General features: G+C 38.2%; 53 protein-coding genes (2 of these 53 only partly in view). 35 read left to right on the top strand and 18 right to left on the bottom strand.

Annotated elements, in window-relative coordinates:
- From sufD to lpxC, 8 genes are all read left to right on the top strand, one after another.
- Positions 1–737: the 3' portion of a Fe-S cluster assembly protein SufD gene (sufD, locus tag BS34_RS0107990; protein ID WP_051640748.1), read on the top strand. It extends 613 nt beyond the left edge of the window; 737 of the gene's 1,350 nt are visible here — the last part of the coding sequence; the start codon falls outside the window, past its left edge; the stop codon is at positions 735–737.
- Positions 738–945: 208 nt separating this feature from the next.
- Positions 946–2,175, top strand: a complete 1,230-nt coding sequence (locus BS34_RS0107985; RefSeq protein ID WP_029408004.1) for an aminotransferase class V-fold PLP-dependent enzyme — start codon at positions 946–948, stop codon at positions 2,173–2,175.
- 147 nt (positions 2,176–2,322) lie between these two features.
- Positions 2,323–2,676 carry a hypothetical protein gene (locus tag BS34_RS0107980; protein WP_029408003.1) on the top strand — a complete coding sequence of 118 codons (354 nt, stop codon included), beginning with the start codon at positions 2,323–2,325 and terminating at the stop codon, positions 2,674–2,676.
- A 301-nt stretch (positions 2,677–2,977) separates the two neighbouring features.
- A complete protein-coding gene (gene murC / locus BS34_RS0107975) occupies positions 2,978–4,366 on the top strand; it encodes a UDP-N-acetylmuramate--L-alanine ligase (RefSeq protein WP_029408002.1) in 1,389 nt (462 codons plus the stop codon).
- A complete protein-coding gene (locus BS34_RS0107970; protein ID WP_029408001.1) occupies positions 4,366–5,268 on the top strand; it encodes a D-alanine--D-alanine ligase in 903 nt (300 codons plus the stop codon). Before murC ends, BS34_RS0107970 begins: the two co-directional genes overlap by 1 nt.
- 114 nt (positions 5,269–5,382) lie before the next feature.
- A complete protein-coding gene (locus tag BS34_RS0107965) occupies positions 5,383–6,087 on the top strand; it encodes a cell division protein FtsQ/DivIB (RefSeq protein ID WP_029408000.1) in 705 nt (234 codons plus the stop codon).
- A 31-nt stretch (positions 6,088–6,118) separates the two neighbouring features.
- Positions 6,119–7,366, top strand: a complete 1,248-nt coding sequence (gene ftsA, locus BS34_RS0107960) for a cell division protein FtsA (protein WP_029407999.1) — start codon at positions 6,119–6,121, stop codon at positions 7,364–7,366.
- Positions 7,367–8,078: 712 nt separating this feature from the next.
- A complete protein-coding gene (lpxC, locus tag BS34_RS0107955) occupies positions 8,079–8,999 on the top strand; it encodes a UDP-3-O-acyl-N-acetylglucosamine deacetylase (protein ID WP_029407998.1) in 921 nt (306 codons plus the stop codon).
- Positions 9,000–9,236: 237 nt separating this feature from the next.
- Here lpxC and BS34_RS0107950 read toward each other — a convergent pair whose 3' ends face one another.
- The gene (locus tag BS34_RS0107950) at positions 9,237–9,713 is read right to left on the bottom strand and encodes a DciA family protein (protein ID WP_158660992.1); all 477 of its coding nucleotides are present in this window, start codon (positions 9,711–9,713) and stop codon (positions 9,237–9,239) included.
- Between the two features lie 140 nt (positions 9,714–9,853).
- Here BS34_RS0107950 and secA point away from each other — a divergent pair, with 140 nt between their 5' ends.
- Together secA and argJ are read left to right on the top strand one after the other, a co-directional pair.
- Positions 9,854–12,577, top strand: coding sequence for a preprotein translocase subunit SecA (gene secA / locus BS34_RS0107945; protein WP_029407996.1), 2,724 nt, complete (start codon positions 9,854–9,856; stop codon positions 12,575–12,577).
- 154 nt (positions 12,578–12,731) lie between these two features.
- On the top strand, positions 12,732–13,943 hold the full coding sequence (gene argJ, locus BS34_RS0107940; RefSeq protein ID WP_029407995.1) for a bifunctional glutamate N-acetyltransferase/amino-acid acetyltransferase ArgJ: 1,212 nt from the start codon (positions 12,732–12,734) through the stop codon (positions 13,941–13,943).
- A 74-nt stretch (positions 13,944–14,017) separates the two neighbouring features.
- Here argJ and hisC read toward each other — a convergent pair whose 3' ends face one another.
- Positions 14,018–15,091, bottom strand: coding sequence for a histidinol-phosphate transaminase (gene hisC / locus BS34_RS0107935; RefSeq protein WP_029407994.1), 1,074 nt, complete (start codon positions 15,089–15,091; stop codon positions 14,018–14,020).
- A gap of 215 nt (positions 15,092–15,306) precedes the next feature.
- Here hisC and BS34_RS0107930 point away from each other — a divergent pair, with 215 nt between their 5' ends.
- Together BS34_RS0107930 and BS34_RS0107925 are read left to right on the top strand one after the other, a co-directional pair.
- Positions 15,307–16,461: an IS4 family transposase gene (locus BS34_RS0107930; protein ID WP_051640592.1), complete on the top strand. Its 1,155-nt coding sequence runs from the start codon at positions 15,307–15,309 to the stop codon at positions 16,459–16,461.
- Positions 16,462–16,829: 368 nt separating this feature from the next.
- The gene (locus BS34_RS0107925) at positions 16,830–17,801 is read left to right on the top strand and encodes a Nudix family hydrolase (protein WP_233993170.1); all 972 of its coding nucleotides are present in this window, start codon (positions 16,830–16,832) and stop codon (positions 17,799–17,801) included.
- Here the strand turns inward: BS34_RS0107925 and coaE are convergent, their stop codons facing one another.
- The 3 genes from coaE to BS34_RS0107910 all read right to left on the bottom strand — a co-directional run bounded on the left by coaE (position 17,802) and on the right by BS34_RS0107910 (position 21,826).
- Complete coding sequence (coaE, locus tag BS34_RS0107920) at positions 17,802–18,407, bottom strand: dephospho-CoA kinase (protein ID WP_029407992.1); 606 nt, start codon at positions 18,405–18,407, stop codon at positions 17,802–17,804. It abuts the gene before it with no gap.
- Positions 18,408–18,724: 317 nt separating this feature from the next.
- Positions 18,725–20,923 carry a bifunctional diguanylate cyclase/phosphodiesterase gene (locus BS34_RS0107915; protein ID WP_029407991.1) on the bottom strand — a complete coding sequence of 733 codons (2,199 nt, stop codon included), beginning with the start codon at positions 20,921–20,923 and terminating at the stop codon, positions 18,725–18,727.
- 3 nt (positions 20,924–20,926) lie between these two features.
- Positions 20,927–21,826, bottom strand: a complete 900-nt coding sequence (locus tag BS34_RS0107910) for an alpha/beta hydrolase (RefSeq protein WP_029407990.1) — start codon at positions 21,824–21,826, stop codon at positions 20,927–20,929.
- A 249-nt stretch (positions 21,827–22,075) separates the two neighbouring features.
- Between BS34_RS0107910 and BS34_RS0107905 the strand changes: the two genes are divergently transcribed.
- A complete protein-coding gene (locus tag BS34_RS0107905) occupies positions 22,076–23,899 on the top strand; it encodes an N-acetylglutaminylglutamine amidotransferase (protein ID WP_029407989.1) in 1,824 nt (607 codons plus the stop codon).
- A gap of 288 nt (positions 23,900–24,187) precedes the next feature.
- Positions 24,188–24,550, top strand: a complete 363-nt coding sequence (gene grxD, locus BS34_RS0107900) for a Grx4 family monothiol glutaredoxin (protein WP_029407988.1) — start codon at positions 24,188–24,190, stop codon at positions 24,548–24,550.
- Positions 24,551–24,700: 150 nt separating this feature from the next.
- On the opposite strand, the gene rnt is transcribed toward grxD, so the two are convergent.
- Together rnt and argA are read right to left on the bottom strand one after the other, a co-directional pair.
- Positions 24,701–25,345: a ribonuclease T gene (gene rnt, locus BS34_RS0107895; protein ID WP_029407987.1), complete on the bottom strand. Its 645-nt coding sequence runs from the start codon at positions 25,343–25,345 to the stop codon at positions 24,701–24,703.
- A gap of 20 nt (positions 25,346–25,365) precedes the next feature.
- The gene (gene argA, locus BS34_RS0107890; protein ID WP_029407986.1) at positions 25,366–26,652 is read right to left on the bottom strand and encodes an amino-acid N-acetyltransferase; all 1,287 of its coding nucleotides are present in this window, start codon (positions 26,650–26,652) and stop codon (positions 25,366–25,368) included.
- Positions 26,653–26,751: 99 nt separating this feature from the next.
- Between argA and ilvD the strand changes: the two genes are divergently transcribed.
- Together ilvD and BS34_RS0107880 are read left to right on the top strand one after the other, a co-directional pair.
- A complete protein-coding gene (gene ilvD, locus BS34_RS0107885) occupies positions 26,752–28,611 on the top strand; it encodes a dihydroxy-acid dehydratase (RefSeq protein WP_029407985.1) in 1,860 nt (619 codons plus the stop codon).
- 19 nt (positions 28,612–28,630) lie between these two features.
- Positions 28,631–29,032, top strand: coding sequence for a tellurite resistance TerB family protein (locus BS34_RS0107880; RefSeq protein WP_029407984.1), 402 nt, complete (start codon positions 28,631–28,633; stop codon positions 29,030–29,032).
- Positions 29,033–29,402: 370 nt separating this feature from the next.
- On the opposite strand, the gene soxA is transcribed toward BS34_RS0107880, so the two are convergent.
- From soxA to BS34_RS0107855, 5 genes are all read right to left on the bottom strand, one after another.
- Positions 29,403–30,233, bottom strand: a complete 831-nt coding sequence (gene soxA, locus BS34_RS0107875; protein ID WP_029407983.1) for a sulfur oxidation c-type cytochrome SoxA — start codon at positions 30,231–30,233, stop codon at positions 29,403–29,405.
- 110 nt (positions 30,234–30,343) lie between these two features.
- Positions 30,344–30,655 carry a thiosulfate oxidation carrier complex protein SoxZ gene (gene soxZ / locus BS34_RS0107870; RefSeq protein ID WP_029407982.1) on the bottom strand — a complete coding sequence of 104 codons (312 nt, stop codon included), beginning with the start codon at positions 30,653–30,655 and terminating at the stop codon, positions 30,344–30,346.
- Between the two features lie 56 nt (positions 30,656–30,711).
- The gene (soxY, locus tag BS34_RS0107865) at positions 30,712–31,182 is read right to left on the bottom strand and encodes a thiosulfate oxidation carrier protein SoxY (protein ID WP_029407981.1); all 471 of its coding nucleotides are present in this window, start codon (positions 31,180–31,182) and stop codon (positions 30,712–30,714) included.
- 35 nt (positions 31,183–31,217) lie between these two features.
- Positions 31,218–31,598, bottom strand: a complete 381-nt coding sequence (gene soxX, locus BS34_RS0107860; protein ID WP_029407980.1) for a sulfur oxidation c-type cytochrome SoxX — start codon at positions 31,596–31,598, stop codon at positions 31,218–31,220.
- 178 nt (positions 31,599–31,776) lie between these two features.
- Positions 31,777–33,249, bottom strand: a complete 1,473-nt coding sequence (locus tag BS34_RS0107855; protein WP_051640747.1) for a M48 family metallopeptidase — start codon at positions 33,247–33,249, stop codon at positions 31,777–31,779.
- Positions 33,250–33,489: 240 nt separating this feature from the next.
- On the opposite strand from BS34_RS0107855, the gene BS34_RS0107850 reads away from it, so the two are divergent.
- The 6 genes from BS34_RS0107850 to rimI all read left to right on the top strand — a co-directional run bounded on the left by BS34_RS0107850 (position 33,490) and on the right by rimI (position 38,583).
- On the top strand, positions 33,490–33,702 hold the full coding sequence (locus tag BS34_RS0107850) for a sulfurtransferase TusA family protein (RefSeq protein WP_029407978.1): 213 nt from the start codon (positions 33,490–33,492) through the stop codon (positions 33,700–33,702).
- Between the two features lie 207 nt (positions 33,703–33,909).
- Complete coding sequence (locus BS34_RS0107845; RefSeq protein WP_029407977.1) at positions 33,910–34,425, top strand: DsrE/DsrF/DrsH-like family protein; 516 nt, start codon at positions 33,910–33,912, stop codon at positions 34,423–34,425.
- 193 nt (positions 34,426–34,618) lie between these two features.
- The gene (gene pssA / locus BS34_RS0107840; RefSeq protein ID WP_084151594.1) at positions 34,619–35,512 is read left to right on the top strand and encodes a CDP-diacylglycerol--serine O-phosphatidyltransferase; all 894 of its coding nucleotides are present in this window, start codon (positions 34,619–34,621) and stop codon (positions 35,510–35,512) included.
- Positions 35,513–35,841: 329 nt separating this feature from the next.
- On the top strand, positions 35,842–37,383 hold the full coding sequence (locus tag BS34_RS0107835) for a 2-isopropylmalate synthase (RefSeq protein WP_029407975.1): 1,542 nt from the start codon (positions 35,842–35,844) through the stop codon (positions 37,381–37,383).
- 7 nt (positions 37,384–37,390) lie between these two features.
- Positions 37,391–38,044, top strand: coding sequence for a hypothetical protein (locus BS34_RS0107830; RefSeq protein ID WP_029407974.1), 654 nt, complete (start codon positions 37,391–37,393; stop codon positions 38,042–38,044).
- Between the two features lie 41 nt (positions 38,045–38,085).
- A complete protein-coding gene (gene rimI, locus BS34_RS0107825; RefSeq protein WP_084151593.1) occupies positions 38,086–38,583 on the top strand; it encodes a ribosomal protein S18-alanine N-acetyltransferase in 498 nt (165 codons plus the stop codon).
- A gap of 63 nt (positions 38,584–38,646) precedes the next feature.
- Here the strand turns inward: rimI and BS34_RS0107820 are convergent, their stop codons facing one another.
- Positions 38,647–39,456: an inositol monophosphatase family protein gene (locus BS34_RS0107820; protein ID WP_029407972.1), complete on the bottom strand. Its 810-nt coding sequence runs from the start codon at positions 39,454–39,456 to the stop codon at positions 38,647–38,649.
- A 452-nt stretch (positions 39,457–39,908) separates the two neighbouring features.
- Here BS34_RS0107820 and BS34_RS0107815 point away from each other — a divergent pair, with 452 nt between their 5' ends.
- From BS34_RS0107815 to BS34_RS0107760, 12 genes are all read left to right on the top strand, one after another.
- On the top strand, positions 39,909–40,721 hold the full coding sequence (locus tag BS34_RS0107815; protein WP_051640745.1) for an RNA methyltransferase: 813 nt from the start codon (positions 39,909–39,911) through the stop codon (positions 40,719–40,721).
- A 2-nt stretch (positions 40,722–40,723) separates the two neighbouring features.
- Entirely contained in the window at positions 40,724–41,527 is an 804-nt protein-coding gene (gene cysE, locus BS34_RS0107810) for a serine O-acetyltransferase (RefSeq protein WP_029407970.1), read from the top strand.
- 83 nt (positions 41,528–41,610) lie between these two features.
- The gene (locus BS34_RS0107805) at positions 41,611–42,042 is read left to right on the top strand and encodes an Rrf2 family transcriptional regulator (RefSeq protein WP_038126321.1); all 432 of its coding nucleotides are present in this window, start codon (positions 41,611–41,613) and stop codon (positions 42,040–42,042) included.
- 56 nt (positions 42,043–42,098) lie between these two features.
- Positions 42,099–42,425 (top strand): HesB/IscA family protein, encoded by a 327-nt coding sequence (locus tag BS34_RS0107800; RefSeq protein WP_029407968.1) that lies wholly within the window; start codon positions 42,099–42,101, stop codon positions 42,423–42,425.
- A gap of 129 nt (positions 42,426–42,554) precedes the next feature.
- A complete protein-coding gene (gene ndk, locus BS34_RS0107795; RefSeq protein ID WP_029407967.1) occupies positions 42,555–42,977 on the top strand; it encodes a nucleoside-diphosphate kinase in 423 nt (140 codons plus the stop codon).
- Entirely contained in the window at positions 42,977–44,131 is a 1,155-nt protein-coding gene (gene rlmN / locus BS34_RS0107790; RefSeq protein WP_051640744.1) for a dual-specificity RNA methyltransferase RlmN, read from the top strand. The genes ndk and rlmN overlap by 1 nt, the downstream gene beginning before the upstream one ends.
- A 23-nt stretch (positions 44,132–44,154) precedes the next feature.
- Positions 44,155–44,622 carry a helix-turn-helix domain-containing protein gene (locus tag BS34_RS0107785; protein ID WP_029407965.1) on the top strand — a complete coding sequence of 156 codons (468 nt, stop codon included), beginning with the start codon at positions 44,155–44,157 and terminating at the stop codon, positions 44,620–44,622.
- Positions 44,623–44,968: 346 nt separating this feature from the next.
- Positions 44,969–46,258 carry a histidine--tRNA ligase gene (gene hisS, locus BS34_RS0107780; RefSeq protein WP_029407964.1) on the top strand — a complete coding sequence of 430 codons (1,290 nt, stop codon included), beginning with the start codon at positions 44,969–44,971 and terminating at the stop codon, positions 46,256–46,258.
- A gap of 241 nt (positions 46,259–46,499) precedes the next feature.
- Positions 46,500–47,141 carry a YfgM family protein gene (locus BS34_RS0107775; RefSeq protein WP_029407963.1) on the top strand — a complete coding sequence of 214 codons (642 nt, stop codon included), beginning with the start codon at positions 46,500–46,502 and terminating at the stop codon, positions 47,139–47,141.
- Between the two features lie 73 nt (positions 47,142–47,214).
- The gene (gene bamB / locus BS34_RS0107770) at positions 47,215–48,573 is read left to right on the top strand and encodes an outer membrane protein assembly factor BamB (protein ID WP_084151592.1); all 1,359 of its coding nucleotides are present in this window, start codon (positions 47,215–47,217) and stop codon (positions 48,571–48,573) included.
- Between the two features lie 14 nt (positions 48,574–48,587).
- Positions 48,588–50,018, top strand: a complete 1,431-nt coding sequence (gene der, locus BS34_RS0107765; RefSeq protein ID WP_029407961.1) for a ribosome biogenesis GTPase Der — start codon at positions 48,588–48,590, stop codon at positions 50,016–50,018.
- Positions 50,019–50,158: 140 nt separating this feature from the next.
- Entirely contained in the window at positions 50,159–54,028 is a 3,870-nt protein-coding gene (locus BS34_RS0107760) for a DUF3683 domain-containing protein (protein WP_029407960.1), read from the top strand.
- Between the two features lie 76 nt (positions 54,029–54,104).
- On the opposite strand, the gene BS34_RS0107755 is transcribed toward BS34_RS0107760, so the two are convergent.
- Together BS34_RS0107755 and BS34_RS0107750 are read right to left on the bottom strand one after the other, a co-directional pair.
- Positions 54,105–54,401 carry a c-type cytochrome gene (locus BS34_RS0107755; RefSeq protein WP_029407959.1) on the bottom strand — a complete coding sequence of 99 codons (297 nt, stop codon included), beginning with the start codon at positions 54,399–54,401 and terminating at the stop codon, positions 54,105–54,107.
- 294 nt (positions 54,402–54,695) lie between these two features.
- Complete coding sequence (locus BS34_RS0107750) at positions 54,696–55,001, bottom strand: c-type cytochrome (RefSeq protein ID WP_029407958.1); 306 nt, start codon at positions 54,999–55,001, stop codon at positions 54,696–54,698.
- A 294-nt stretch (positions 55,002–55,295) separates the two neighbouring features.
- On the opposite strand from BS34_RS0107750, the gene BS34_RS12980 reads away from it, so the two are divergent.
- Complete coding sequence (locus BS34_RS12980) at positions 55,296–55,472, top strand: hypothetical protein (protein ID WP_158660991.1); 177 nt, start codon at positions 55,296–55,298, stop codon at positions 55,470–55,472.
- Positions 55,473–55,710: 238 nt separating this feature from the next.
- Here the strand turns inward: BS34_RS12980 and rsgA are convergent, their stop codons facing one another.
- From rsgA to BS34_RS0107730, 3 genes are all read right to left on the bottom strand, one after another.
- Positions 55,711–56,763 (bottom strand): ribosome small subunit-dependent GTPase A, encoded by a 1,053-nt coding sequence (gene rsgA, locus BS34_RS0107740; RefSeq protein WP_029407956.1) that lies wholly within the window; start codon positions 56,761–56,763, stop codon positions 55,711–55,713.
- 66 nt (positions 56,764–56,829) lie between these two features.
- Positions 56,830–57,183: a 4a-hydroxytetrahydrobiopterin dehydratase gene (locus tag BS34_RS0107735; RefSeq protein WP_029407955.1), complete on the bottom strand. Its 354-nt coding sequence runs from the start codon at positions 57,181–57,183 to the stop codon at positions 56,830–56,832.
- Positions 57,184–57,528: 345 nt separating this feature from the next.
- A protein-coding gene (locus BS34_RS0107730) for a M48 family metallopeptidase (RefSeq protein ID WP_029407954.1) crosses the window boundary here: on the bottom strand, positions 57,529–57,671 show its 3' end. The gene runs 1,123 nt beyond the window's last position; the window shows 143 of its 1,266 coding nt (coding positions 1,124–1,266); the start codon falls outside the window, past its right edge — the gene reads right to left on this strand; it ends in the stop codon at positions 57,529–57,531.

Raw genomic sequence — 57,671 nt, 5'->3', positions numbered from 1 at the left:
ACGTCACGTTAGAAACCTCTACACAAGATAATGACTCAATGGCTTGCACGAATGTTGTTACAGAAGTAAATCTAGCCAAACATACACGCTTTAAACAGGTTGTTATGCAAGAGCAGGACGATAACGCTTTTTATTTTAATAACCAGTATATTTATCAAGATGATAGTAGTTCATGTATGAGCTTTTATGGTTCTATGGGAAGTCAGCTTTCTCGTCATCAAAATCATATTTTTATGAATGGTGAACATATTGAAAGCCAACAAAATAGTGCGTGTTTAGCAAAAGATAAACAAACCGTTGACTCTAGAACCGATACCCAACATAACGATGTTTGGGGGAACAGCCAGCAGTTACATAAATATGTATTAACAGATCATGCGGTTGGGGTGTTTAACGGAATGATTCGTGTTGACCAAAAAGCACAAAAGACCGATGGGCAAATGGATAACAAAAATTTATTGTTATCCGATACCGCTAAGATGGATACCAAGCCTCAATTGGAAATTTATGCAGATGATGTTAAATGTTCACACGGTTCTGCTTCTGGGCAGATAGATAAGAATCAAATTTTCTATTTACAAGCTCGCGGAATTCGTAGAGCAGATGCGATTAAAATGATTACCCATGCGTTTCTACTAGAACCTGTCGAGGTCATTAATAATGCTGCTATCCGTCAGTGGGTAACGGCTCGATTATCTGCTGGTTTAGCGAGTGTTCAAAAAAAAGTAAGAGAGTGAGACCTTTGCAAGAGTCGAAGAATGATTAAAAAAGGCGATAATTCTCTATCTTTAGTCTAAAAAACATCCAGTAGCTAGAGGTTTTAGAGTCGCTAGCTATGATGTGTTTTTTAGACTCAATTTAAAGAATTCTTTCACTATTTTCTTAAATTCTCGATTCTCTCAAAGATCAGATTAACTTTTTGGTTATAGGCTTTACGGATTAAATATGTCAGAAAATAGTATTGATTTTGCTCAAATTCGAGCACAATTCCCCATTTTAAATGTCTGTGAAAATGGTCACCCTCTTGTTTATTTAGACAATGGCGCCACATCTCAAAAACCGCAAAGCGTTATTGATGCGTTAGAAAAGTACTATCGTGAAGAAAATGCCAATGTCCACCGTGGTGTATACGGTTTAAGTGAACGAGCAACTGAAAAGTATGAAGGTGCGCGTGAAAAAGTCCGTTGTTTTTTAAATGCAAAAAGTACTAAAGAAATTGTTTTTGTTCGCGGTACAACCGAAGCGATTAACCTAGTTGCTCATAGTTGGGTAGCGGAAAACCTTAAAGAAGGCGATGAGGTGATTGTGACCGAGATGGAACATCACTCTAATATTGTCCCTTGGCAGCTGTTAAGAGATAAATTAGGTATTCGTTTAAATGTTTTGCGTATGAATCAAAAAGGTGAAGTCTGTTTAAATGCCTTGAAAAGTATGGTTTCTGAAAAAACCAAAATGATTTCAGTGACTCATATGTCAAATGCATTGGGTACGATTAATCCGGTTAAAGAAATGGTTGAAATTGCGCATTCAGTTGGCGCTAAAATTATGATTGATGGTGCGCAAGCTACGCCGCATATGCCTGTTGATGTACAAGATTTAGATTGTGATTTTTATGCCTTATCAGGACACAAAATGTATGGCCCTACGGGTATTGGCGTGCTATACGCTAAAGAGTCGCTTTTAGAGATAATGCCTCCTTATCAAGGTGGCGGTGATATGATTTATTCAGTAAGTTTTGATAAAACTGAATACAATGTTTTACCCTACAAATTTGAAGCGGGTACCCCTCATATTTCTGGTGCAATTGGTTTGGCTGCTGCTATCGATTTTTTAAATGATGTCGGTCTTAATCATATTGCACAGCATGAAGCCCAACTTCTCAAATACGCTACCGAACAGCTATCAAAAATTGATGGTTTGCGTATTATTGGTGAAGCCGATGTAAAAGGAGGGGTTGTCTCTTTTATTATTGAGGGCGTTCATCCGCATGACATGGCTACTTTAATGGATCAAGATGGTATTGCGGTTAGAGCCAGTCATCACTGCGCTATGCCGGTTATGCAACATTTTGATGTTCCAGCAACGATTAGAGCTTCATTTGGTGTTTATAATAATTTAGATGATATAGACCGCTTAGTGGCTTCAATTAATGAAGCAAAAGAGATGCTTTTGTAATGTCTTGTTTACGTGCAAAGGTCTCTATTATTTAAACGCTAAGAGTCGATATTCAATTCAAGCTACCAGGCCTGGTAGCTTAATAAATGTTTTTTTATTTCCTTTAAATTCTGTTTTTTATTTAGTTTTTTGTGGCATATTAGTTCCATGACTGAAGAAACTAAATCACCACTACAATGGATTCGCTTAGAGCTCATTCCTTTGCCTCATTGTGAATCTGACTATAAAAATATGCTGCTATGGTGGAATCCTACAGAGTCACTTCTTCAAGGTGAAAATGTTGAGCTTATTAAGCAAAAGCTTGATGAAGCTATGGAGAAAGGTTCTATTATGTTGGTTTCTCAAGGTTCCATTGAAATAACGAATCCATATCAAAAGCCAAGTGAACTGGCTGCCATATTAGGTCAATATTTTTGGGTAATCCCAGAACCTGTTGAAGCGCCTAATCTGGAAGATAACGCATTAGCAGACAATGACGATTCTAAAATGATTTTGCAGTAGATTTTGAGTCTAAACTTTAAATAAAGCTAGAAGTGACCAGGCCTGGTAACTTTTATTTTGTTTAGATTTAGGGTTAAAGTGGTATGTAAAATTTCTATTTATTTTTCTAGTTATATTTTTAGTTAGATTGTGATTCATTGTATGATATGCGGATTATTAAAATTCAATGAGACCTTTATACGAGTCTAGGATGTAAGAAAAAAGTGCAAGAATTCTTTAGACTGAAGTTAGAGAATTACCGCCTTTTTTATGCATTCATCGACGCTTGCAAAGGTCTCTCAATATATAGAAAGTTAGTAGAATGAAAGAGCAAGTTAAACAGATTCATTTTGTAGGAATCGGTGGGGTTGGAATGGCTGGTATTGCTGAGGTTTGTTTAAACCTTGGTTACGTAGTTTCAGGTTCAGACTTAAAACATAATCCCACTGTGGCACGTTTAGAATCTTTAGGTGCTTTGATTCAACTTGGCCACGACGCTGACCATGTTAAAAATACCGATGTAGTTGTTGTGTCTACCGCAATTGGACCAGGAAATCCGGAAGTAGATTGGGCAAGAGGTGCTCGAGTTCCGGTGATTCCACGAGCAGAAATGCTGGCTGAGTTAATGCGTATGCGTTTTGGTATTGCCATAGCAGGGACACACGGAAAAACCACAACAACCAGTTTAGCCGCGGCGGTTTTAACACAAGGTGGCATTGATCCCACATTTGTTATTGGTGGTAAGTTAAACCAAGTGGGTTCCAATGCTCGTCTTGGTTCTAGTAAATATTTGGTGGCGGAAGCGGATGAGTCCGATGCTTCTTTTTTACACCTATCTCCGATGATGTCTGTGGTCACTAATATTGATGAAGATCACATGGAAACCTACCAGGGTGATTATCAAATATTAGAAAATACCTTTATTGAATTTATTCATCGTTTACCTTTTTACGGTATCGCTATTATGTGTATTGATGATGAAAATATTCAGAAAATTCTGCCTAAATTATCTCGTAAAATTTTGACCTATGGCTTTTCTGAAATAGCAGATGTTAGAGCGATTAATGTTCAAGCAAAAGGCTTGCAGATGGAATTTCAGGTTTTGATTGGTCGAGAAGTGAGTTTTGATGTTACCTTGAACTTGCCAGGTAAACATAATGTACTGAATGCATTAGCGGCGATTGCTATCGGATTAAAATTAGATGTTTCAATTGACGCGATACAACAAGGGTTAGCCGAGTTTGGTGGAGTTGGTCGTCGTTTTGAGGTTTATCCACAGCGCACAATTGCCTCTCATAATGTCACCTTAGTCGATGACTATGGCCATCATCCTACTGAATTAGAAGCCACAATAGCCACCGCAAAAGCAGCTTTTCCAGAACGGCGTTTGGTGTTGGTTTTTCAACCACACCGTTATACTCGTACACGTGATTTATTTGATGATTTTGTACAAGCTTTGCTTGGCCCAGACTTAGTGATTTTGTTAGATGTTTATGCGGCTGGCGAGGCACATTTACCAATGTTTGACTCTAAAGCTTTACTACAAGCACTCAGGATTCGCGGTGGAAATGGCTTTTATGCCGATAGTTTAGAGCAATTGAATACGCTTGCGGGTGATGTCCTGCAAGACAACGACGTATTGTTGGTTATGGGAGCAGGGGATGTCGGTCAAGTTTCTAAAGCTTGGCAAGAGCAAGGAGCGTTGGTTTAATGGATTTTGGTAAGGTTGCGGTTTTAATGGGCGGCAAGGCTGCAGAAAGAGAAGTCTCTTTAAGAAGTGGTCAAGCGGTGACTCAGGCTTTTATTGATCAAGGAATTAATGCGGTTTCTGAAGATGTCACTTCTCTTGATGATTTGCAACGTATTGCCAAAGAGTATGATCGCGCCTTTATTGCCTTGCATGGTCGTTGGGGAGAAGATGGGGTTGTCCAGGCCATTTTAGATGACTTAGATTTACCTTATACAGGAAGTGGTATGGCGGCTTCTGCCGTAGCTATGGATAAACTCAGAGCTAAATGGATGTGGATGGGGGCGGGTTTGCCAACACCAGGATTTATTTGGGTCTCGGAATTAATGCCGCTTGATATCGCTGAATTTGATTTACCTTTTCCAGTCATTGTTAAACCTTGCCATGAAGGTTCAAGTATTGGAATGCGAAAAGTTTATGATAAACCAGGCCTGGTAGAAGCGGTTGAATATGCTCAGCAGTTCGATAGTGAGATTTTAGTTGAACAGTGGGTGACGGGACGTGAATATACTTGTGCGGTATTAAACCAAAAGACTTTGCCATTAATTGAACTCAAGACAACCCATGATTTTTATGATTTTGATGCAAAATATAAATCTAATGATACTCAATACATCTGTCCGTGTGATTTAGACTCTGAAACAGAACAAGATTTACAAGAGCTGGTTTTAAATGCTTTTAACGTGCTTGGGGCCAAGGGCTGGGGGAGAGTTGACCTAATGTTAGACGAAGATAACCAGGCCTGGTTAATTGAATTGAATTCTGTTCCGGGTATGACTGACCATAGTTTAGTTCCAATGGCGGCAAAAGCCAAAGGGATTAGTTTTGAGCAGCTGGTTTTAGAAATTTTAAAAACGTCTCTTTAAGAGTTTTGTATTCCACCAGGGCAAAGCACTTAATATGCGAATTCAAGAGATATTATGCGCATGATTTTACAAAAAAATGCTGAATTTTGCTGATGTATAAAAGAGGGTGTCTGCTTGTTTAATCTTAAACGCGGTATTCAATTAGGAGTGTTAATTCTAGCGATTGCTTTATTGGCGTTGTTAGTTTGGTCTTCAACTCAAAAAAACTCGCCATTGTATCAGCCTATCGAAGCCTATGATTTAATCACGCCTGTAAACCAAGTTACCCCAACAGAAATTTATAAAACGGTAAAACCCTATTTAGGTAAGTCATTTTGGGATATTCCTCTTAATCGCATTCAAGCAGATTTAACAAGTTTGGATTGGGTAGATTCTGCCGAGGTTAAAAGAGAGTGGCCTAACTTGCTTTATCTCTCGATTAAAGAACAGGTTCCCGTTGCTCGTTGGGGTGAAGCGGGATTAATTAACCGTTCGGGGAATGTATTTTTTCCATTATCAATTAGCGGGTTTGAAAACTTAGTCCGTTTAGATGGCAGATTATCTAAATCTAAAGTTGTTCTAAAGAATTTAATTGATATTCAAAATCAATTAAACCCGCTTAAGTTAGTGGTTTCCCAACTGAAACTTAGTGATGACAATGTTTGGTCAGTCAAAATCTTAGATGGACCGACAATCGTTGTTGATGAATTGGCATACCAACAAAAGTTACACCGTTTTATTCAGGCTTATCCTAAGCTAGAAGTTGAGACGAGAAAGTCAGCACGAGTTTATGATTTACGCTATAGTAACGGGTTTATAATAGCTAAAAAAAATTCTTAATAGTGTGAAAAGAGAAAAGGTAAAGCACAAGATGGCGCGTAAACAGCACACCTCAAATACCGTAGTAGGTCTTGATATTGGAACTTCTAAAATCGCTGCGATTATCGGAAAAATTAAAGCCGATGGTGAAATTGAAGTGGTAGGGATGGGGACTCACCCCTCTAGAGGACTAAAAAAAGGTGTCGTGGTCAATATCGATTCTACCGTAGAGTCCATTCAACGAGCTATTGATGAAGCAGAAAGAATGTCGGGTTTTGAAGCTCAATCGGTGTTTGTCGGGATTGCGGGGAGTCACATTAAAAGCTTTAACTCAAATGGTATGGTGGCTATTCGCAATCAAGATGTTCAGCCTGATGATATTGAACGAGTGATGGAAGCGGCTCAAACCATTGCTATTCCAGGCGACCAACGTGTTTTACATATACTTTCACAAGAATACATTATTGATAATCAAGGCGGCATTCGTGAGCCAATTGGTATGTCTGGTGTTCGTTTAGAAGCTAAAGTGCACATGGTGACGGGTTCGGTTAGTGCAGCACAAAATATTACAAAATGTGTCGAACGTTGCAACTTAGGTGTTGCTGATATTATCTTGGAACAATTAGCCTCTAGTGACTCTGTTCTTTCAGAAGATGAAAAAGAGTTAGGGGTTTGTTTAGTTGATATTGGTGGTGGAACCACGGATATTGCGGTATTTCACAATGGCGCAATTCGTCATACTGCTGTGATTTCAGTGGCAGGAGACCAAGTGACTAATGACATTGCTGTTGCTTTAAGAACGCCAACTCAAGCGGCAGAGGAAATCAAACGTAAGTATGCTTGTGCCTTACCACAGCTTATCGATAAAGATGAAGAGATTGAAGTGGCCAGTGTGGGAGATCGTCCTGCACGTTGCCTTTCTCGCCGAACGCTAGTTGAAGTGATTGAGCCTCGTTATGAAGAGCTTTTTCAATTGATTCAAGCAGAGTTACGCAGCGCAGGTTTTGAAGATGTCTTGGCTGCAGGAATTGTATTGACTGGTGGAAGTTCATTAGTAGAAGGTGCGGTTGAATTGGCTGAAGAAGTCTTTCATATGCCGGTTCGTTTAGGTTATCCGCAAGGAGTAAAAGGGTTAACAGATGAAGTGAATAGCCCTTCCTACGCAACCACTGTTGGTTTATTAATGCATGCTCGTGACCATATGGGTGGAGCCATCCCTGATGCACCAGAGCGTTCAAGTTTTTCTGATGCAGGATCTGTTTTTGAACGTATGAAAACCTGGTTTAGTAAAAGCTTTTAAGAGACCTTTGACCTTTGCACCCAAGGGCGTAAACACGAGACTGGAATGTAAGAAAAAAGGCAAAAATTTTTTAAGCTTAAGATAGGGAATTAAGGCCTGTTTAACCATTCATCGACTCTTGCAAAGGTCTTTTTAAGTGAAAAAAATTAAACTTAATCTGACAAAACATCAGTTAATGATTAACCTAGCTTGATAAAAATTCACTATTAGATTTGAGTTATTTTTTTAATTTTGTGAAGCTCAATATTGTAGCTTGGGTAAACGCCTTAACTCCCCTTGTAATAAATGGTGCAAAGTTCTTAGTGTAGTGAACGGTAAAAAAACGCTGCTGTTTCTCGTCTCTACAGCCGAGTTCTTCGTTTGAGCGCAGCGAGTTCAGCGTTTTCAGTTCACAAGCTTAGAACTTGCCCATTTATGGAGTGGGGTTTGTTTTTTGGTTACTTTTTTGCCAAATTGCAAAAAGTAACGGGAAGCCTGAGTGATAAAATTTAAGGCAAAGGCTAATATTTTAAAAGGCTTCTCAATCGATGTAGTCTGATTAAATCTAAGCTTTTACATTTTAAGTGAACTAAGTAAATTTAGGTCTAAAGTTTGCGGGGCATATTATGGTAAAATGCTTCGAATTATCAGTAAATTTATGTTGTACTGCATTTATTATAGCCATAGCGAAACGCTACCTTGTTTATCACCCTAATTAGAAAATGAGTTTCCCTTGAATCAAAGAACACTTGCAAACAAAATTAAAGCTAAAGGAATTGGTCTGCATACGGGTCATGAATCTGTAATGACATTGAGACCAGCCCCTGTCAATACTGGGATTGTGTTCAGACGAGTTGATTGTTCACCTGAAGCAGAGTTTAGAGTTTCTCCTGAAATAGTTGGTGAAACGACACTTTGTACAACTATTGTGAATGAGGCGAATACTAAGCCTGTTAAGATTGCCACCATTGAGCATTTAATGTCAGCACTTGCAGGAGTGGGGATTGATAATGTTTACATAGATATTACTTCTGATGAAGTTCCTATTATGGATGGAAGTTCTTCGCATTTTATTTTCTTATTGCAGTCTGCGGGTGTTGCTATTCAAAATGTACCCAAACAGTTTGTAAAAATATTAAAGCCAGTGCGTGTAGAAAATGAGAAGGGCGGTTGGGCAGAGTTTAAGCCTTATAATGGTTACCGTTTAAATTTTTCAATTGATTTTGAACACCCTGCATTTCAGCAAACAGCTGAAAAAATGACGTTAGAGTTTTCTTCAACCTCATACTTTAAAGAAGTCAGTCGCGCTCGTACTTTTGGTTTTATGAAAGACATGGAATCCTTGCGTGCTAAGAACCTGGGATTAGGCGCGAGTTTAAAAAATGCCATTGGTCTTGATGATAGTGGTGTCATGAATATTGAAGGTTTACGCGACAAAGATGAATTTGTTCGTCATAAAATTTTAGATGCGGTTGGAGACTTGTATATGTTGGGTCATCCAATTGTGGGTGAGTTTACTGCTCATAAGTCAGGTCATGCTCTTAATAATCAGCTGTTACGAGCTCTAATGGCTCAACCCGATGCTTATGAACTGACTGACTATGCTGACGATAAGCCACCAGTGCAATATGGTAGTAGTAAAGTGGTTGCATAGATATTGCTATTTAGTGCAAAGTTTTTTTAAAATTCAATATGAGACCTTTGCACGAGATAGGTGCGAAAGAAAAATGAGGAAAAATTTACCTTATTGCGGCGGAAAATGCAGGGAATAGCTAGCTATTCGCAAGTTTTACAACAAAAATAAGGTGAGTTTTAACCATTTTACTCGTACATACTCTCGTGCAAAGGTCTCAATATAAAATCGAATATTTATAACCACTAAAAAACGCCTCTATTCAGAGGCGTTTTTTTTTGCTCGTAAACTAAGGGATGCAAGTGCTTTACTAAGCCCTTCAGATTTTACGTTTTGACTGAGAGCAAGCATTTCTTGAGCAGCTTCCTGGCTTGGAGGTTCTACTATTTTTTTTACTTTAATGGGGTCTGGTGTTTTTGGCAGAATATTCACTTTTACACGTTGAAGCTCTAAGTGAGGAAAGTGTTCCTGATAAATGCCTAAAAGATTGGGTTCGTAAAATCTTAGCTGGGTTGCCCAAATCGCTTCGTCTAGTTGCAATAAAAGGCAGTTTTTTTCAAAACTTACACCCACTAAATGGGGTTGAAGTTCAGAAGGTAAACTGTCTTGTCCAACTTCGAGCAGTGCTTGAAATAGTTGTGCATCTTCAAGCAAACTTTTTAACGCACCGTGTGCTTGATTTAATAGAGGTTTCATACTGCGAGTAATGGGTTTTATGTTAGAATATTTGCTCATTTTACCGCAATAAGTTGAGTCAAAAGCTATAATGCTTGGGTTCATTTGTAAAATGCTCTCAAACCCCATATAGAATTCGCTTAAATGGTGGTAATTATCACCTAAAAAAGCACTATTTTTTAACTGGAATATACACGTAAATGGCCATTAATATCTTTACAAAAATCTTTGGTAGTCGTAACCAACGCATATTAAAGCAGTACCGCAAAGTCGTTGAAACAATTAACACATTTGAGGCGGATTTTGAAGCTTTATCAGACGAAGAAATTCAGAATAAAACGGTGGCGTTTAAACAAGCATTAGCTGACGGTAAAACGCTAGATGATATTTTGCCAGAAGCCTTTGCGGTTGTCCGTGAGGCCGGTAAACGTGTCTTTGGTATGCGTCACTATGATGTTCAGATGATTGGTGGAATGGCCTTAAACGATGGTCGTATTGCGGAAATGCGTACGGGTGAAGGTAAAACATTAGTGGCAACGCTTGCTGCATATTTAAATGCGTTACCAGGTAACGGTGTTCATGTTATTACAGTAAATGATTACCTTGCAAAGCGTGACTCTGAATGGATGGGGCAGTTATTTGAGTTTTTAGGTTTGTCTACGGGGGTTATTTTAAGTGGTCAAACTCAGCAAGAGAAGCAAGAAGCTTATGCTAAGGATATTACCTATGGTACCAACAATGAATTTGGCTTTGACTACTTGCGTGACAACATGGCAATTTATTCAGCGGAAAGAGTTATGCGTCCGCAAAACTATGCCGTTATTGATGAAGTTGACTCCATCTTAATTGATGAAGCAAGAACACCGTTAATTATCTCTGGTCCAGCAGAAGATAAATCAGAATTGTATAAAAAAATTAATCCGCTTGTTGCTCACCTAGAGCAAGGAGAAGAGGATAAAGAAACCAAAACATCAAGTGGTGATTTTACAATTGATGAGAAAGCTAAACAGATTTATCTGACCGATGATGGTCATGCTAAAGTTGAATCAATGATGGCAGAAGTCGGGTTGTTAGAAGATGGTGATAGTCTTTACGATGCCGCGCATATTGGCCTTATGATTCATGTAAATGCCGCCTTAAGAGCAAATTTACTTTTTGAAAAAGATCGTGATTACATTGTTGAAGATGGTCAAGTTGTTATTATCGATGAATTTACTGGTCGTAAGATGGAAGGGCGTCGCTGGAGTGAAGGTTTACATCAGGCGGTAGAAGCTAAAGAAAATGTTGAAATTCAACAAGAGAGTCAAACGTTTGCCTCGATTACATTCCAGAACTATTTCCGTCAATATCACAAACTTTCCGGTATGACAGGTACAGCGGATACTGAAGCGGGTGAATTTTTATCAACTTACAAATTAGAAGTGGTTGTTATTCCACCAAATAAAGTACCCGAGCGTGTTGATTTACCCGATTTAGTTTATTTGGATATGCAAGGTAAATTTAATGCGATTGTAGAAGACATTCGTGAAACACATAAAGCTAAACAGCCAGTGTTAGTCGGTACGGCTTCGATTGAAATGTCTGAACTGCTATCGCGTTTTTTAACAGAAGCAAAAATACCGCATAATGTTTTAAATGCTAAGCAACATGAAAGAGAAGCCTCTATTATTGCTAATGCGGGATTGCCGGGTGCGGTAACGATTGCAACCAATATGGCCGGTCGTGGAACGGATATTGTGTTGGGTGGTAATTTAGAGATGGAAATTGCTGAGCTAAGCAATCCAACAGATGAAAAAATTAAAGAATTAACCGAAGCGTGGAAAGCACGACATGAAGCCGTGTTAGGTTATGGTGGTTTAAAAGTTATTGGTTCTGAGCGCCATGAGTCAAGACGTATTGATAACCAATTGCGTGGCCGTTCAGGTCGTCAAGGTGATGTAGGAACAACCCGTTTTTATCTCTCTTTAGATGATGATTTAATGCGTCGTTTTGCATCAGAAAAAGTAAAATCGATGATGAAACGTCTCGGCATGACATCAAATGAAGCGATTGAGCATAATATGGTGACTAAATCAATCGAACGTGCACAGAAACAAGTTGAGCGTATGCACCAAGACGAACGTGCAAACCTTCTTAAGTTTGATGATATTTCTAACCAGCAGCGTAAAGTTGTCTATCAGCAGCGTAATGAATTAATGGAAGGTGACGATGTTGCTGAAGTGATTGATAGTTTACGTGAGCAAGTAGTAGAACAATTGGTTGGTATGTATATTCCAAAAGGTTCTTTAGAAGAACAGTGGGATATACCAGGCCTGGTTAAAGCACTTCATGAAGAATTGGGTGCTGAATTGGCTATTGAAGACTGGTTAAAAGAAGATAGCTCTCTTTACGAAGAAAAACTTGTAGAAAAAGTGATTGCTGAATTAAGCGCCATTTATCAAGAGAAAATGAGTGTCGTTGACCCGACCACTCGTCAACACTTTGAAAAAGAAGTTTTACTGAGAACGATTGATAGACAATGGCGTGAGCATTTGTCTGAGATGGATTATCTTCGTCGAGGTATTCACTTACGAGGTTACGCTCAAAAAGATCCTTTTCAAGAGTACCGACGTGAATCTTCAGAAATGTTCCAAAACTTTTTACAGGAAGTGACTTTTGAAACGGTTAAAGTTCTTTCACTAGTACAGATTGAAGGTTCAGAAGATGTAGCTGAGTTTGATGAGCAAACTGAAAATGAACGTCCTCATAACCTTGAAGCCAATCATCCATCAGCAGATGGGGTGGATGCAAACTTAGAACAACAAGAAGCTCCAGAAGAAGAGGATAGTACTTTTAGACGTGAAACTCCAAAAGTAGGGCGTAATGATCCTTGTCCTTGTGGTTCAGGTAAAAAATATAAACAATGTTGTGGAAAATTAAGTTAATTAGCAGTATTCTTAATAACCATAAAGTAAACGTTTGAATTGCAATGAGCCCACCGAAAGGTGGGCTTTTGCGTTTTAAATAATACAGACCTTTTTACAAATGTATGATTAAAAGGTCTCAGTAATCTTATCGAGCATAAGGATAGGCATAATCATGAATTTAGATCACCTTGTTTTACATCCCGTAGCCGGTTTTTATTTAGGAGCGTGTTCGGCGCAAATTAAAAAAAATGGCAAAACTGATTTGGTGGTTGCTGAGCTTTGTAAAGAGGCGATAACGGCAGCCACTTTTACGCAAAATGCTTTTTGTGCTGCTCCTGTTACTCTAGCTAAATTCAATTTAGCAGAGGTTCAACCACGTGCGTTGATTATTAATGCCGGTAATGCTAATGCCGGTACGGGTGAGCAAGGTATGATTGATGCTAAGCAGTCTTGTGATTGGGTAGCAAACGAATTAGGTTGTAATAGCAACCAGGTTTTACCATTTTCCACGGGAGTCATTGGTGAAAATTTACCAATGGAAAAATTTCAATTAGGTATTCCTCAAGCGATTGCTAATCTTGCTGTCACATCTTGGAAAGACGCTTGTTTAGGTATTATGACAACCGATTTGGTGCCAAAAACAGTGAGTAAAATTATTGAAATTGATGGCCATTCTGTCACGATTACGGGGATGTCTAAAGGCTCAGGAATGATTCATCCTAATATGGCAACTATGCTAGGTTTTGTTGCCACAGATGCCAAAATTAATCAGCCATGTTTACAGAAATGTTTGACGGATGCAGTGAATATCTCTTTTAACAGAATTACCGTTGATGGTGATACCTCTACTAATGATGCCTGCACTTTAACTGCAACACAGCAAGCAGATATGCCTGAAATTAATTCTGTTGATTCAGAAGCTTATCAACAATTTGCTGAAGAAATTAATAGTGTGATGACTGAACTGGCGCAAATGATTGTGCGTGATGGGGAAGGCGCAACTAAATTTGTTAGCGTGATTGTTGAAGGTGGAAATTCTCAGCAAGAGTGTTTAAAGGTTGCGCATACAGTAGCACTATCCCCACTAGTTAAAACCGCACTGTTTGCTTCAGACCCAAATTGGGGACGTATTTTAGCCGCTGTTGGCCGTTCTGAAATTAGTGCATTAGATGTCGATAAAATTAAAATTTATTTAGGCGATGTCTGTATTGTAGAAAATGGTGGAAGAGCTTCAGACTACACAGAAGAAGCCGGGCAGGCGGTTATGAATGAAACCGATATAGATATTTTGATACAGCTAAATCGCGGTGATTATGCTGAAACGGTTTGGACGACTGACTTTTCTTATGACTATGTCAAGATTAACGCAGAGTATCGTTCTTAAGCTTGTTCTAAAAAAAATTAAAAAGCTCTTGATGCGGTTGTTATTTCATTAAACGCATCAAGAGCTTTTATTATTTATTGTTGTGATTTGTGGTTAATAATTTCTTCTAAAGCATCACACAACGCTTGATTTTCAAAGTCATTTCCAATGGTAATTCTTAGGTATTGGTCAATGCGTGGCTTATTAAAGTAGCGCACAATAATGGATTTTTCTCTAAGCTCTTCAGCTATCCATTTAGCCTCTAATTTTGGATGGCTAGTAAATACAAAGTTGGCTGCTGAGGGTATGGTGTTAAAACCAAGTTCAGTCAACTTAGTCACTAATGTTTCTCTGGTGTTGATGACCGACTGACATGCACTTTGAAATGCTTCTTCGTCATCAAATGAAGCCACTGAACCACTGATAGCGAGTTGATCAAGTGGGTAGGAGTTAAAGCTGTTTTTAACACGCTCTAATCCCTCAATTAAATTAGGGTGTCCTACTGCAAAACCTACACGTAAACCGGCTAAAGAACGAGATTTTGATAAGGTTTGTGTCACCAGTAAATTAGGGTATTGGTTAACTAAGCTGATCGCACTCTTTCCTCCAAAATCAATATAAGCCTCGTCAATCAAGACCACTTTTTTGGAATGATTTTGTAATAAAGTCTCAATATTATCCAAGCCTAGCAACTTTCCGGTTGGCGCATTAGGGTTAGGAAAGATTATGGCTCCACAATCCTGAGAGTAATCATTTATGTCTATTGCAAAGTCTGCATTAAGGGGAATGGTTTGATAATCAATACCATATAGACCACAATAAACAGGGTAAAAGCTATAGGTGATATCAGGAAATAGCAGCGGTTTATCTTGTTTAAGAAGTGCTTGAAACGCATGCGCGAGGACTTCATCAGAACCATTTCCTACAAAGATTTGATTTGAATTTAAATCATGATAATCTGCAATACGTTGTTTTAGGACATCAGCATTAGGATCAGGATAAAGTTTTAATTTATCATTAGTCGCATTGTGAATAGCCTCTAGAACCTTATCTGATGGAGGGTATGGGTTCTCATTGGTATTAAGTTTAATTAAGTTACTTACTTTAGGTTGTTCACCCGGTACATAAGGGGTTAGGGTGTGTACTAAAGAACTCCAAAATTGGCTCATGCTGCAGACTCGACTTGGTAAAGTTATATAAATTTGAGACTATACTATATTGTGCATAGGTCTCAATTATTAGAATTTAATATTTTACCTTAAATCACCAGGCCTGGCACTAGTGTCCGGAATAAATATTAAAAGCCTTGACAAAAAAGCCGTAACTCCTAGGATAGAAGTATTTCCACCACGAAATAGACTTCAAAAACAATGAGATTACGGCTATGTTTAACTCTACCCGATTTGCCCAATTTTTAAAACCCATTCGTACCACTTTTCAATCACTTGTTCATCAATATCAAACCGATAAACACGCCAAAGGGTTTAGTAGCTGGAATCAATTAGTCGCGATGATGTACGCACAACTTAGTGGCACTAAATCATTACGCCAGTTGGTTGAAGGGTTTAACGCCCAATCCTCTCACCACTACCACTTAGGCGTAAAAGAGCTGAAACGCAGCACATTATCTGAAGCAAACCGTAAACGCTCTGCTGATGTCTACCAAGCACTTTGCCAACAACTCATGGCTGGTGTGAATCGACAATTACGAAAAGAACTCCACGCTTTTACCTATCTAATAGACTCTTCTCCAATTCAACTGCTCGGTAAAGGTTTTGACTGGGCAGTACAAGGTTCTCGAGTCACAGGCTTTAAGCTGCATATGCAACTAGAACTATCCAACCAAGTCCCTGTTTGTTTTGAAATCACACAGGCCAATATTCCTGATATTACTCAAGCACGAGAGTGGAATTTAGAACCAGGTTCAACCTATGTGATGGATAAAGGGTACTTAGACTACCTCTGGTGGAAAAAGCTCAATGACCAAAAAATCAAGCTGGTCTGTCGTTTGAAAAAAAGAGCGGCAATTACCGTCATACAATCCTACGAACTCGATGAAAAAGCCCCTCATATTCTTGAAGACCAATGCATTGAGTTTAGTGGTTCAAGCCAGAAAAAACGTCTTGGTCAATTCCAGATGCGCCGTGTTGTTGTCAAACGTGACGATAATAAAGGTGAATTGGTATTGATTACCAATGACTTCGAGCGTTCAGCTCAAGAGATTGCCCATCTATACAAGCAACGCTGGCAAATTGAATTATTTTTTAAATGGATTAAACAACACCTCAAAATCAAAAGCTTCATTGGCCAAAACAGTAATGCTGTTCGTATCCAAGTGCTATCAGCCCTTATTGTGTATCTATTGATTAAGCTTGAACAGATGAAAAATAAGTCAGCAGAACCGTTGAGAGTAACGTTTTGGCGGCTTGCTCATGGGTTGTTTGAAAGACCTATTCAGCAGAGTGAATACTTTAGGCGAAAACAACAACGGGAAGAGTTTAAGAAATACCAACTTCCGCTATGGGAGGCTGGTATATGAATTGTGGTACTGAAATATTATTCCGGACACTAGTGCCAGGCCTGGTGATTCGCTTTAATTCAATTTTGACCCTGGCTTTGAAATTTGCGTATCCTTATTTTGTGATTGATTATCCAGTATTGTAAAAATTAACCACAAAGACAGAGAGGCACGAAGATAAAAAATAAATAAAAGCGATTAATTTATTACTTGAATCCGCGTTACGTTTAGTTTGATTATTCGTTAAATTTAAGTTGGTATTAGATATTAGAAATCTTCGTGCTTTTGTGTCTTCGCTTTTAAAAGGTTTGTTTAATCAATCATAAAATACATAGAGCCTGAAATTATCAATAGCGCTTTAAAATAAAAATGAAGAGATAGGAAGTATTGTGCCAAATCTGAACTATATTGATATTGCTGTTGGGGTATTAAAAAAAGGGAATTATGTCTGCTTGTCTTTAAGACAAAAGCATCAAAGCCATGCGAATCATTGGGAGTTTCCTGGAGGAAAGATAGAGAGTGGAGAATCCTCTATTGAAGCGCTTAAAAGGGAGTTTTTAGAAGAACTTGCGATTCACACCGATAACTGGACACCGTTGATTGAAATACCTTGGAAATATGAAAAAGTGGCCGTACGTTTATGCGTTTATATTACTGAAAGTTTATTAGGTGAACCTATTGGTAATGAAGGTCAGCAAGTTAAATGGTTTGCAATGGATGAACTGGCGGGTTTGCATTTTCCAGAAGCCAATAAAGGGATTTTAACCGCGCTAGAGCTTGCTAATAAGTACATGATTAGTGGAAGCTTTCAAAGCAAGGAAGAGGCGCTAGATAAATTCAAGCAAGCGATTGATTCTGGTATAAAGTTTTGTCAGCTTCGTGCCAAAAATTTAAATTCTAAAGTCTTTTCTGATATTGCCTTACCTGTGATTGAGCAGGTTCATAGCAAAGACAAGATAAGAGATAATAGCAGAGCGATAATTTTATTAAATGGTTCAGTTGATTTGCTTAATGAGTTGCCAGATGCCGATGGCATTCAATTAGCTTCAAATATGATTTATCAGTTTAATGAACGCCCAATTAATGAAGATAAGTTATTAGGTGTTTCAACGCATACCGATGAGGATATTCAACAAGCCTTAAAAATTAAGGCCGATTTTATATTGTTATCTCCCGTTAAAGAAACTTCTTCTCACCCTGGTGTGCCTGGAATGGGATGGGATGAATTCGCCAGAAAAGTGAAATCAATTCCTATTCCCGTTTATGCATTAGGGGGAATGAAACTCAGTGATGTGGATATTGCTATACAGCATGGTGCGCAAGGCATTGCTGCAATTAGTGGATTATGGCCTGCTGAATAATTAAATTTTTTGAATTAAGCTTTGTGTTTGTTCTAACAGTTCTTGGATAGAACTCGTATTTGATATGACCTTATCTGCATGTACTAATCTTTGCTGTCGTGAGGCTTGTTGATTGATGATTTTTTGAATCTGATTTACGTCACTGTTATCTCTTTGGCTAGCTTGTTGCAGTTGTTTTTCAACAGGACAGTCAACCACCCAAATCTCATCGATATAACCAGGCCTGGTGCCTTTTTTGAGAATCCCTTCAACAAGTAAAGGAATAGCGATAAAGATGTATGGCTGTTGCTGTTTTTTAAAGTATTGAATCTGTTTAAGGGTTTCTGCTTGAATTAAAGGGTGTAATAGCGACTCTAATGCGGATTTAGCTTGTGGGTCGTTGAAGATTTTATTGCGTAATAAAGGTCGATTTAGGCTGCCATCAGAGTTTAAGAAGGTTGCGCCAAACAAGTCAATAACTTGGTTTAGCCCAGTAGAATTTGGTTCTACTATTTGTCTGGCGATAATATCGGTGTCTATGACGGGAATATTGTTTTGTAATAGGTATTGAGATACAGTTGATTTCCCAGAACCAATCCCCCCTGTTAAACCGATTACTTTTGTCATAACTATTTACTTTAAATTAAAGGAGACCTTTGCACGAGAGTATGCACGAATAAAAATGGTTAACATTCACCTGATTTTTGTTGTACCCCAAGGGCACTTCCGTTGGGCGACAACTTGCGAATAGCTAGCTATTCCCTGCGTTTTCCGCCGCAAACGAAGAACTCGACGCCCGAAGGGGTAAGTCGAGAATCAGGCAAATTTTTTACCCTCAAGGGGTACTTACGCCTATTTTTCTTTCGCACCTATCTCGTGCAAAGGTCTCTAAAGGTCAATAAAAGCTTTTAAAGAATTAAACCGTTTCAGGTATTGGTACTGGTTTACCAATTAAATAACCTTGAATATGAGTTGCCCCCCGCTTCACGAACAGCCTCTAGCATTTCTTCGGTTTCTACACCTTCCATCACCAAATCGTATCCTGACTCTATAATCATTTCAGCAGTCGTTTTTAAAATATTATGTGTCCGAACGTCTTTCCCCATTAGGGAATTGGTCATACTCATATCATATTTAACAATATCAACGGGCATGTGTGCTAGATATCGAATGGAGGAGTAGCCACTTCCAAAATCATCCAAGGCAATTAAAAAACCCTCTTTACGGAGCGAATTTAAGGCCTTTTGGGCGTAGTCCATATGATCGATTAAGCTATTTTCAGTAACCTCAATAACAATTTTATACTTTTCTAAAAAGGGGATAAAGGGAGTAAATAGTTCACAAAAGTTGGCTTGTAATAAGGTTTTTCCTGATACGTTGATTGAAACGCCAGTATCTTTGGGGATTTCATTGTTTTGCAGAGCATGTAGAACGCAAGTTATAACTTGTTGATCAAGTTCAACTTCTAATCGGCGACGATTTACTACTGCAAAAATATCATTTGGATAAATGATACCTTCATCCTGTTTTATACGAATTAGTGATTCATAATAAACTTTTTGACTATTAATAGATTTAATTGGTTGGTAGTGCATCTGAATTCCAGATCCGTTATGAATCGCATTCACAACCGTGTTGACAATATTATTAGAGACTAAAGATAGAGATTCATAATCTAAACTGTGATGGTAGCATTGAACTTTTTCATTGAGCGATTGTTTGGCTTTATACATCGCCATATCAGCTTGTCTGGGAAGGTTTGTGATTTCATTAGTTAAATCTTCCAAGGTGCTACTAATTCCTACACTAAAGGTAAGAGTTTCTTTTACCCCTACACGGTTGTAAGGAGCCTCATTTAAAGCAATTAAACAATGTTGAGCAATGTTGATAGTTTCTTCAGGGGTTCTCTCTTTTAATATGACGGCAAATTCGTCGCCGCCAATACGATAGGCAGGGCAATCAAGGGGAAGGCTCTGCTGAATAGTCGCTGCGGTAAGTTTAATGACCTCATCACCCACTTCATGCCCATAGGTATCATTTAATGCTTTAAAAAAGTCACAATCAAATAGCATAAAGGCGGTTAAAGAAGGGGTTTTCTCATGCTGGCTAACGGTTTCATTCCAAGCCTCATCAAAAGCTCGTCGATTGTAAATGTTAGTTAATACATCTCGACGTGCTTGGTCCCACACGGCTTGGTTTTGTTTATCTAATTCATTTTGGACTTTAAACAAATCTCGATGATAATCATGAAGTGAGTTTTTTAGCTCATCTAGTTCAGAAAGAAGAAAGGTTTCTTTTGGTAAAGGGTGCGTCTTTTTTGGTGAGTTTTTTAAACGTAGGAGGTAACTAGATATGATTTGTAAAGGTTGATAAATGGTGATGTTAAAAAAGAACGTTAAAATCAAACTGACAATTAACATGATGATGATTAATTCGATAATAAAGTCTTGAATGAGTTGCCAAAGGTAATCATTAACCGGATTTGAAACTGGTTTGAAATGAATATGTTGCATTATCTCCGAGTAGGGAACGGAACCACTTCCATATAAGTTAATACTGGACTTGTCTAGGTAATAAAAAGTTTTGGTGTTTAATAAATACGATAAGAAGTCAAGAGAGATACCCACGTAACCAATGGTATTCTCAGAATCTCGGCTTTTTATCTCTTGGAAGATATTGAGATGTACTTCAAAGTTTTTAGTAAAAACAAGAGTTGGCTGGGTTGATTTAATTTCATCAGGGAGAAAGAAATGTTGTTTTGCATCAGGTGAAGCAGGAGTTAAAAGTTTTTTATTAGTTTTATAAAGTTCTAAATCATCATAATAGGGTTTGAAAAACCCACTTTCTTTTAATCGTTCATCATGCCAAAAAAAGTAATAGCTAGGATCATGAAATTGTTGATGAACCTCATCCCATTCTGCAAGTGATGACGCTTCTTTTTGTAATTGATTGAGAGAGACGCTTAATGTCTTTAAGAGTTCATTTTCAGCTTGTAATATTGATTGCTTTTGAACCGTTTCTCTAATATTTAGTCCTTGATTATATAAAGCTAAGTTTACGACTAAGAGAAGGGTAACGCCAAAGATAAGAAAAAAAGCAAAATAAAATCGTATAGATTTTCTAAAAAAAATCGGGGCTTTCACAGGCTATTCCTGCCGGGTTGATAGATTTGAAATAATCTCATTTAAATGATCTTGCAAATCAAATTCATGTTCACTAGAAAAGAAATGGTTAGCACCGTCAACCATAATTAACTCTGTTGGCGATTTATCTAAAGCGGTAAGCCAATCTTTACCTACACTTAAATAACGTTTATCAGCACCACCCATAATAGTAAATGTTGGTATCGTTGTATTTTGTAAACTTTTTAAAACATAATTTCGGTCTAATTTAAGGTAAGAAAGATAACTTTCAGGTGTGGCAAGGTAATTGTTTTTGCAAAACAAGAAGCTGTATTTGTGCGGACGATTTTGCTTTTTCGCAATCAAGTCTTCAGCAAATACAATCTCATTATCTAAGGTTCCTAATTCTTTACCTTTAAGGTAAAAAAGGCTAGTAAATATGGCCCCGGAAACGGCTTTGTCATGATAGGTATTAAGGTATTCGAGAACTTCTTGGCTACCACTAGAGTGTCCAACAAGAATAATTTTTTTATGACCTTGTTGTTTTAACCAGTCAACCCAATCTTTGATTTCAATAACATCTTTTTCAAGTGTATGAGTATGGATTGAGTTGCACTTTAAAGAACTTTTTCTTTTATTAATATCCAGCGTTAAAGTGGGAGCTAAAGTCGTATAACCTTCATCTTCAATACCTTTAGCCATTGCCACAACTGTGTGAAATTGATTGGTTGTTAAAAAGCCATGAATAATTAATATAGCGGGCTTATCTGAATCTTGTTTAATATATCTTGCTTCAGCTTCTATGTTTAACGGCTTGATGGTTTGAGTAATCGTCTCGGCATAAGAATTTCCTGCAATACAGAGTAAACCTGCTAAAAGGCTTGTAGAGATTAAGGTATTAAATTTAATTCTTATGCGATTCATGTTTAAGGTGACCTACGTATTTGTCAATCTTTTCTGTCTATTGTTAGCCAGTATTAATGGTTAGATAAAACTAATCTAATTAAATAATTCTATGTTCGATTATAAGCTTTTCAACTGAAATTGTAATGTTTTAAGTCGAATATATTCGTAATATTACTCTTAATGTATTTTCTTGAAAAGCATATCTATTGACTTAAAAATGGCTAAAATACGTTATTAAGTAATTTATTAGATATTTGAGAAAAATTTATGTGCGGTATTTGTGGCGAAATTTATTGGAATGGTAGTCAAGCGTCAAAAATAAATATATCTCCTATGCTTAAGGCAATGGAGCGTCGAGGGCCTGATGATGAAGGTGTTTGGTTGAATGAACATGTGGGTTTAGGACACCGTCGTCTAGCGATTATTGATTTAACTACAGCAGGCCATCAACCTATGATAGACGATGGTTTAACACTGGTTTTTAATGGTTGTATTTATAATTATGAGTCACTCAAATTAGAACTTGAAGCGTTAGGTCAAACATTTCAGTCTCATTCTGATACGGAAGTTATATTAAAAGCTTATCGTCAATGGGGAATGGATTGTGTTAGCCGATTTGAAGGTATGTTTGCTTTTGCTATTTGGGATGACGAACAACATCAGTTACTTATTGCTCGTGATCGAATGGGAATTAAACCACTCTATTATGCTCCGATTGATGGTGGTGTTCGATTTGCCTCCAATACGCAAGCGTTATTAGATACGTCTGGAATTGACACCGATATTGATCCCGTTGGTTTGCATCATCAACTTACGCTTCATGCCGTTATTCCTGCACCTAATACTATTTTAAAAGGGATTAAAAAGCTCGAGCCTGGACATTGGTTAATTATTAATCCAGATGGTCAGATGTATAAAAAACGCTTTTGGCATTTAGAGGCAAAACGTCCTGAGAAATTAAATGATTTGCCTGCGCCTAAAAATGAAAAAGAGTGGATTGATGAGATACACCAATCATTAAAAGAAGCTGTTCATAAAAGGCTGACAGCTTCAGATGTCCCCGTTGGAGTGCTTTTGTCTGGAGGACTTGATTCTAGTTTAGTTGTAGCTCTTTTAGCAGAGGCAGGTGTTGAAAATATTAAAACGTTTTCAATTGGCTTTGAGGATGCTCCAGAAGAAAAAGGTAATGAATTTGAGTTCTCAGACTTAGTGGTGGAACGTTATCAAACAGACCATAAAAAGTATTTAATCTCAAATAATGAAGTGTTGCCGCGTTTACACGAAGCGGTTGAGGCGATGTCAGAGCCAATGGTTGGACAGGATGCCGTGGCTTTTTATCTTTTATCCGAACAAGTCTCAAAAGATGTCAAAGTGGTCATGTCTGGCCAGGGAGCAGATGAAGTTTTTGGCGGTTATTTTTGGTATAGCAAAATGGCTGAAGCAGGCAAAAATATAGATATGAAAAAACCGCAGCAAGCGGTTGGTGCTTTTGCCCCATATTATTTTGACCGTTCGCATGATGAGTGGCTTGCTGTTATAAATCCAAAATATCATATTCATGATGTGACTTCTGATTATGTTGGTGATTGTTTAACTGATGAGGGCGCGGATACTTTTTTAGATCAAGTTTTACGGTTTGATGTAACCACATTAATTGTGGATGATCCTGTAAAGCGAGTGGATAATATGACAATGGCTTGGGGCCTTGAAGCTCGCGTACCCTTTTTAGATCATGGTTTGGTTGAAGTGGCTATGGCTGCTCCTGATGCTTTAAAACTTAAAAATGACGGGAAGCATATTTTAAAAGAGATTAGTCGTGGAATCGTTCCTGATGAAATAATTGATCGGCCTAAAGTTGCCTTTCCAATGCCTGCTTTAAAATACGTTCGAGGTGATTTCTTTGAGTATATGAAATCGTTACTTACATCGCCACAAGCAAGAGCAAGAGGTATTTTTAATCAAGAAAAACTCGCCGAGCTATTGGCAAACCCAGAAGCTCCCGAAGCATTTACTGCGATTCAAGGAAGTAAATTATGGCATGCCGCATTACTTGAGTTTTGGTTACAAAAGCATGTGGATAAAACAATTTAATACTGAGAACTTTGCACGAAAGTATGCACGAGTAAAAATGGTTCTAGGTGCCCCTTGAGGGTAAAAATTCACCTGATTTTTGTTGTACCCCAAGGGCACTTCCGTTGGGCGACAACTTGGGAATAGCTAGCTATTCCCTTCGCTTTCCGCCGCAACCAGGTCAATTTTACCTCATTTTTCTTTCGCACCTATCTCGTGAAAAGGTCTCATATTGCCCTAATTTTATCTATATTTTTTATGTATAACCTAGTAAAATAGTCAAGAATTAAAACTAGTAAGGAAAGAAGAATGGAAAACCAAGATCCTATTGTTAAAGAAACATTAGAGCGTATTCATAGCCAAGTAACCAATAATCCTGTGGTTATTTATATGAAAGGAACCCCTCAAATGCCATCTTGTGGTTTTTCTAGCCGTGCGGCTCAAGCATTAGCAGAAACCGAAGAAAAATTTGCCTTTGTGAATATTTTAGCGGATGCAACTATTTTTGAGTATCTTCCAAAATATCAAGATTGGCCAACATTCCCTCAGCTTTATATTGATGGAGAGCTTCAAGGTGGATGTGATATTACGTTAGAGTTAGCTGAGTCTGGCGAGCTTAAAAAGATGATGGCTGAAGCAAATGCAAAGCATGAAGCAAAGTCAAACGCTTAAACTTATTTACCATGTTTAAGTTAATAAAAGGCACTGTTTAGTGCCTTTTTTTATTACTAATGGGAGCGTTAACTTAGTATAGATTTGAGCAAAGTCTCTTAGAAAATATTCAAACTACCAGGCCTGGTAACTTGATGAAATTTAAGTTTTTTATTTAGAATTTTCTGATTTGTTGTCTTCAGATTTATTGTTTTCTATAGGCCATTGATTAACGATCTCACAAAACAAATCCGCTGTTTTTTCAGTGTCATAAACAGCTGTGTGAGCAAGGTTGTTGTCCCACTCCATTCCAGCGCACGCAGCGGCTTTAGCTAAGACGGTTTGCCCATAAGCTAAACCTGACAGCGATACGGTATCAAAGGTACTAAATTCATGAAATGGCGACTTAATTTTGCAACGTTCAGCCGCCTTTTGAACAAAATTAAGGTCAAAAAAAGCATTATGTCCAACCAAAATAGCACGGGTGCAACCAGTAGCTTTTACTTGTTGTTGAATCGGTGTAAATAATTCTGTTAAAGCGCGTTTTTCATTAACAGCCTTTCTAAAAGGGTGGTACGGGTCTTCCATTCCAATAAATTTTAAAGCATTTTCTTCTAGGTTTGCTCCCTCAAATGGCAGGATATTTTTTTCATAGCTCTGATCACGAGAAAGATTGCCGTTTTCATCCATTTTTAAGGTAACAACGGCCATTTCTAATAAGGCATCAGTATGATGGTTAAATCCAGCAGTTTCTACGTCAACTACTACCGGTAAAAAACCGCGAAAACGGTCTTTGATTTGAGTCACTTTGCTCATGTATTCACTTTAGCTGCTCTTTACAGCGATTTGACAAGCACTTTAGATTGTCGTTGAAAATTATATAAGGATTGTTTTTTTTCTGGTAATACTGAAATATCTGCAAGACTAAAACCGTGTTCAATAAACCAATGGTGAGTATGGGTTGTTAACAAGAAGATTTGTTTTGCATTTATTTTTGAAGCATTGGCTTCTACCGCTTTAAGGAGCTCATCACCGAGTTCTTGGCCTTGATATTCGGGATGAACAGCTAGGCATGCAAGTTCTGATAGGTTGTTTTCGTTTGCATACAGAGCAGCACAGCCAATAATGAGTTGGTCTCTTTCAATGACGATAAAGTTGGCAATTTCGAGCTCAAGTCTTTCACGTGAGCGTTTAACTAAGACACCTTCTTGTTCAAGAGGGTCTATTAATGCAAGAATTCCGCCTACATCATCTATGGTTGCCGGTCTTAATTCGTGGTATCTATCACTAAATACAAGTGTTCCAGAGCCATCACGTGAAAATAGTTCAAGTAGAAGTGCACTTGGATCATTTTGATTAATTAAATGAACTCTCTTTACTTTGAAACTTGTCTGTTTAACTTGATTTAATAAGCGACCTTGCTCATTGTTAGCCGGGTTTTTAGTAATCGCATTTAGTTGAGGAATACTCAGCTGTTTTGGAAGACTTTCTAATTGTTGGTCAGAACCATAAATCATTAATTTATCAGCATTAATTGCGCTGGCTATATGACAGGCTTGCTCTAATGTGTTCAAATTGAATACTTCGCCGGTTAAAGAGTAGGCTATTGGAGTGAGTAGTGCAACTTGGCCCGAATTTAAACAATCAGAAATAGCTTGATGACGAATCTTTCTGAGTTTGCCGGTATGCTGGAAATCGATACCGTTAATGACGCCTTTAGGTTGCGCAATAACCCAATTACCGGAAACTAACGTCGGTGGGTTAGGTTGTTGGCAATTAGCCTGACTAAAAGTTGCTTCTAGTTGGCTACGAAGTAATCCAATTGTTTTTTGAAAAACAGGAATTAATTCACTTGGGGTAATTCTAAATTGTTGGTGAAGTTCCCAGTTTATACCAGCGTCATTAAATGCTTTATTTAACTGGCTCGATGCACCCATCACCAAAACAATTTTAAGGCCTAAGTTATAGAGTAAACCAATGTCTTGAGAAAGTTGTGAGACAGATTCTTTACACGATATAAAGTCGCCCGGCAGGTAAACAACACAGGTTTTTCCACGGTGTTGTTCAATGTAACGGGAGGATTGTCTTAATGTATTAATAAAATCTAATTCAGATTGCTGCATGAATGTGCGAAAATAAGTGTAATAATTTAATAAGTATAACAGTCTGACAGGTAAAGTCTAAAGTTGAAATAGCTTTACCGTCTTTAAAAGGAGTTTTTTATGCCAGATTATCGTTCAAAAACCAGCACGCATGGCCGTAATATGGCTGGAGCAAGAGCTCTTTGGCGAGCCACAGGAATGGGAACAGAAGATTTTGGTAAGCCGATTATTGCTGTTGCCAACTCTTTTACTCAGTTTGTACCTGGTCATGTTCATTTAAAAGACATGGGGCAACTGGTTGCTAGAGTCATTGAAGAAGCTGGCGGTATCGCTAAAGAGTTTAATACGATTGCGGTAGATGATGGGATTGCTATGGGGCACGACGGTATGCTTTATTCACTGCCTTCACGTGACTTGATTGCGGATTCAGTTGAATATATGTGTAATGCCCATTGTGCAGATGCTTTAGTGTGTATATCAAACTGTGACAAAATCACTCCAGGCATGATGATGGCCGCCATGCGTCTGAATATTCCAACGATATTTGTCACCGGTGGACCAATGGAATCTGGTAAGACGGTTCTAGGTGGTGAAGGCATTAAATTAGACTTAGTCGACGCTATGGTCATGGCAGCTGATGATTCCCGTTCTGACAGCGATGTAAACGATGTTGAAGTTTCTGCCTGCCCAACTTGTGGGTCTTGCTCTGGGATGTTTACAGCCAACTCGATGAACTGTCTAGCGGAAGCCTTAGGGATTGCTTTACCAGGTAACGGAACAACCTTAGCTACTCACGCTGACCGTAAAAATTTATTTGAAGAAGCCGGACGTCGTATTGTCGAAATTACCAAACAATATTACGAGCAAGATGACGAAAGTGTTTTACCTCGCTCAATCGCCACCTTTGAAGCCTTCCAAAATGCAATGTCTTTAGACGTTGCAATGGGAGGTTCTACCAATACTGTATTGCATTTGTTAGCCGTGGCACACGAAGCAAAAGTGGAATTTACCATGCAGGATATGGATGAAATCTCACGCCGTGTGCCTTGTTTAGTTAAGGTTGCGCCCAATTCAAAAAAATATCATATGGAAGATGTTCATCGTGCCGGTGGCATCATGCGTATTTTAGGTGAGCTTGAAAGAGGCGGTTTGATTAATACCGATGTCCACACTGTGCATGCCTCTTCTATGGGCGCAGCCATTGATTTATGGGATATCAGCCGCAGTGAGAATGAAGCGATTGAAACCTTCTTTAGAGCCGCACCAGGAAATGTCAGAACAACAGAAGCCTTCAGCCAGTCTAAACGTTGGAAAACCGTTGATGTGGATAATGAAACCGGGTGTATCCGTTCGATAGAAAATGCCTATACCCAAGATGGTGGTTTAGCCGTTCTTAAGGGAAATATTGCCTTAGATGGTTGTATTGTGAAAACTGCCGGTGTTGATGAGTCTATCTTTAAATTTTCTGGAAATGCCAAAATTTATGAAAGCCAGGATGCTGCCGTCGCCGCCATTTTAGGCAATGAAGTGGTTGCTGGGGATGTGGTCTTAATTCGTTATGAAGGGCCAAAGGGTGGGCCAGGCATGCAAGAGATGCTTTACCCGACCAGTTATCTCAAATCTAAGGGCTTAGGGAAAGAGTGCGCCTTGTTAACAGATGGACGCTTTTCTGGTGGAACTTCTGGGTTATCTATTGGGCATTGTTCACCTGAAGCCGCTGAAGGTGGAAATATCGGCTTAGTCCAAAATGGTGATGTGATTGAGATTGATATCCCTAATCGTACGATTAACGCTCTAGTCTCAGATGATGAGTTTGAAAAACGTCGAGAAGCAATGGAAGCAAAGGGTGCTGCACATGCTTGGAAGCCAGAAAAGCCTCGTGAAAGAAGAGTAACAGCTGCATTAAGAGCTTATGGAGCAATGACAACCAGTGCTGCATTTGGTGCTGTTAGAAACGTTGAACAAATAGAGCGTAAATAAATTTTGGAGATTTAGATAAATGTTTGCAAATAAACTTACTCAAGCACAACGTCAGATTGTATTTGATTTAGCCGTTAATTTAGCGGCGGCTGATAATGATGTATCTGAAGAAGAAATACAATATTTAAAATCTTTTAGTAGTGCTTATGGAATTGAATATAATCTCGATAATGGCGAAGTAAATATTGATGATGCCATCACTCTTCTGGATACAAAAACGTCAAGAATTATAACTCTTCAAGAGTTGATTAAACTTTCATATAAAGATGGACACTTTGGAAAAGAAGAGCAGGATAAGGTCTTTTTAATAGCGCAAAAAATGGGATTAAATGACCCTGAATTGATAATGCGAATTGAAACATGGGTTCGTCAAGGGTTTGACTGGGTCTATGAAGGTGAGCAAATGCTTGATGCAGGATAATCAAGTAGGTTTAATTTTTGTAAAGTGACTTGATTTGACTTACAAGGCCGGCATTTGCCGGTTTTTTTTATTCTTGATTTTATTAAGAGACCTTTGCACGAGAGTATGCACGAATAAAAATGGTTAAAATTCACCTGATTTTTGTTGCACCCCAAGGGCACTTCCGTTGGGCGACAACTTGCGAATAGCTAGCTATTCCCTGCGTTTTCCGCCGCAATCAGGCAAATTTTTCCTCATTTTTCTTTCGCGCCTATCTCGTGCAAAGGTCTCATTAAGATAATTTATTTGAGTTATTCTAAAAAAATGTAGGCATAAAAAAACCCAGCAGTGCTGGGTTTTGATGTGAGATAAATTAATCTTTTAAGATCAATTATTCACGGTAACCTGGTGCATTGATTTCTAAACCATTTGAAACATAGGCTTCAAAAAACTCTAAGTTTTTGAATTCTGCACTTTGAGGTTTAAACGGTGTAGCACGCATGTTTTTCATACAACCCACATAGCGTCCTTCTAAGGTATGTAAAGATTGTGACTTAGCACGGTATACAGGGAAGTGAGTAGGGTGACCTAAAAATGGTGACATTATGTTTGAACGTGCTTTACGTCCAGCATTGTATGCGTGACATTTAGCACATGATAACCCTAGCTGACCACGAACCTGAGTAAACACAGCACGTCCTGCTTCATAAGCTTTACGAGCACCTTCACTTTCGATTTTAACATTGATGATTTGTCCGCGAGCGTTATAACCTAGGTAAGCACTAACTTGTGCAAGTTTACCTTTACCTGTTTTATAAGCTTTAAGACCTGCGTCAGTACGGCATTTATTGATAGAACCTTCAAGGGTTACAACCTTGTTTGCCGCATCATCAAAGTATGGGTATTTAACACGTACTTTTGACACATCTGAACCAAAGCATTTTTCATAGATCGTCTGGTGTTTATTCCATTCAGCTTCACCAGCATCAATGTCATCTAAATAAGGAGGGAATTCTTCTGCGGCTTCCCATTGAGCCTTTTTATCTGCGTCATAAATATATGCGCCATTAATATATTCTTTATGTGCAATTTTTGGATTTTTTGCAGTGAAGAAATTTAAGACTTGTTGACGATCCATCTCTGGATCAACAGCCAATGCTGATGTTGAAGCAGCACCTACTGCCACACCTAATGATAAGGCGATTAGTAGTGTTTTTTTCATTCTAATCCTCCGTCCGAGAGCTCTGTATATTTCTAATTATTATATTTTTAATAGAGTTTTTTGGTACCAGTTTTACAACTGATACCAAGATATAAATCTAATTTAAACTATTATTTAAGTTTAATAGATTTAGTACCTTTTGCACCAGTGTTGTCAGTAATACTTACAGTTACTTCATCACCTGAATTTGCGTTTAATTTTACAGCCATGTATGGGTTAGCTGATACTGCACCAGACCACTGAGCGTCAACTGCAGCAGTACCGTTTACAGAAACTTGAACCATATCGATGAACTTAGCTGGATATGGCTTACCAGTTTTTTTGTTCATACGAGCACCAGACTCCATTGGGTGCTTGATTAGAGCTTTAACTTGAGCTACGCCACCTTTTGACTTACCACGCATTCTAATTTTAATAGACATGTTATTTCCTTTTAATAATTTGTTATGTTGTAGAAATTAAGTAATATCAGTGGGGATTAACCACCACAACCACCGATTGTTACTTTAACTTCTTGTTCAGCTTTAAGTAGTTTCCCACCAGCTTTAACAACGGCAACAACATTCATTGTTTTACCCATTTTAATACGTGTAGAAACATAACCAAGTGCACCAGCGCCGAAATTATATTCACAAACTAATGGATGTGTGTTTTTGCTTGCCATGATAGCGATAGACTCAACGCCATCGATACCAGAAGCATCAACTGTTACAGGTGTTACAGCACCGTTTTCTGCGATAGCAGGTGCTTTAAGTTTGATATCACCAGAATCTGCAACGCTAGCAGAACCAAAAGCGCTATTCAATGCGTCATCAGTTGTTTTAGCTTTAAATGCTTTTGAATTCCAGTCTGCAGCTAATACTACGTTAGGTGTTAGAAGGCCAGCGTTAACAGCTACAGCTGCTGCGCCAGTTGCTAGGGTACCTTTAAGGAAAGATCTACGTTTCATAAGGTTTTAAACTCCCGGTTAAGGTTTAATAAAAATTATAGAGTATAAATGTAATCAACAATTTTGTTGATTTCATCATCTGATAAAATGCCATTTTGCCCGAATTGAGGCATCATGCTGTTGGGTACAGTACGCGTTTCAGGTTTACCCCATACTTTGTCAAATAGCTTTTGCTTATCAGGGTAGCGAAGTTTCATCGCGATTAAAGCAGGACCAATGTTACCAGGCATAGTACCGTCACCAGCCATATGGCAAGCAAGGCAATTACCTTTTGATTTGCTAAAGGCAAGTTTTTTGCCTTGTTCAATCGTTGATGCGCCTTTTTCAGCTGCTTGAACAGTTGAAATTGGTGCAGCAACTACCGCGGTTGAAATAGCTAAAGCAGTTAAAAGTTGCTTCATTTTAGAATTCATCATTCTTCTCCTCCAAAAGTGTCTTTCGACGTTCCCATTATATGTTGGGATTTTTTATTATGAACAAAAGAGATTGCTCTTTGTGGTGTTAGCTTACTCAGTTACTTAATAAACGCAAGGTTTTTGAGGTTGTATTGCGATAGCAATATTTAATCATGGTGAAATTATTTTTTATGACGTGTCATTGTTTTTCTTTTTTATCTTTATTTTTCAATAATTTGTAAATTTTGTTTTCAAGAATAAAAATTTCTTGCTTAAGTTTGTTGTTGTTTGTATTTAGGGTTTCTTTAGCTTGTTTTATGAAGTATTGGCTTTTTTCTATATTACCAATTTCAAGATTTTCTTTGGCAAGATTGATGTCAATATAGCTTTCTTGTTTAGTTTTTGAATACAGTTCAGCTAATTCATTATAAAGTTCATATTTATAACTTAATTTGTTTTCTGTTTTCAGTAGAAGTTTTATGGCTTCTTTTGTTTTTCCATTTTTTTGTAAGTAGCGACTGTACAGAATGGGTATGCTCGGGTTGTTTGGATAGAGTTCAAGTTTAAATTTTATGAGTTTTTTAAAATCATTAAGTTCTTGTTTGTTTATTTTTGTGTTTTGTTCTGTATAAAAACGTATAAGTAAAGTTGTAAAAACCGGGAAGCTTTCCTTTTGCGTAGCCATTTTTATTAGGCACTTAGGTTTTTTTAAATCTTTCTTTAAATGGCTAATCCCTAATTGATAACAGTTTAATTTTTGAATTTCATTTTGGGTTAATTCAGGTTGTTTTATTTTAAGTTTGTAATCATCTTTTATCCGCATCTTAATAAATTGTAGATGGCTTACCGGTTCGCTAATGATTCTTTTCATTGTTTGTGCACGGTTCTCTGCTTGGGCAAGGCGATTGTCTGAAACAGGGTGTGTGCGTAAGATTTCTGGTGTTTTATGGGTGTTTAAATTGTTCGCTTTGCTTAACCGACCAAAAAATGCACCCATTGCATGCGGGTTGTAGCCAGCTTTGTTAAGAAGTTTTATGCCGATTGCATCAGCTTCTGATTCATGTTGTCTTGAGTTTTTTAATTGCTGTTGAATGTTATATCCCATGCCGCCCATAAGAGTAGCCATACCTGCGGTAGGGTCTTGAGTACCGATTAAAATGGCAGCAATGAGAGTTGCAATGCTGTTTAAACTACCTTGGGTGTTTGAGTATTCATATCTTCTTGAAAGGTGGTTTTGTGTAACGTGTGAAATTTCGTGAGCAATCACGGCTGCGAGCTCGTCTTCGGACTGGGTAGCTTCAATTAGCCCTGTGTGGATTCCAATGACACCGTTAGGCCCTGCAAAAGCATTTATGCTTGAATCTTTGATAATGTAAAATTGATAATTACGATTGTTACCGGTATAGCTGGCAAGTTTGTGTCCTAGCTCTCTTATATATGCGTTAACTTCTAAGTCTTTATAAATGTCATATTGAGTATGTAAGGCGGTATTAAAGGCTCTACCAAGTTCCTGTTCCGTTTGATGGTCATACTCAATTAAGTCAGGTGAGCCTAAGTCAGGTAAATTTTCAGCTTGAGCAGAAAATGTAAGTAGTAAAATCCATAGAGCGAGCACAAGTTTTAATGAAATCGCTTTGTAGTCATTGTTTTTGATAGAGGCAACCGAGTGCATTTATGTAATATCCATTTTGTTTTTAGTTATTATATGGATTAATTTTTTATTAAAAAGTTGAATTTGAGACCTTTACTCGATATAGGTGCGAAATAAAAATGAGGGAAAATTTTCCTGGTTGCGGCGGAAAACGCAGGGAATAGCTAGCTATTCTCAAGTTTATCAACAAAAAGCAGGTGAATTTTAACCATTTTTATTCGTTCATACTCTCGTGTAAAGGTCTCAATTAGGATTGAGGCAATGGAATTGAATTTTGTAGGGTTGGTTTGTCCAATGCCTATTATTAAATTGAAAAAGTATTTGGTGGAAAATAAAGATCAAATTATCAATGTTGAATTGTTAATAAGTGATAAAAGTGGGCTTAAAGATATTCCTGCTTTTTGTGAACAGTCTGGGTTGAGCTGCAAGTTAATGGCTAATGAGAATGTTATTCGATTTAAAATTCAAAATTAATAGAGACCTTTTCACGAGATAGGTGCGAAAGAAAAATGAGGGAAAATTTGCCTGATTGCGGCGGAAAACGCAGGGAATAGCTAGCTATTCACAAGATTTTCAACAAAAATCAGGTGAATTTTAACCATTTTTACTCGCGCATACTCTCGTGTAAAGGTCTCTAATACAATGTACGCTAAAAGTTGATTTAAGGTAAAGGTAAAGCTTGTGCAAGAAGATACAAATCAGTTAAGTGTTATTCATAGTAAAGGTAGTTTAGATTGGGCTTATCCAACTTTTATTTTGGCAAGTACTGCCGCTGCTATGGAAAAAGATGTGGAACTGTTTTTTACTTTTTATGGGCTAAAGGCGGTTTTGAAGGACACGACTCATTTAAAAGTATCACCATTGGGTAATCCAGGAATGGTAGTAAATTCTCCTGTTGGTCCTGCATGGCTAAAAAAAATAGATTGGAATGTAGTATTGCCAGGCCTGGTATGGACTCTTCCAGGTATGAGCAAACTTGCAACTTGGGGGTTTAAGAAAACCCTTGCAATGCAAGGTCAAGTCTCTGTTGAAGAATTGAGGTCATTGTGCCTAGAGCTTGGTGTCAAAATGACGGTATGTCAAATGACGATGGAGATGATGGGGTACAAAGAAGCGGATTTTATTGAAGGAGTGCAATTTGCTGGTGCCGCGACTTATTTTGCAAATACTCCTAAAAATCAATCTCTTTATATATAAAACTCCTAGTCTTGGTTTTAAGTTTCATTACACAATGTTTTGTTTGACGGCTTAAATCATTCATCCAATGTATAGATATATTGATAGAATATGACTAATAAAGTCCTTCGCACCTATTTCGTGTTTATGCTCTTGGGTGCAAAGGTCTCTAAAAATAAATTTTAATTGTTAAATTCATAGTTGAGAATCGTATATGAAATCGTTCAATAGAGGTATTTACCTGTTACCTAATCTTATGACTACAGCGGCTTTATTTGCTGGTTTTTATGCAGTTATAGCGGGTATACAGGGGCAATTTGAGCAGGGAGCGATTGCTATTTTACTTGCTATGGTTTTTGATGGACTAGATGGACGTATTGCGCGTATGACAAATTCTTGTAGTGCGTTTGGTGCTGAATATGACAGTCTTGCAGATATGATTTCATTTGGATTAGCTCCAGCTATTTTAATATTTCAATGGACTTTAATCGATTTTGGAAAGCTTGGTTGGTTGGTCGCTTTTATTTATACCGTAGCCGCAGCTTTGCGTTTAGCACGCTTTAATACACAGGTTGGAGTTGCAGATAAACGTTATTTTCAAGGCTTGCCGAGTCCGGCGGCGGCTGCACTTTTAGCGGGTTTGATTTGGGTCGTAGAGAGTAATCATATTGATATTGCGATTACACCCGTTGTTGCACTAATATTAACTGTTTTTGCGGGTCTAATGATGGTTAGCAATACCCGTTTTAGCTCTTTTAAAGAATTAAACTTAAAAGATAAGGTGCCATTTGTTACTTTATTGATCATTGTTTTAATTTTTGTGGTTATTACTATTGAACCAGCAATAATACTGTTTTTAATCTTTTTTGGTTATGCCATCTCTGGGCCTATTATTACGCTTTTAACGTTGAAGAAAACACGAGCACAAAGAAAATCTACTAAAGAAGGTGCACAGTCTTCTGAGGTTTCTGAAGAGTCACAAGAGCCACAAGAACCACAAGAGCCATCTGACTCTAAAGATGGCACGGACTCTAATGCTGCCATTGATGCTGATGGAAATAACGATTTATCAGAGATAGCGAGCTCAGAAATCGATAAAAAACCTTAATTTAGACATTGCGGTTATTACTTGAATCTGCGAATTCAAGTAAGTTAAAAATATAAATAGAGAGTTTTGCAAGAGCCTTGCTCGAGCAAATCTTTCAAGTAAATGAGACCTTTGCACGAGAGTATGCACGAGTAAAAATGGTTAAAATTCCCCCGATTTTTGTTGAAAAACTTGCGAATAGCTAGCTATTCCCTGCGTTTTCCGCCGCAAACAAAGAACTCGACGCCCGAAGGGGTAAGTCGAGAATCAGGCAGATTTTACCTCATTTTTCTTTCGCACCTATCTCGTGCAAAGGTCTCTAAATATAAAGTTTGATGAGAAAAAATATTATGAAAGACCATTTAGTAATTTTTGATACAACACTTCGTGACGGTGAACAAAGCCCTGGCGCTTCAATGACTAAGGAAGAGAAAATCCGTATTGCGAAGCAGTTGGAAAAACTTCAGGTTGATGTCATAGAGGCCGGTTTTCCAGCGGCATCTCAAGGGGACTTTGAATCGGTTCAAGCGGTTGCTTCTGTAGTTAAAGATAGTACTATTTGTGGTCTTGCTAGAGCGGTTGAGAACGATATTGTTAAAGCGGGTGAGGCAATTAAGCCAGCAGCCTCTGGTCGTATTCATACATTTATAGCAACTTCTCCCATTCATATGGAGAAAAAGCTAAAGATGTCGCCAGATGAGGTGGTTGATAGAGCTATTTGGGCGGTAAAGAGAGCTAGAGATTTTACTGATGATGTTGAGTTCTCTCCAGAGGACGCAGGGCGTTCTGATATTGATTTTTTATGCAGAATTATTGAAGCGGTGATTGACGCGGGTGCAACAACGATTAATATCCCTGACACCGTTGGCTATAACCTACCTCATCAGTTTGGAAATTTATTTAATGAATTGATTGAGCGTATTCCAAACTCCGATAAGGCGATTTTTTCAGCGCACTGTCACAATGATTTAGGTCTAGCTGCAGCCAACTCTTTAGCTGCGGTAAGAAATGGGGCGCGCCAAATAGAGTGTACGATTAATGGTTTGGGTGAGCGAGCAGGTAATACTGCTTTAGAAGAAGTGGTGATGGCGGTTAAAACGCGTCAAGATATCTTTACCGTTGACACTCGAATTAATACCCAGGAAATTCTTGCAGCTTCTCGTTTAGTATCAAATATTACTGGTTTTCCAGTTCAACCAAATAAAGCGATAGTCGGAGCTAATGCCTTTGCACATGAATCAGGGATACATCAAGATGGTGTGCTTAAACACCGTGAAACCTATGAAATAATGCGCGCTGAAGATGTAGGCTGGAGTACCAATAAAATGGTTATGGGTAAACACTCCGGGCGTAATGCATTTAAAACACGTTTAGAAGAGTTGGGTATTGAGTTTGAAACTGAGCAAGAGTTGAATGAGGCTTTTGTTCGATTTAAAGAATTAGCGGATCGTAAGCATGAAATTTATGATGAAGACTTGCAGTCTTTAGTAACCGATAACAATATTCAGCGTGTTGAAAATTGTTATCGCTTGGTTTCTTTAAAAGTATCTACTGAAACGGGTGAAAGTCCGCAAGCCGATGTGACTTTGTGGGTTGATGGTAATGAAGCAAGTGCTTTATCAACCGGCAGCGGAGTTGTGGATGCAACTTTTAAGGCAATAGAATCTTTGGTTGAATCCGGTTCCTCATTACTGCTTTATTCTGTCAGTAATGTGACAAATGGAACGGATTCATTAGGGGAAACTTCAGTACGTTTAGAAAAAGGTGGCCGTATAGTTAATGGTCAGGGGTCGGATACAGATATCGTTACTGCTTCTGCTAAAGCTTATATTAATGCATTAAATAAGCTGGAATCTGATATGAATAAAGCTCACCCTCAAGCTCCGGTTTAAATAGTTAATGAGTGATTCAAAGTTTTCTTCTGATTTGTTTGAACAGCTCGGCGGCGTAAATTGGGTTACCAAGCCTGGTTGGTTTTCTGAAGCGATTCAAGAAAACTCAGTTGCAAAGATGGCCGAAGCCGGGATTGCTGAAGTTGTTCAAGAGCATGTTGCAGATATTGATAACAAAGATGAAGACATATCATCTATCTCTCAGAGTGAAAACGCAGAGAAATCTGTAAATATTCCTTCTGAGAATTCTAATGCTTCTGTTACCAATAAAAGTAATAAGGAAGCGGTATCAAATACTTTAATTGAGAATGCAGTTGTCTTAATTGGGCCTGGTTTAGAAAGTATTTGGCAGGATGAGACGAGTGTTGCTTGGCAATTATGGCAAAATATTTTGCTGGCTTTCAATTGGGATGAATCTCAGGTCGTCTTTTTTGATACCGAGCTATTGGTCTCTGATGATATGGTTTTTTCTACTATGGAAGAGGTGATTGATTTAGGGGTTGAGTGGTTGCTGACCATGGATGAGGAACACGACATTGTGGAGCAATTAGCTGAAGGTGTGCAGGTTGTGTCTGTGCCTGACTTTGAATCAATGTTATCTGATCCCTATTCTAAGCAAAGTTTTTATCATTCTGTTTTAGCGGTGAATGGTTCTGTTTAAGTTCACTTACTTAGTGACTCATTTAATTATCGTTTGAATCTATGTCAAAAAATTCCCTTTTTAGTTATCTACGTCCAATGGATGAATCGGATCTTTCTCAAGTTTATGAAATTGAGTTAAAGTCTTATGACTATCCGTGGAGTTTTAATGGTTTTGAAAAAGCTTTAGACCAAGGTTTGAACTATGTTTTTTGTGATTCAGAAGATAATATATTAGGGTATTGCTGTATTTTGCCCGTTTTGGATGAAGCCAATATTTTAAATATTTGTGTTTCACCCGAGTTTCAAAGGCGGGGTATTGCTAAAAAGGCATTTTTAAAAATATTGTCTACTTTAAAGGCCAGTAATTATAAGATGGTTTTTTTGGAGGTGAGAGAGTCAAATACGCCAGCTCAAATTTTATATCGTGCTTTGGGATTTACCGAAGATGGTGTTCGTAAAGGGTATTATCGTTCCCAGTCATGGGATGAAGAGCAACTTGAATTAGTAGATGATCGCGAAGATGCGATTTTGATGTCTTATTCTTTGCAGAGAGGCTAAGTTCCTTAAAAACTTACCAGGCCTGGTAAGTTTTTAAGGACTGTTTTAAATTTAAAAAAGAGATTACTTTCTTAATTCAGTTGGCACGGTTTTACCAATAGTTTGCGCCATCTCTTTATAAAGTTTTGGATTTGCCGCTAAGATGTTTCCGCTATTAAGAAAATTATCACCACCATTAAAGTCTGTTGCTAAGCCACCGGCTTCTTTAATAATGATAGCGCCTGCAGCGATATCCCAAGGCTTTAAATTAAATTCCCAAAAACCATCTACACGTCCACACGCAACATAGGCTAAATCTAAAGCGGCTGAACCTGCTCTGCGAATACCGGCGGTTGACATCATAAAGGATTTGAAACTCGCCATGTAAGCATCAATATAGCTAAAATCATGATAAGGAAAGCCTGTTGCAAGTAGTGCATTGTCTAGTGTTTTTTGCGGGCTAACGCGAAGGCGATGATTGTTTAGAAAGGCACCACTACCACGGGTTGCTGTAAACATTTCATCTCGAATAGGGTCAAAAACAAGACCATGCTCAATTTTACCTTTTACTTCAATGGCAATTGATACGCTAAATTGTGGGAATTGGTGTAAAAAGTTTGTTGTACCGTCGAGAGGGTCAATAATCCATCTTACGTCTGAGGCTTTACCGTGTTTTTTTGATGCGCCACTCTCTTCAGCCAGAATGTCGTGATCAGGGTAGTATTTTTTAATCGTCTGAATAATGGTGTTTTCAGCTTCTTTATCTACTTCACTGACGTAATCGTTTCTACCTTTGTGCTCAACAGTGAGTTGATCTATACGGTCAAGGTGGTGAAGAATGTTTCCGCCAGCGGCTCTTGCGGCTTGCATTGCAATATTTAGTAGTGGATGCATCTGTATTTGTCCTATGCTTTTGACTATGATGATGTCTAAATTGTTAACGAACGGGTAGAATGTCTGCCTTGAGTAGACCTTTTTACGTGAGTCGGGGGTGTAAGAAAAAGTGAAAAACTCTTTAGATTTAGTCTAATAAAACCGCATGATAGTTTACTATTGGGGCGGATTTTTTAGGCTGAAGATAGAGCTTTATAGCCTTTTTTAACCATTCATCGACTCTTGCAAAGGTGCTAACCCATGTACAAGCAGAAATTAATTTGAGGCCTTTGCACGAGATAGGTGCGAAAGAAAAATGAGGTAAAATTTGCCTGATTGCGGCGGAAAACGTAGGGAATAGCTAGCTATTCGCAAGTTTTTCAACATAAATCGGGTGAATTTTAGCCATTTTTACTCGTGCATACTCTTGTGCAAAGGTCTCAATTTGTTAGATTATAACGGAAAAGAGATAAATGATTGAAGATTACCGTCTTAACCCAGGCTTATCAAAAATTAAAGTTGTATTAATTGAAACGTCTCACCCTGGGAATATTGGCGGTATTGCCCGTGCAATGAAGAATATGGGATTAAGTCAATTAGTTCTAGTGAATCCTAAAGAGTTTCCCAGTCAAATCGCTTCAGCAAGAGCATCAAGTGCAACAGATGTTTTGAATGATGCAAAAGTAGTTAGCAGTTTAGATGAGGCCTTAGCGGGTACAAAGTTAGTGGTTGGAGCGAGTGCGCGCTTAAGAAAAGTTTCATGGCCACAGTTGGATGTAAGAGAAACGGCTAAAATGGCTTTAGAAACCGTTGAAGAGGGTGAGGTTGCCTTGGTTTTTGGGCGTGAAGATTCTGGATTAAGTAATGCAGAGATGGATAAATGTCATTATTTAGCACATATTCCAACAAATCCGGTTTATAGCTCACTTAATATTGGTGCCGCTGTACAGGTGTTTGCTTACGAATGTTTAATGGCAACTGAAATAGAATCAGTGCACAGTAAAGGATATCGCCATAAATTAGCTTCTACTGAGCAACTGGAAGGTTTTTATGACCATCTATTTCAAGCATTGCAAGATATTGAGTTTTTAGATCCCGCTAAAAATGCGAGATTTATGCGTCGAATGCGTCGTTTATTTAATCGTTCACAATTGGATGTTAAAGAGATTGATATCTTAAGGGGTATTTTAACCGCGGCGCAAAGGCAGGCATTGGGTCAAATAGTCGGGCAAAAAGCAGGTCATGAAATCGATGAAAACTCAAAAAATGACAAGGTGGAGAGTTAAACGTGTTTAAAAGATTAAAATCTGATATTCGTTGTGTTTTTGATAGAGATCCTGCAGCAAGAAATACATTTGAAGTGTTAACCACCTATCCTGGTTTACATGCTTTGTTGTGGTATCGCTTTGCTCATTGGTTTTGGAATCTAGGGTGGAAGTGGTTAGCACGTTTTATTTCAGGTTTGGCACGATGGCTAACCGGTATTGAAATTCATCCTGCTGCAAAAATTGGTGAAAGGTTTTTTATTGATCATGGTATGGGGGTTGTGATTGGTGAAACCGCAGAAATTGGTGATGATTGTACCCTGTATCATGGTGTGACTTTGGGTGGGACGTCATGGCAAAAAGGTAAACGACATCCCACGTTGGGTAATGGTGTGGTTGTAGGGGCAGGGGCAAAAGTTCTGGGTCCTATTGAAATTGCCGACGATGCACGTGTAGGCTCAAATGCGGTTGTATTAAAAGCTGTGGCTCAAGGTGAAACGGTGGTAGGTATTCCTGGTCGAGTGGTTAAGCAGCAAAAGGATGATGCAGAAGTTCGTCGTGCCAAAATGGCAGAAAAAATTGGATTTGATGCTTATGGTGTCAGTCAAGAAGCTCAGGATCCTATTGAAAAGGCGATTTATAGTTTGCTGGATCATATTCAGGTGCAAGATGAAAAGCTTGAAAGGTTAGCAAACTCTCTCTCTGAGATGGGGGGCGTTTCCATTGATATGGATATGCCAGGCCTGGATGATGTTGTGCTGGAACCCAGTGATCCTGAACAAGCTGCGCATTTAAAAAAGAAAAATAGTGAACCTAAGCCGGAATAAAGTATTTTATGTGATGAATAATTCTTGAGTTAATTACTTGGTTATTATAAAATCCTTATATTATTTTTAAGGAATGAAATAAAATGAAATTAACCTCTAAAGGCAGATATGCGGTAACAGCAATGATTGATATTGCATTAAATCAAGATAAAGGTGCGATTACACTATCATTAATTTCTGAACGCCAAGGTATTTCACTTTCTTATTTAGAACAGTTGTTTGCTAAGTTAAAAAAAGCGGGTTTAGTGTCAAGTGCTCGTGGCCCTGGTGGGGGCTATCGTTTAAGTCGTATTGCTTCAGAGATTTCAATTAGCGAGATTATAAGAGCAGTAGATGAATCGGTAGATGCTCGTAAGTGTGCTGGAAAGTCTAATTGTCGAGGTGGGGATGAGTGTTTGTCGCATTCTCTTTGGTCAGACTTAAGTGATACTATTGATGCGTTTTTAAAAAATATTACACTTCAAGGTGTTGTCGATAAAAACCATACAAATTTAAAAGAAATTACTTTTGGTTAAGTTTTCTTTTCTTATAACTTCGACGGTTATAAGTTTTAATAAATTAGGAATAAAAAATGGCTGTAACATTAACTGAAGCGGCATCAAACCGCGTAAAAAAGATGATTGCTAAACGAGGCCGGGGTCAGGGTTTACGCGTTTCGACTAAAGTAAGCGGCTGCGCTGGATTTTCTTATGTTGTCGATTATGTTGACGACCTTAAAGATGGTGATCAAGTTTTTGAAAGTTTTGGCACCAAAGTGGTGGTTGATTCTAAAAGTCTTGAAAATATTGATGGAATGGAAATTGACTATGTTCAAGAAAGTTTACTGAATGAGGGTTTTGAGTTTAAAAATCCTAAAGTCAAAGAGAGTTGTGGATGCGGAGAATCCTTTACTGTCTAGAGCTTTTGTTGCATAGTTATTTGCCATATTGTTAAAAAAAGCCCCGGCATAAGTCCGGGGTTTTGTTTTTCTGCAGTTTTGTCTATTTATTGTTAAAATATGCCGATTAAAAATTAAAGGATTTGCAAGATGCAAAGAACATTCTCAATTATTAAGCCAGATGCGGTTTCTCGAAATCTAATTGGTCAGATTACTCAACGTTTTGAAGATAATGGTTTACGTGTTGTTGCCTCTAAAATGATTTGCTTAACTGTCGAACAAGCAGAAGGGTTTTATGCAGAACATAAGGGTCGTGATTTTTACGAGCCATTAGTGTCTTATATGTTATCTAATCCTATTATTGTTCAGGTTTTAGAAGGCGAAGATGCGATTGCTAAAAATCGTAAAATCATGGGTGTTACTGATCCATCTAAAGCTGATGCAGGAACGATTCGAGCAGATTTTGCGCTATCCGTTCGTGAAAACTCAGTACACGGTTCTGACTCGCCTGAAAGTGCCGCTAGAGAAATCGCTTTTTTCTTTAATGAAAATGAATTGTGCTCTAGAAACTAATGACTAATAGCAACGTGACTCAAAAATCTGCAGACAATAATGTGCAGAATCCGCCTGAAAAAATGGACCTTTTAGGTATGGATCGCAAAGCAATGGAAGCCTTCTTTACCTCAATTGGAGAGAAGCCTTTTAGAGCCGGTCAAGTAATGAAATGGATTCATCAGTTTGGGGTCAGTGACTTTGAAGAGATGACTAACTTAAGCAAAGCTTTAAGAGAAAAGCTTTTAATGGTAGCGCAAGTTAGAACGCCTAAAATTGTAGCCGAACAAATTTCTGAAGATGGCACAATTAAGTGGTTACTTGAAGTTGATAACCATAATTCTGTTGAGGCCGTTTTTATCCCTGAAAAAAATCGAGGTACTTTGTGTATTTCTTCTCAGGTAGGGTGTGCTTTAGAGTGTAGTTTTTGTTCTACCGGTCAGCAAGGCTTCAATCGCAACCTTGAAAATTGGGAGATTATTGCCCAAATGTGGGTGGCCAATAAAGCTTTAGGTTGTAAACCAAAAGAAGAGCGTAGAATTTCAAATGTTGTCTTTATGGGAATGGGTGAACCTTTGCTTAACGTTACGCATACGTTTCCGGCAGCTAGAATTTTGATGGATGATTTTGCATATGGTTTATCTAAAAGACGAGTAACCATTAGTACGGCAGGAGTCGTTCCGGCAATTGATAAAATTAAAGAAGAAGTTGATGTTAGTTTGGCTATTTCATTACATGCACCAAATAACGCTTTAAGAGATATTTTAGTGCCGATTAATCAGAAATATCCACTAGAAGTATTAATGCCTAGCCTTCATAGCTATGTTGAAGGTGGCCACAGTAAAAAGCATGTTACCGTTGAATATGTCATGTTAGATAAGGTTAATGATAAAACAGAACATGCTGAGCAACTGGTTAAACTGCTTCGTGATTTACCCTGTAAAGTGAATTTAATTCCTTTTAACCCTTTTCCTAATACTGAATATAAGCGTTCTTCAAATAATGCCATTCATCGTTTTAGAGCAATTCTTGAGGCTGGCTCTTTGAATGTAACGGTCAGAAAAACTCGTGGTGATGATATTGATGCGGCTTGTGGACAACTTGCCGGTAAAGTCTCAGATAGAACTAAGCGCACTCTTCACAGAGTTGAATTTGATGGAAAACCCTTAAACTAATAAGTTTTATATGGAAAGTTAAAATGACTGAGACTGTTGAAAATAATCAAACTAAGCTTGCGGAGACGCTTTACGAGTCACGTAATGAAGCCGGTTTGTCTTTAGACGCGGTTGCTGAAAAGTTAAATTTATCAGTCGAGCAGTTATCTAAATTTGAATCTTCTACATTAAAATTATCAGACTTAAGTACCTTTGAAAGAGGTTATTTACGTAACTATGCCAACTTGTTAAATGTAGAAATTGATGAATACCAATCTGAATTCCCTGACGGTGCTAGTGTGGTGACCAATCTACAGCCTATTCACCGTTATAGCGAAAAGGGTGGTAAACCTTTGATGAGCAGTGGTTCGATTAAATGGTTTTTTATTGTGAGTTTAATTGCATTGATAATTTGGGTTTTATATAGCTTAGGAATTGATTTTTCTCAAACTAATGTCATAAAAAGTATAGAACAGGCTACAGAGATGACCTTGCCTGCCCCTGAAGAGTAATTAAATAGTAGGACCTTTCTATAAGAGTATATATGAGAGACCTTTGAACGAGAGTATGTACCAGTAAAAATGGTTAAAATTCACCTGCTTTTTGTTGAAAACCTTGAGAATAGCTTGCTATTCCCTGCGTTTTCCGCCGCAAACGAAGAACTCGACGCCCGAAGGGGTAAGTCGAGAATCAGGCAAATTTTACCTCATTTTTCTTTCGTACCTATCTCGTGCAAAGGTCTCTATGAGTAAAAACGGTTAAAATTTTTCTCATGATTTCCTCTCGAACAAAGGTCTCAACAAGTATCCTTTATTGATAGCGTTCAATAAACTAAATAGAGTAAGAGAATTAGACATAATGGCAAAACAAATTTCAGCAATCAGAGGTATGAATGATGTATATGGTGATGAGGCAGTTGCCTTTGATTATCTTATTGCAACCGCTGAAAGAACATTAAAACAATATGGTTTTAATTCTATTCGTTTGCCAATTGTAGAAAAAACTGAGCTTTTTGCACGTTCTATTGGTGAAGTAACGGATATTGTTGAAAAAGAGATGTACACCTTTGCCGATAGAAATGGTGAAAGTTTGACCTTGCGTCCAGAAGGGACTGCGGGGTGTGTTCGCGCAATCGTGCAGAATGGATTGTCTCATAATCAAATTCAAAAACTTTACTATACTGGCCCAATGTTTCGCTATGAGAGACCTCAAAAAGGACGATACCGTCAATTTCATCAGTTTGGTGTTGAGGTTTTTGGTTTAGCGACAGCAGATATTGATGCAGAACTCATTGTTTTAACGGCTCGTTTATGGGATCAATTAGGTTTAGATAACCTTGAACTACAAATTAACTCTTTAGGAAGTCAAGAAGCACGTATTGCTTATCGTGAAAAGTTAGTGAATTATCTGAATTTGCACAAAGAATCTTTGGATGAAGACAGTTTAAGAAGGCTTGAAAGTAATCCATTAAGAATTTTAGATACTAAAAATCCTGATATGGCATCGTTAGTAGAGGGTGCTCCAAAGTTAATTGACCATCTTGATGAAGAGTCACAAATTCACTTTGAAACGGTTAAATCTCACCTTGATGATCTTGGAATTTCATATGTTGTGAACCCTAACTTAGTAAGAGGTTTAGATTATTATAATCGGACAGTATTTGAGTGGGTTACCACTGAATTAGGCGCTCAAGGTACAGTTTGTGCAGGTGGTCGTTATGATGGCTTAGTTGAACAGATAGGCGGTAAAACAACACCTGCTGTTGGTTTTGCAATGGGGTTAGAACGTTTAATGGCATTGCTTATAGATAAGGAGCTTATTCCTGTTATACCTCAAGCTGATTTATACATTGTTACCGTTGGTGAAAACACGGCGAGACCAGGCCTGGTTATTTCCGAAATGTTGAGAGATGCTTTTCCTGCGATTAATGTGCAAATGAATTGTGGTGGAGGGAGTTTTAAAAGCCAGTTTAAAAAAGCCGATAAGTCAGGAGCAAGTTTTGCCATTGTTATGGGTGAGCAAGAGGTTGAAAATGAAGAAGTGGCTATTAAGTCTCTACGAATAGAAGCTGAACAGAAAACTGTTAAATGGGATGAGTTGGTTAGCCATTTACATAGAGACCTTTGCACGAGACGGATGCACGAATAAAAATGGTTAAAAATCGCCTGATTGTTGTTGTACCCCAAGGGCACTTCCGTTGGGCGACAACTTGCCAATAGCTAGCTATTAGCTACGCTTTTCGCCTAAATCAGACAATTTTTACCACATTTTTCTTTCGCGCCCCACTCGTGCAAAGGTCTCACATAGTGTTTTTAACGCATAATTAATAACGCGTAATTAAATTTTAACTAGATATATTAAATAGATAAAGCAAAGGGTTTATAACAAAATGAGTCGTTACGAAACTGAAGAAGAGCAAATCGAAGCATTTAAAAGCTGGTGGAATAAATATGGAACGCAATTACTTTCGGCCGTTTTGGTCGTGGTACTCGCTTTTTCAGGTTGGCGTTATTGGACGAATTCTCAATATGTCCAGAATGCGAATGCCTCTTCTATGTATGAATACCTTCAAGTTAACTTGCAGCAAGGCAGTTTTGGAGAGGTTTCTCGTGAAGCGCTAAAGCTTATGCAAGAACAGCCAAGTAGTCCTTATGCAGCAGGTGCTGCTATGTTGCATGCAACATACAATCTTGAAAAAGGGGAAATTGATGAGGCGGTTGAAAATTTAAAATGGGTCATTGCAAACAGTGATGATGAAGCTCTAAAAACGGTAGCACATATACGTTTAGCGCGTATTTTAAGTGATAACGGCAAAATGAGCGAAGCTGAAGAACAAATTTCGGCATTACAAAAAATGCAATTAAATGGTTCTGCTCAAGGTGAGTTAGATTATGTGTCCGGTGTATTGGCTCTAAAAAAACAGGATGTTGAAAAAGCATTTAATGCATTTACTGCTGTCGTCAGTAATCCGCAAACAGAAAAGAACTTACTTGGGCTTGCTCAAATTCAATTGGATGATTTGGCAAAATAATCCAATATGAGACTTTTTACTCGTGCTTACTCTCGTATAAAAGTCCTCAATATAAACCTACTTGGAAATTAGAATGAAAAAAAGTTTTACCTTAGTATTCGCTTTGGCTGCAGGAGTTTCCCTTTTAGCTGGGTGTTCAACATCAAAACCACTGGTTGAACCTTATATGGCGCCAATGGAATCTGATTATTCTCTTCATAAAAACTGGCAAGTTAAGTTAGAGTCAATGCCAAATAGAGATTCCGAAGGGCTGTTTTTTTCTGAAGATGATAAAAGTATTTATGTAGCAACGGAAACCGGTAATTTGGTTTCTTTAATTAAAAGTAATACTTCACGTTGGTCAGATCAAGTTCAATGGGAGTCAAAATTTGATTCACCTATTGTTGCCGGGCCAACCTTAAATAATGGTCGACTTTTGATTGGGACATCAAAAGGTCAGTTAATTTCTGTATCCGCAAAATCAGGTGAGTATTTATGGCAGAGTCAACTTTCAAGTGAAGTCATGACTCGTCCACTAGTTGCAGACCGTAAAATCTTCACAAGAACGGTAGATGGTAAGCTTTATGCACTAAATGCTAAAACAGGGAAGGTCATTTGGGTTGTAGAACATCAAATGCCAAACCTATCCTTAAGAGGTGCACCAGCTCCTGTTTATGCTGATGGTAAACTTTTTATTGGTTGGGAATCAGGAATGGTTCAAGCGTTATCAGCTAAATCAGGTGCCTTATTATGGGAAACTAGAATTGCTGTACCTAAAGGCAGAACTGATCTAGAACGTATCGTTGATGTTCAAGCAAATTTAATCATTAAAAATGATCGTCTATTTGTTTTGGGTTATCACGGCAAGTTTGCATCTATCAATCCTGAAAGTGGTAATTTTTACTTTGTTAAAGAACTTTCAGGTTATCGAGACTTTGTCGTTGATGATTCTTCAGTTTATGTGGTTGATGAAAAAGATGTACTGCACGCATTTGATATGTTTAGTGGCGTTAGTTTATGGAAGCAGAATGCTTTTAAAAATCGTTTAGTGGGTGATTTAAGTATAGCTAAGGAAGATATTTTAGCGGTTGATGGTTGGGGTTATTTACACTGGCTTAATAAAACTCAAGGGGTTGAAATTGCTCGTGCTAAACACAGTAATGAATATGGAGATGGGAATCGTATTTTACGAGTTTTTTCGGAAGGAAATAGAATTTATTTACTTGATGATGAAGGCGTAATTACTAGTTATGATGTGACACCATCTGACTTAAAGCTATTCAAAATTGAACACGAAGATACGCAAGCAAAAGCACCTGTAAAAGAACAACCCGTAACAGAACAAACTCAGACAGATAAACAATCTGGTGATGACAAAACTAAAAATGATGAAAGCTCTAAAAAAGACGATTCATGGTGGAATTTTAAACTGTCAGATTTCTGGCCGTTTTAAGGTAAATATATAGAATGAGCAAACCTGTAATCGCCTTAATAGGGCGTCCAAACGTAGGAAAGTCTACGCTATTTAATCGTTTAACTCGCACTAGAGATGCGATTGTCGCTGACTACCCAGGCTTAACCCGAGATAGACAATATGGAACTGGGCGCTTAGGTAAAGCTCCTTATATTGTGGTTGATACAGGTGGTTTAAGTGGCGAGATAGAGGGAGTAGATCCTCTTATGGCGGATCAGGTTCGTGCCGCCTTGGAAGAAGCGGATGCCGTTCTTTTTCTTGTCGATGGACGTCAGGGTATTGTTCCTGCTGATGAGGTTATTGCTAACTATATTCGCCAGTTTGATAAACCTGTCTATGTTCTGGTTAATAAAGCGGAAGGTTGTGATCAATCTTTGATTACTTCGGATTTCTTTCAGCTAGGTCTAGGTGACCCTTTAACTATTTCTTCAGCTCACGGTGACAATGTTGCGGATGCAATAGATCATGTTTTAAGTGAATTACCAGAACCAGATGTTGAAGATGACTTTGATCTAGACGACCACCCTGGTGTTAGGGTTGCAGTTGTTGGGCGTCCTAATGTGGGTAAATCAACCTTAATTAATCGTATGATTGGTGAAGATAGAGTTGTAGCCTTTGATATGCCGGGGACCACTAGAGACAGTATTTTTGTTCCTTTTGAACGTGATGGAAAACCTTATACATTAATTGATACGGCAGGGATTCGTCGTCGTAAAAATATAAAAGAAAAAATTGAAAAGTTTAGTATTATCAAAGCAATGGAAGCTATGGCTGACTCTCATGTGGTTATCGTGCTTATTGATGGTTCTGAAGGGTTAACGGATCAAGATTTAACTTTGTTGGGGTTAGCCATTGAATCAGGCCGTGGATTAGTTATTGCGGTTAATAAATGGGATAACTTATCTACCGAACAAAAAGATTGGGTTAAAAATGAGCTAAGTTTTCGTATTCAGTTTGCTGACTATGCTAAACAACATTTAATTTCTGCCCTTCACGGAACAGGTGTTGGTGATCTTTTTAAAACGATTGATGCGGTTCACTTAGCAGCATTTAAACGTGTTTCCACATCTGATTTAAACCGAGTTTTAGAACAAGCTGTTCTTGATCATCAGCCACCATTGATTGGTGGGCGTAGAGTAAAGTTAAGATACGCACATTTAGGTGGATTAAATCCTCCAAGAGTGATTGTTCATGGAACGCAAGTTGACAAGCTTCCCGCGGCCTATACGAAATATTTGGTAAATGTATTTCGTAAAGCCTTTAAATGGGTAGGGACTCCTGTAACTGTTGAGTACAAAGCAGCCGCTAACCCTTTTGAAGGCCGAAAAAGTAAACCTAGTTCGCGTCTTTCAGGTCGTCAAGAAAAGTCTGAAATGAAAGCGAAACTCAAGAAAAAGAAAAAGCCAACTAAAAGACGTAGTTAAATCCAATTTTATTAACTTAAATATTATGTTAATACTTGTCGTGATTAATTTAAGTTTTAGTAATTTATAATTCTAAATATTGAGACCTTTTAAAGGTCTTTATTTGTCTAATCTCATAAACAAAGAGTTTAATCAATATCATGAGTCCAAATCCGACTAAACGTATTCGAGAAATTCCTTATAACTATACCTCATTCTCAGACAAAGAAATTGTATTGAGATTTTTAGGTGAACAGTGCTGGACGACAATAGAATCATTACGTCAAACTCGTAATACCGGGCGTTCTGCTCGTATGTTGTTTGAGGTTTTAGGTGACATGTGGGTGGTTAGTCGTAACCCATATATTCAAGACGATTTAATCGAGAACCCTAAACGTCGTGATGCTCTTATAAACGCTCTAAAGCACCGACTTAAAGAAGTAGAAAAACGTCTAAATGGAAATGAGACAGCTGCTGAATTGTTAGGATCTACTCGTAATGCCGTTATTGAGTTTGAAGAATGGTTTCCTAAGCAAGTTCTGCTTCGTCAAAAAGTGCTGAAACGTTTAAAAAAATGTACTCGTGAAGACAATGTTGATTTTAGTGGTTTAGCTCGTGTTTCACATGCGACAGATGCAACTGATTGGCGTGTTGAATTACCGTTAGTGGTGCTATCTCCAGATACAGAGCAAGAAACCATTGAAATGGTTCAGGCATGTATTGATTTAGAGTTAACCATTATTCCACGTGGTGGAGGTACAGGTTATACTGGTGGTGCGATTCCTTTGCACCAGAATACCGCAGTAATTAATACTGAAAAACTTGAATTTATGAGTTTAGTGGAACAAGTTGAATTACCCATGATTGGTAAGGTTCCAACGGTACGCACTGGAGCGGGTGTGGTAACTAAACGTGTAGCTGAACAAGCTGAGCGTTTTGGTTATGTATTTGCGGTTGATCCAACGTCACATGATGCCTCCACCATTGGTGGAAATATATCCATGAATGCTGGTGGAAAAAAAGCGGTTTTGTGGGGGACAACTCTTGATAACTTGGCTTCATGGAGAATGGTTACTCCAGATGCTAAATGGTTAGAAGTCGAGCGTGTTAATCACAATTTAGGAAAGCTACAAGATCAAAATACGGTTATTTTTGATATTCGTCGTTTTGAAAAAGATGGTAGTACTCAGATAGGCGAAACCGAACGTTTAGAGATTCCGGGTTCAGGTTTTAGACAAGCAGGCCTGGGTAAAGATGTTACGGACAAGTTTTTAAGTGGGTTGCCAGGTATTCAGAAAGAGGGGTGTGACGGCTTAATTACCTCATCAAAATTTATTGTGCATCGTATGCCATCTCATACTCGTACTGTATGCTTAGAGTTTTTTGGAACCGATTTAAGTTTAGCGGTTCCTGCTATCGTTGAAATCCTTGATTATATTGAGTCTAAGAAAAAAGAAGGTATCTTAATTGCAGGGCTAGAGCATTTAGATGATCGTTATATTAAAGCCGTAAAATATAATACAAAAGCCAGTCGTAAAGAACTTCCTAAGATGTTACTTCTTGCTGATATTTGTGGCGAAAATGGCTTTGAAGTTGCGAATACTTGTACTGAAATTGTGGCATTAGCCAATAAACGAAATGCAGAAGGTTTCATTGCAGTAAGTGATGAAGCTCGTAAACGTTTTTGGTTAGATCGTTCACGTACAGCGGCGATTTCTTCACATACTAACGCCTTTAAGATCAATGAAGATGTTGTTATACCGCTTGATAGATTGAATGAATACAATGTTGAAATTGAGAAAATCAATATCGAGATGTCTATCAAGAACAAGGTTGATATTTTGAATGCTTATATTGAATACTTTGAAGGTGATATTCCGGAATTTAGTCAGGCAGATGATTTTGAAGATATCTCTGGTCCTGCTAATTACTTTAGAGGTAAGGTTGAAGAAACGCTAGAACATTTTAAGACGGTTAAGGCTCGCTGGTTAGGTAAGTTAGAACGTTTACATAGCCCAGCTAATGAGTGTTTGGATCTTTTAGCAGAGGAGTTTCATGTAAATATCCGCGAAGGTGATACTTTAGCTGGTTTATTCTTACGTCGAGAAACCGTACTTTCTTATAGAACTGAAGTAAAAGAATTTTTGGCAAAAACCTTCCTTGGCCATGATTTTGAGGCGTTACATAATAAGTTAGATACGATTCATGCAGAGATTCGTAATGCACGACTTTTTGTTGCTTTACATATGCATGCTGGTGATGGAAATATTCACACCAACATCCCTGTTCATTCAGGAAACTATGAAATGGTGCATCTTGCTGAAACATTAGTTGACCGTATCATGGAAATTGCTCACCGATTAGGTGGTGTTATCTCAGGAGAGCATGGAATAGGGTTAACTAAATTCCAGTATTTAGAGCCTTCTAAGATAGAAGCTTTTGTAAAATACAAGAAAGAGGTTGATCCAAAAGGCCATTTCAATAAAGGTAAATTATTACCTGGTTCAGGTTTAGATAATGCTTATACACCTTCATTAAGTTTAGTCAATCAAGAAGCGATTATTTTAGAAGCCAATGAGCTTGATGAGCTTAATAATGATATTAAGGATTGTTTACGTTGCGGTAAATGTAAACCTGTTTGCCAGACGCATATTCCAAGAGCAAATTTACTTTATTCTCCACGCAATAAAATTTTAGCAACAGGGCAAGTGATAGAAGCCTTTTTGTATGAAGAGCAAACCCGTCGTGGTATTTCATTACAGCATTTTGATGCTATGAATGATGTGGCTGATCATTGTACAACCTGCCATCACTGTGAAGCACCTTGTCCTGTAGATATCGATTTTGGTGATGTTTCTATACGTATGCGAAATATCTTAACTAAAATGGGTAAAAAACGTTTCTCTATTACCACCAAAGCTGCTTTATGGTTTCTAAATACTAAGAATCCAGTGACCATTAAACTGATGCGTAAAGCAATGATTGGTTGGAGTGCAAACTTTATTACTCTGGGTAACAAAATGTTCCGTTCAATGGGGCTGGTGAAGAAAGACTCAACTAGCTATATACCAGGAAAATCTTCAAGCATTGCTCCTGTTCAACAGCAGGTCATTAATTTTGTGAAGAAACCTCTTAACACTGGGCCTAATCAACCAACCATGCGAGCGGTGCTTGGACTGGAAGACAGCACCATTGTGCCTATTGTTTCAGACCCTGCTAAGGTAAATGAAGATTCTGATGCAGTTTTCTATTTTCCTGGCTGTGGTTCTGAAAGACTGTTTAGTGATATTGGTATGGCTACTATTGCTATGCTTTCTGAAGCGGGAGCTCAAACTGTATTACCACCTGGATATCTATGTTGTGGTTATCCTCAAACGGCGGCGGGTCAAGAGGAGAAGGGTAATCAGATTACGGCGGAAAACCGTGCCTTGTTCCACCGTGTTGCTAATACCTTGAACTATCTTGATATAAAGACGGTCATTGTCTCTTGTGGTACCTGTTACGATCAGCTTACTAAGTATGAGTTTGGACGTATTTTCCCTGGATGTCGTTTATTGGATATACACGAATATTTAGAAGAAAAAGGGATTGCTCTAGAAAATGCAACTGGAACGAAATATCTATACCACGCACCATGTCACGATCCTATGAAATTGCGTGAAGGTACAGATGTTGCGAAGAATTTGTTAAAAGCCGAAGAAGTGCAGTTAAGTGATCGTTGTTGTTCTGAAGCTGGTACATTAGCAACTTCTCGCCCTGATATTGCCGAGCAATTGCGCTTTAGAAAGGCCGAAGAGCTTAAAAAAGGCATTATTGAGTTAACGGGTGAAGAAAAGGCTAAAGAGGGTAATGTTAAGCTTCTTACTTCATGTCCGGCATGTCAGCAAGGTCTTAATCGTTATGAGGGTGAGACCGGTTTAAAAACTGATTATATTGTTGTTGAATTGGTTAAAAATCATAATGGTGATAGTTGGAAAGAGGACTTTATTGCTAAGCTACAAAAAGGCGGGGTAGAGAAGGTCTTACTTTAAGATAGAACTTTGTATGCTATTCAATAAAAAAGCGCCAATAAGGCGCTTTTTTATTGAATAGCAATGTTGTTAAAGTTTATTGTGCTGCGTAATACGCTGCTAATTCTTTAACCTCTGCATCTGTCAACCCTTTTGCAAAAGCCGCCATGGTTGCATCTTTACGGAAGCCATCACGGAAGTCTTTTAATTGCTTTTCTAAATAACTGGCATGTTGACCGGCTAATTTAGGAAAGTTAGGTACAACGCTATTTCCGTTAGCACCGTGACAGCCAACACACATTGCTACTTTAGCAGGAGTAGCAGGTGCTTCAGCTTGAACATTTGCTGAAATAAGTAAGCCTGTTGACAATGTTGCAATCAGTAGTTTTTTCATATTGGTTCTCTCTTGATATTGTCGTTTGAAAGCTTTTATGAGAGGGATAAGCAAAAAAAATTGGTGAAATTAAACCATTAATTCTTTTGAGTCCATCTCGTGCAAAGTTCTCAGTTTGTTTACATCACTTAATTTAAAGCGATAGGGCGATTAAATCAAGTCTAAAAAATAAGGCTTTGCCTAAATTCATTGTACGAGTGTATTAACTATCTAATTTGTAGGCAAAAAACTGTAGGCAAAAAAAAACCACCTAAGGCAAAACCCAAGGTGGTTTTTATACGTTAAGCTCTAAAATTATAGAGAAGAAACGTATGCAGCGATGTTTTCCATGTCTGCATCAGAAAGACCAGCAGCCATTGGAGCCATCATTGAAGTCATAGGACCCATTTGCTCACCAGCTTTATACTTGTGAAGCTTAGCTACGATATCAGCAGCAGCTTGACCAGCAAGCTTAGGACCAACACCACCTTCAGCAGCGGCACCGTGACAACCTACACAAGTAGCGTAAGCTGATTGACCAGCAGTTGCATCACCAGCTTGAGCAGCTGCTCCGAAAGAAACTAAACCAGCCGCAGCTAGTGCAATTAATGTATTTTTCATTTGTACTCTCCTAAAGCACTGTTAAAAAGTTTCGGGCTTTAACCCTGGATGCAATTACATACGAAATGGCAGCTAGAGTCAAGAAAGAAGACTTGAGTAACTCTTAAATTTATCGAAAACTCTGTATTCATTCGCAAGATGTTATTTAAACAATCAATAAACAACAAATAGATCTTGAATATCGGTTTGTTTTGAAAAAAATAATGAACTAAATAATAATGATTCAATCACGTTATCTTATTTGAATGATAGACTTATTAACAATAAAAAATTAAAAGAGAATTGGAGTTTATTATGATGTATATACGCCTGTTACTTGTTGCTTTGGTTTTAACCGTTATTAGTTGGTTGATCCTAAACGCCATAAGAAAACCCGTTAATATTGGGTTTGTATTTTTATTTTGGGTTGCAACCATTTTGGCAAGTATGGCGTTTTTATATTTAATATCGGTTTGGTTTGTAACCCCTTAGTTACATAATATTAACTTAGTGAGACCTTTGTACGAGAGTATGCACGAGTAAAAATGGTTAAAATTTGTCTGATTTTTGTTGTACCCCAAGGGTACTTCCGTTGGACGACAACTTGCGAATAGCTAGCTATTCCCTGCGCTTTCCGCCGCAATCAGGTAAATTTTACCTCATTTTTCTTTCGTACCTATCTAGTGCAAAGGTCTCTTAGTTACATAACCTTAATAAGGATTAAGTCATCTTAAGACTGTTCAGTTTCATTGCTCTTAAACTCTTCTAATAAACGTTGAAAACTTTGATATCGACTAAGTGCAATTTCATCTTGGTCGACGGCAGCCTTTATGGCACAGTTTGGTTCAATAGAGTGGCTACAGTTTTTATATTTACACAGGCCTAGAAATGGAGAAAAGTCTGGGTAATAACTTTCTAGCTCTGAAAGAGAGCAGGGTGCGGGGCTAAACTGTCTGACACCTGGCGAATCGATTAAGTTTCCGGTAGCTAAAATTTCTCCACTAGAGGCATCTGGTTTGTTTAAGTGATATAAAATGCTATTCGTTGTTGTATGTTTACCTAAGCCAGTCGCTTCAGATAAGTGTCCCACTCTAATGTCTAAATCGGGAATCAACGCATTGATAAGTGAAGATTTTCCTGCACCTGATGATCCTACAAAAACACTGTTTTTACCGGCCATAAATTCTTGCAAGGTTTCTAAACCTTCGCTTGAAACGGTTGAAGCAGGAATAAGCTCTATACCCATAGAATCATAGGGTTCTAGTAGTTCAGCTACGGCTTCCCAGTCGTCTTCATTATTTAGTAAATCAACTTTGTTAATGATAATAATGACGGGAATGTTGAGTTGATTCGCCGCGATTAAATAGCGGTCAATCATGTCGGGGTGAATGCCTGGAACAACCGGCATAACAATCCCAATAAAGTCTATATTAGCGGCAATCATCCGGGTTTGCCCTCTAAAGCCAGGCCTGCTAAGTTCATGGGTGCGAGGTTCAACTCTAACCACGACACCGGTGTTCTCTTCTAAATCACTTTGCCAGACCACTTTGTCGCCAGCAACTAATTTACCAAGGTGTTGGCGAATAGCACAGCTATGATTTTCACCATTACGGTCTTCCACAAGTACACGTTTACCAAAACTAGTAATGACCAGGCCTGGTTGTTCTTCTCCCAGTTGAGATAGGTTATTGGTAGGGATGTTTTCAGCTTTTTCCGATTTTTTAGAACGATTCTTATCCGCAACTCGTCGTTTTTGTTGGTGCGTTAACTTACGTTTAGCCATTGGTCTTTTTCACTTTTTTTACATTCCCGACTCTTGTAAGGGTCTATTTGAATGAATTGTGTCAATTTAGTCTAGCAAAGCATTAATTTTGGCAGCCATAATCATATCGTTCATCGTCAAACCTTTAGCGCTATGAGTGGTTAAAGTGATCTCACAACGGTTATAGTCAAAGCAGATTCTTGGGTGGTGGTCTTCTTTATTTGCTAGCCAGGTGACAGCATTTACAAAAGCAATGGTTTGGTGGTAATTTTTAAAATTGAAGGTTTTTGCAATATTTGCATAGCTTAAAGGGGCTTCCCAGCCTTCTAAAATACTTAAATTGCTTTCAATGGTGGGAATAATAATGGGTTTAGTGCCTTTTGGCATGTCTTCGCAATGTTGACTTAATAATTCTAGAATCAATGGAGATGGATTGCTCATAAGTATTTCCTAACACTATTTATTGGTCTTGTAAGAGTTTTGCACAAGTTCCTTTCGTACAAAGCTCAAGTTTATAAAATATTTGAGACCTTTGCACGAGATAGATGCGAAAGAAAAATAGGCGTGAGTACCCCTTGAGGGTAAAAAATTTGCCTGATTCTCGACTTACCCCTACGGGCGTCGAGTTCTTCGTTTGCGGCGGAAAACGTAGGGAATAGCTAGCTATTCGCAAGTTGTCGCCTAACGGAAGTGCCCTTGGGGTACAACAAAAATCGGGTGGATTTTTACCTCAAGGGGCACCTAGAACCATTTTTACTCGTACATACTCTCGTGCAAAGATCTCATTTATTCTGAAGTTTTATTTTGCTTAGCAAGAGACTTTAGATGATCTATACGAATCTTTGCTGGTGGATGGCTATCATGGTAAGCCGAAAACAAAGGGTCTGGGGTTAAAGTACTTGCATTGTCACGGTACATTTTTAACAATG

Origin of the sequence: Thiomicrorhabdus sp. Milos-T2, from assembly GCF_000702325.1 — a bacterium.
Taxonomy (GTDB): domain Bacteria; phylum Pseudomonadota; class Gammaproteobacteria; order Thiomicrospirales; family Thiomicrospiraceae; genus Thiomicrorhabdus.
The sequence above is the reverse complement of the archived record's forward strand: the minus strand, read 5'-3'. Positions and strand labels throughout refer to the sequence as shown.

Excerpts from the sequence above, each read along its gene's own strand:
- BS34_RS0107985 (WP_029408004.1), top strand. The coding sequence starts at position 946 with ATGTCAGAAAATAGTATTGATTTTGCTCAAATTCGAGCACAATTCCCC.
- BS34_RS0107980 (WP_029408003.1), top strand. The coding sequence starts at position 2,323 with ATGACTGAAGAAACTAAATCACCACTACAATGGATTCGCTTAGAGCTC.
- murC (WP_029408002.1), top strand. The coding sequence starts at position 2,978 with ATGAAAGAGCAAGTTAAACAGATTCATTTTGTAGGAATCGGTGGGGTT.
- BS34_RS0107970 (WP_029408001.1), top strand. The coding sequence starts at position 4,366 with ATGGATTTTGGTAAGGTTGCGGTTTTAATGGGCGGCAAGGCTGCAGAA.
- ftsA (WP_029407999.1), top strand. The coding sequence starts at position 6,119 with ATGGCGCGTAAACAGCACACCTCAAATACCGTAGTAGGTCTTGATATT.
- BS34_RS0107950 (WP_158660992.1), bottom strand. The coding sequence starts at position 9,713 with ATGAGCAAATATTCTAACATAAAACCCATTACTCGCAGTATGAAACCT.
- secA (WP_029407996.1), top strand. The coding sequence starts at position 9,854 with ATGGCCATTAATATCTTTACAAAAATCTTTGGTAGTCGTAACCAACGC.
- argJ (WP_029407995.1), top strand. The coding sequence starts at position 12,732 with ATGAATTTAGATCACCTTGTTTTACATCCCGTAGCCGGTTTTTATTTA.
- hisC (WP_029407994.1), bottom strand. The coding sequence starts at position 15,091 with ATGAGCCAATTTTGGAGTTCTTTAGTACACACCCTAACCCCTTATGTA.
- BS34_RS0107930 (WP_051640592.1), top strand. The coding sequence starts at position 15,307 with ATGTTTAACTCTACCCGATTTGCCCAATTTTTAAAACCCATTCGTACC.
- coaE (WP_029407992.1), bottom strand. The coding sequence starts at position 18,407 with ATGACAAAAGTAATCGGTTTAACAGGGGGGATTGGTTCTGGGAAATCA.
- BS34_RS0107910 (WP_029407990.1), bottom strand. The coding sequence starts at position 21,826 with ATGAATCGCATAAGAATTAAATTTAATACCTTAATCTCTACAAGCCTT.
- BS34_RS0107905 (WP_029407989.1), top strand. The coding sequence starts at position 22,076 with ATGTGCGGTATTTGTGGCGAAATTTATTGGAATGGTAGTCAAGCGTCA.
- grxD (WP_029407988.1), top strand. The coding sequence starts at position 24,188 with ATGGAAAACCAAGATCCTATTGTTAAAGAAACATTAGAGCGTATTCAT.
- rnt (WP_029407987.1), bottom strand. The coding sequence starts at position 25,345 with ATGAGCAAAGTGACTCAAATCAAAGACCGTTTTCGCGGTTTTTTACCG.
- argA (WP_029407986.1), bottom strand. The coding sequence starts at position 26,652 with ATGCAGCAATCTGAATTAGATTTTATTAATACATTAAGACAATCCTCC.
- ilvD (WP_029407985.1), top strand. The coding sequence starts at position 26,752 with ATGCCAGATTATCGTTCAAAAACCAGCACGCATGGCCGTAATATGGCT.
- BS34_RS0107880 (WP_029407984.1), top strand. The coding sequence starts at position 28,631 with ATGTTTGCAAATAAACTTACTCAAGCACAACGTCAGATTGTATTTGAT.
- soxA (WP_029407983.1), bottom strand. The coding sequence starts at position 30,233 with ATGAAAAAAACACTACTAATCGCCTTATCATTAGGTGTGGCAGTAGGT.
- soxZ (WP_029407982.1), bottom strand. The coding sequence starts at position 30,655 with ATGTCTATTAAAATTAGAATGCGTGGTAAGTCAAAAGGTGGCGTAGCT.
- soxY (WP_029407981.1), bottom strand. The coding sequence starts at position 31,182 with ATGAAACGTAGATCTTTCCTTAAAGGTACCCTAGCAACTGGCGCAGCA.
- soxX (WP_029407980.1), bottom strand. The coding sequence starts at position 31,598 with ATGATGAATTCTAAAATGAAGCAACTTTTAACTGCTTTAGCTATTTCA.
- BS34_RS0107855 (WP_051640747.1), bottom strand. The coding sequence starts at position 33,249 with ATGCACTCGGTTGCCTCTATCAAAAACAATGACTACAAAGCGATTTCA.
- BS34_RS0107850 (WP_029407978.1), top strand. The coding sequence starts at position 33,490 with ATGGAATTGAATTTTGTAGGGTTGGTTTGTCCAATGCCTATTATTAAA.
- pssA (WP_084151594.1), top strand. The coding sequence starts at position 34,619 with ATGAAATCGTTCAATAGAGGTATTTACCTGTTACCTAATCTTATGACT.
- BS34_RS0107835 (WP_029407975.1), top strand. The coding sequence starts at position 35,842 with ATGAAAGACCATTTAGTAATTTTTGATACAACACTTCGTGACGGTGAA.
- BS34_RS0107830 (WP_029407974.1), top strand. The coding sequence starts at position 37,391 with ATGAGTGATTCAAAGTTTTCTTCTGATTTGTTTGAACAGCTCGGCGGC.
- rimI (WP_084151593.1), top strand. The coding sequence starts at position 38,086 with ATGTCAAAAAATTCCCTTTTTAGTTATCTACGTCCAATGGATGAATCG.
- BS34_RS0107820 (WP_029407972.1), bottom strand. The coding sequence starts at position 39,456 with ATGCATCCACTACTAAATATTGCAATGCAAGCCGCAAGAGCCGCTGGC.
- BS34_RS0107815 (WP_051640745.1), top strand. The coding sequence starts at position 39,909 with ATGATTGAAGATTACCGTCTTAACCCAGGCTTATCAAAAATTAAAGTT.
- BS34_RS0107805 (WP_038126321.1), top strand. The coding sequence starts at position 41,611 with ATGAAATTAACCTCTAAAGGCAGATATGCGGTAACAGCAATGATTGAT.
- BS34_RS0107800 (WP_029407968.1), top strand. The coding sequence starts at position 42,099 with ATGGCTGTAACATTAACTGAAGCGGCATCAAACCGCGTAAAAAAGATG.
- ndk (WP_029407967.1), top strand. The coding sequence starts at position 42,555 with ATGCAAAGAACATTCTCAATTATTAAGCCAGATGCGGTTTCTCGAAAT.
- rlmN (WP_051640744.1), top strand. The coding sequence starts at position 42,977 with ATGACTAATAGCAACGTGACTCAAAAATCTGCAGACAATAATGTGCAG.
- BS34_RS0107785 (WP_029407965.1), top strand. The coding sequence starts at position 44,155 with ATGACTGAGACTGTTGAAAATAATCAAACTAAGCTTGCGGAGACGCTT.
- hisS (WP_029407964.1), top strand. The coding sequence starts at position 44,969 with ATGGCAAAACAAATTTCAGCAATCAGAGGTATGAATGATGTATATGGT.
- BS34_RS0107775 (WP_029407963.1), top strand. The coding sequence starts at position 46,500 with ATGAGTCGTTACGAAACTGAAGAAGAGCAAATCGAAGCATTTAAAAGC.
- bamB (WP_084151592.1), top strand. The coding sequence starts at position 47,215 with ATGAAAAAAAGTTTTACCTTAGTATTCGCTTTGGCTGCAGGAGTTTCC.
- der (WP_029407961.1), top strand. The coding sequence starts at position 48,588 with ATGAGCAAACCTGTAATCGCCTTAATAGGGCGTCCAAACGTAGGAAAG.
- BS34_RS0107760 (WP_029407960.1), top strand. The coding sequence starts at position 50,159 with ATGAGTCCAAATCCGACTAAACGTATTCGAGAAATTCCTTATAACTAT.
- BS34_RS0107755 (WP_029407959.1), bottom strand. The coding sequence starts at position 54,401 with ATGAAAAAACTACTGATTGCAACATTGTCAACAGGCTTACTTATTTCA.
- BS34_RS0107750 (WP_029407958.1), bottom strand. The coding sequence starts at position 55,001 with ATGAAAAATACATTAATTGCACTAGCTGCGGCTGGTTTAGTTTCTTTC.
- BS34_RS12980 (WP_158660991.1), top strand. The coding sequence starts at position 55,296 with ATGATGTATATACGCCTGTTACTTGTTGCTTTGGTTTTAACCGTTATT.
- rsgA (WP_029407956.1), bottom strand. The coding sequence starts at position 56,763 with ATGGCTAAACGTAAGTTAACGCACCAACAAAAACGACGAGTTGCGGAT.
- BS34_RS0107735 (WP_029407955.1), bottom strand. The coding sequence starts at position 57,183 with ATGAGCAATCCATCTCCATTGATTCTAGAATTATTAAGTCAACATTGC.